Origin of the sequence: Ensifer sp. PDNC004, from assembly GCF_016919405.1 — a bacterium.
Lineage (GTDB): Bacteria > Pseudomonadota > Alphaproteobacteria > Rhizobiales > Rhizobiaceae > Ensifer.
Map to the genome: position 1 here is coordinate 1,737,843 of NZ_CP070352.1, position 54,147 is coordinate 1,791,989.

At 60.7% G+C, this 54,147-nt stretch carries 43 protein-coding genes (1 of these 43 cut by a window edge); 16 read left to right on the plus strand and 27 right to left on the minus strand.

Annotated elements, in window-relative coordinates; translation table 11 throughout:
• Window positions 1–716, minus strand: partial view of a hypothetical protein gene (locus JVX98_RS07690; RefSeq protein ID WP_205236384.1) — the 5' portion only. The gene continues 340 nt to the left of window position 1, outside the view; 716 of the gene's 1,056 nt are visible here — the first part of the coding sequence; the start codon lies at window positions 714–716; its stop codon lies beyond the left edge, outside the window.
• A 6-nt stretch (window positions 717–722) separates the two neighbouring features.
• On the minus strand, window positions 723–1,376 hold the full coding sequence (locus tag JVX98_RS07695; RefSeq protein WP_205237025.1) for an ABC transporter ATP-binding protein: 654 nt from the start codon (window positions 1,374–1,376) through the stop codon (window positions 723–725).
• A gap of 229 nt (window positions 1,377–1,605) precedes the next feature.
• Here JVX98_RS07695 and JVX98_RS07700 point away from each other — a divergent pair, with 229 nt between their 5' ends.
• Together JVX98_RS07700 and JVX98_RS07705 are read left to right on the plus strand one after the other, a co-directional pair.
• Entirely contained in the window at window positions 1,606–2,904 is a 1,299-nt protein-coding gene (locus JVX98_RS07700) for a hypothetical protein (protein ID WP_205236385.1), read from the plus strand.
• Between the two features lie 10 nt (window positions 2,905–2,914).
• Window positions 2,915–4,201, plus strand: a complete 1,287-nt coding sequence (locus tag JVX98_RS07705) for a hypothetical protein (RefSeq protein WP_205236386.1) — start codon at window positions 2,915–2,917, stop codon at window positions 4,199–4,201.
• Between the two features lie 47 nt (window positions 4,202–4,248).
• Here the strand turns inward: JVX98_RS07705 and rfbA are convergent, their stop codons facing one another.
• From rfbA to rfbC, 4 genes are read right to left on the minus strand one after another with little or no spacing between them, the layout of a single operon-like run.
• The gene (gene rfbA, locus JVX98_RS07710) at window positions 4,249–5,112 is read right to left on the minus strand and encodes a glucose-1-phosphate thymidylyltransferase RfbA (protein ID WP_205237026.1); all 864 of its coding nucleotides are present in this window, start codon (window positions 5,110–5,112) and stop codon (window positions 4,249–4,251) included.
• 21 nt (window positions 5,113–5,133) lie between these two features.
• Entirely contained in the window at window positions 5,134–6,039 is a 906-nt protein-coding gene (rfbD, locus tag JVX98_RS07715; protein WP_205236387.1) for a dTDP-4-dehydrorhamnose reductase, read from the minus strand.
• A 1-nt stretch (window position 6,040) separates the two neighbouring features.
• Window positions 6,041–7,096, minus strand: coding sequence for a dTDP-glucose 4,6-dehydratase (rfbB, locus tag JVX98_RS07720; protein ID WP_205236388.1), 1,056 nt, complete (start codon window positions 7,094–7,096; stop codon window positions 6,041–6,043).
• Between the two features lie 40 nt (window positions 7,097–7,136).
• Window positions 7,137–7,709: a dTDP-4-dehydrorhamnose 3,5-epimerase gene (gene rfbC, locus JVX98_RS07725; protein ID WP_205236389.1), complete on the minus strand. Its 573-nt coding sequence runs from the start codon at window positions 7,707–7,709 to the stop codon at window positions 7,137–7,139.
• A gap of 657 nt (window positions 7,710–8,366) precedes the next feature.
• Here rfbC and JVX98_RS07730 point away from each other — a divergent pair.
• The 3 genes from JVX98_RS07730 to JVX98_RS07740 all read left to right on the plus strand — a co-directional run bounded on the left by JVX98_RS07730 (window position 8,367) and on the right by JVX98_RS07740 (window position 11,158).
• Window positions 8,367–8,726 carry a hypothetical protein gene (locus JVX98_RS07730; protein WP_205236390.1) on the plus strand — a complete coding sequence of 120 codons (360 nt, stop codon included), beginning with the start codon at window positions 8,367–8,369 and terminating at the stop codon, window positions 8,724–8,726.
• Between the two features lie 646 nt (window positions 8,727–9,372).
• Window positions 9,373–10,353, plus strand: coding sequence for a hypothetical protein (locus JVX98_RS07735; protein ID WP_205236391.1), 981 nt, complete (start codon window positions 9,373–9,375; stop codon window positions 10,351–10,353).
• 157 nt (window positions 10,354–10,510) lie between these two features.
• Window positions 10,511–11,158, plus strand: coding sequence for a hypothetical protein (locus JVX98_RS07740; RefSeq protein ID WP_246764828.1), 648 nt, complete (start codon window positions 10,511–10,513; stop codon window positions 11,156–11,158).
• Window positions 11,159–11,544: 386 nt separating this feature from the next.
• Here the strand turns inward: JVX98_RS07740 and galU are convergent, their stop codons facing one another.
• Window positions 11,545–12,432: a UTP--glucose-1-phosphate uridylyltransferase GalU gene (galU, locus tag JVX98_RS07745; protein WP_205236392.1), complete on the minus strand. Its 888-nt coding sequence runs from the start codon at window positions 12,430–12,432 to the stop codon at window positions 11,545–11,547.
• A 972-nt stretch (window positions 12,433–13,404) separates the two neighbouring features.
• Here galU and thiD point away from each other — a divergent pair.
• Complete coding sequence (thiD, locus tag JVX98_RS07750) at window positions 13,405–14,214, plus strand: bifunctional hydroxymethylpyrimidine kinase/phosphomethylpyrimidine kinase (protein WP_205236393.1); 810 nt, start codon at window positions 13,405–13,407, stop codon at window positions 14,212–14,214.
• A 190-nt stretch (window positions 14,215–14,404) separates the two neighbouring features.
• Here thiD and JVX98_RS07755 read toward each other — a convergent pair whose 3' ends face one another.
• The 9 genes from JVX98_RS07755 to JVX98_RS07795 form a co-directional block, all read right to left on the minus strand.
• Complete coding sequence (locus tag JVX98_RS07755) at window positions 14,405–15,676, minus strand: glycosyltransferase family 4 protein (RefSeq protein ID WP_205236394.1); 1,272 nt, start codon at window positions 15,674–15,676, stop codon at window positions 14,405–14,407.
• Window positions 15,673–17,892: a hypothetical protein gene (locus JVX98_RS07760; protein WP_205236395.1), complete on the minus strand. Its 2,220-nt coding sequence runs from the start codon at window positions 17,890–17,892 to the stop codon at window positions 15,673–15,675. The genes JVX98_RS07755 and JVX98_RS07760 overlap by 4 nt, the downstream gene beginning before the upstream one ends.
• 10 nt (window positions 17,893–17,902) lie before the next feature.
• Window positions 17,903–18,634 (minus strand): hypothetical protein, encoded by a 732-nt coding sequence (locus tag JVX98_RS07765; protein WP_205236396.1) that lies wholly within the window; start codon window positions 18,632–18,634, stop codon window positions 17,903–17,905.
• A 10-nt stretch (window positions 18,635–18,644) separates the two neighbouring features.
• The gene (locus JVX98_RS07770) at window positions 18,645–19,907 is read right to left on the minus strand and encodes a glycosyltransferase family 4 protein (RefSeq protein ID WP_205236397.1); all 1,263 of its coding nucleotides are present in this window, start codon (window positions 19,905–19,907) and stop codon (window positions 18,645–18,647) included.
• Window positions 19,904–20,749, minus strand: a complete 846-nt coding sequence (locus JVX98_RS07775; protein ID WP_205236398.1) for a class I SAM-dependent methyltransferase — start codon at window positions 20,747–20,749, stop codon at window positions 19,904–19,906. Before JVX98_RS07775 ends, JVX98_RS07770 begins: the two co-directional genes overlap by 4 nt.
• The gene (locus JVX98_RS07780; RefSeq protein ID WP_205236399.1) at window positions 20,746–22,998 is read right to left on the minus strand and encodes a glycosyltransferase family 2 protein; all 2,253 of its coding nucleotides are present in this window, start codon (window positions 22,996–22,998) and stop codon (window positions 20,746–20,748) included. The genes JVX98_RS07775 and JVX98_RS07780 overlap by 4 nt, the downstream gene beginning before the upstream one ends.
• Before the next feature lie 68 nt (window positions 22,999–23,066).
• Window positions 23,067–23,726, minus strand: coding sequence for a calcium-binding protein (locus JVX98_RS07785; RefSeq protein ID WP_205236400.1), 660 nt, complete (start codon window positions 23,724–23,726; stop codon window positions 23,067–23,069).
• 312 nt (window positions 23,727–24,038) lie between these two features.
• A complete protein-coding gene (locus JVX98_RS07790) occupies window positions 24,039–25,457 on the minus strand; it encodes an HlyD family type I secretion periplasmic adaptor subunit (protein WP_205236401.1) in 1,419 nt (472 codons plus the stop codon).
• Window positions 25,454–27,199 carry a type I secretion system permease/ATPase gene (locus tag JVX98_RS07795; protein ID WP_205236402.1) on the minus strand — a complete coding sequence of 582 codons (1,746 nt, stop codon included), beginning with the start codon at window positions 27,197–27,199 and terminating at the stop codon, window positions 25,454–25,456. The genes JVX98_RS07790 and JVX98_RS07795 overlap by 4 nt, the downstream gene beginning before the upstream one ends.
• Before the next feature lie 232 nt (window positions 27,200–27,431).
• On the opposite strand from JVX98_RS07795, the gene JVX98_RS07800 reads away from it, so the two are divergent.
• The 7 genes from JVX98_RS07800 to JVX98_RS07830 all read left to right on the plus strand — a co-directional run bounded on the left by JVX98_RS07800 (window position 27,432) and on the right by JVX98_RS07830 (window position 37,271).
• Window positions 27,432–28,004 carry a MarR family transcriptional regulator gene (locus JVX98_RS07800; protein ID WP_205236403.1) on the plus strand — a complete coding sequence of 191 codons (573 nt, stop codon included), beginning with the start codon at window positions 27,432–27,434 and terminating at the stop codon, window positions 28,002–28,004.
• A gap of 46 nt (window positions 28,005–28,050) precedes the next feature.
• On the plus strand, window positions 28,051–29,304 hold the full coding sequence (locus JVX98_RS07805; RefSeq protein ID WP_205236404.1) for a glycosyltransferase family 4 protein: 1,254 nt from the start codon (window positions 28,051–28,053) through the stop codon (window positions 29,302–29,304).
• Window positions 29,305–29,466: 162 nt separating this feature from the next.
• Window positions 29,467–30,951, plus strand: coding sequence for a DUF6212 domain-containing protein (locus JVX98_RS07810; protein ID WP_205236405.1), 1,485 nt, complete (start codon window positions 29,467–29,469; stop codon window positions 30,949–30,951).
• Window positions 30,938–33,619, plus strand: coding sequence for a glycosyltransferase (locus JVX98_RS07815; protein WP_205236406.1), 2,682 nt, complete (start codon window positions 30,938–30,940; stop codon window positions 33,617–33,619). Before JVX98_RS07810 ends, JVX98_RS07815 begins: the two co-directional genes overlap by 14 nt.
• 38 nt (window positions 33,620–33,657) lie before the next feature.
• A complete protein-coding gene (locus tag JVX98_RS07820) occupies window positions 33,658–34,836 on the plus strand; it encodes a polysaccharide pyruvyl transferase family protein (RefSeq protein WP_205236407.1) in 1,179 nt (392 codons plus the stop codon).
• Window positions 34,837–34,978: 142 nt separating this feature from the next.
• Window positions 34,979–36,151 (plus strand): polysaccharide pyruvyl transferase family protein, encoded by a 1,173-nt coding sequence (locus JVX98_RS07825; protein ID WP_192449975.1) that lies wholly within the window; start codon window positions 34,979–34,981, stop codon window positions 36,149–36,151.
• A 46-nt stretch (window positions 36,152–36,197) separates the two neighbouring features.
• Window positions 36,198–37,271 carry a glycoside hydrolase gene (locus JVX98_RS07830; RefSeq protein WP_371826514.1) on the plus strand — a complete coding sequence of 358 codons (1,074 nt, stop codon included), beginning with the start codon at window positions 36,198–36,200 and terminating at the stop codon, window positions 37,269–37,271.
• Window positions 37,272–37,312: 41 nt separating this feature from the next.
• Here the strand turns inward: JVX98_RS07830 and JVX98_RS07835 are convergent, their stop codons facing one another.
• Window positions 37,313–37,555: a hypothetical protein gene (locus JVX98_RS07835; protein ID WP_205236409.1), complete on the minus strand. Its 243-nt coding sequence runs from the start codon at window positions 37,553–37,555 to the stop codon at window positions 37,313–37,315.
• Window positions 37,556–37,909: 354 nt separating this feature from the next.
• Here JVX98_RS07835 and JVX98_RS07840 point away from each other — a divergent pair, with 354 nt between their 5' ends.
• Window positions 37,910–39,364: a TrkH family potassium uptake protein gene (locus tag JVX98_RS07840; RefSeq protein ID WP_205236410.1), complete on the plus strand. Its 1,455-nt coding sequence runs from the start codon at window positions 37,910–37,912 to the stop codon at window positions 39,362–39,364.
• A gap of 27 nt (window positions 39,365–39,391) precedes the next feature.
• On the opposite strand, the gene JVX98_RS07845 is transcribed toward JVX98_RS07840, so the two are convergent.
• The 9 genes from JVX98_RS07845 to JVX98_RS07885 all read right to left on the minus strand — a co-directional run bounded on the left by JVX98_RS07845 (window position 39,392) and on the right by JVX98_RS07885 (window position 50,766).
• Window positions 39,392–41,752 carry a polysaccharide biosynthesis tyrosine autokinase gene (locus tag JVX98_RS07845; RefSeq protein ID WP_192449972.1) on the minus strand — a complete coding sequence of 787 codons (2,361 nt, stop codon included), beginning with the start codon at window positions 41,750–41,752 and terminating at the stop codon, window positions 39,392–39,394.
• 72 nt (window positions 41,753–41,824) lie between these two features.
• Entirely contained in the window at window positions 41,825–42,730 is a 906-nt protein-coding gene (locus JVX98_RS07850) for a UTP--glucose-1-phosphate uridylyltransferase (RefSeq protein ID WP_205236411.1), read from the minus strand.
• 4 nt (window positions 42,731–42,734) lie between these two features.
• Entirely contained in the window at window positions 42,735–43,751 is a 1,017-nt protein-coding gene (locus JVX98_RS07855) for a glycosyltransferase family 2 protein (RefSeq protein WP_205236412.1), read from the minus strand.
• Complete coding sequence (locus tag JVX98_RS07860; RefSeq protein ID WP_205236413.1) at window positions 43,751–44,677, minus strand: glycosyltransferase family 2 protein; 927 nt, start codon at window positions 44,675–44,677, stop codon at window positions 43,751–43,753. The genes JVX98_RS07855 and JVX98_RS07860 overlap by 1 nt, the downstream gene beginning before the upstream one ends.
• Window positions 44,674–45,648, minus strand: a complete 975-nt coding sequence (locus JVX98_RS07865) for a glycosyltransferase family 2 protein (RefSeq protein ID WP_205237027.1) — start codon at window positions 45,646–45,648, stop codon at window positions 44,674–44,676. Before JVX98_RS07865 ends, JVX98_RS07860 begins: the two co-directional genes overlap by 4 nt.
• Window positions 45,649–45,650: 2 nt before the next feature.
• Entirely contained in the window at window positions 45,651–46,874 is a 1,224-nt protein-coding gene (locus JVX98_RS07870) for a glycosyl transferase family 1 (protein WP_205236414.1), read from the minus strand.
• A gap of 98 nt (window positions 46,875–46,972) precedes the next feature.
• Window positions 46,973–47,755 (minus strand): glycoside hydrolase family 16 protein, encoded by a 783-nt coding sequence (locus JVX98_RS07875; RefSeq protein ID WP_371826501.1) that lies wholly within the window; start codon window positions 47,753–47,755, stop codon window positions 46,973–46,975.
• Window positions 47,756–47,757: 2 nt separating this feature from the next.
• Entirely contained in the window at window positions 47,758–48,873 is a 1,116-nt protein-coding gene (locus tag JVX98_RS07880; RefSeq protein WP_205236415.1) for an acyltransferase, read from the minus strand.
• Between the two features lie 408 nt (window positions 48,874–49,281).
• Window positions 49,282–50,766, minus strand: coding sequence for a lipopolysaccharide biosynthesis protein (locus JVX98_RS07885; protein WP_205236416.1), 1,485 nt, complete (start codon window positions 50,764–50,766; stop codon window positions 49,282–49,284).
• Between the two features lie 121 nt (window positions 50,767–50,887).
• Between JVX98_RS07885 and JVX98_RS07890 the strand changes: the two genes are divergently transcribed.
• Window positions 50,888–51,853: a glycosyltransferase family 2 protein gene (locus JVX98_RS07890; RefSeq protein ID WP_205236417.1), complete on the plus strand. Its 966-nt coding sequence runs from the start codon at window positions 50,888–50,890 to the stop codon at window positions 51,851–51,853.
• 86 nt (window positions 51,854–51,939) lie between these two features.
• Window positions 51,940–52,887 carry a polysaccharide pyruvyl transferase family protein gene (locus JVX98_RS07895; RefSeq protein WP_192449964.1) on the plus strand — a complete coding sequence of 316 codons (948 nt, stop codon included), beginning with the start codon at window positions 51,940–51,942 and terminating at the stop codon, window positions 52,885–52,887.
• An 82-nt stretch (window positions 52,888–52,969) separates the two neighbouring features.
• Here JVX98_RS07895 and JVX98_RS07900 read toward each other — a convergent pair whose 3' ends face one another.
• Entirely contained in the window at window positions 52,970–53,983 is a 1,014-nt protein-coding gene (locus JVX98_RS07900; protein ID WP_205236418.1) for a glycosyltransferase family 2 protein, read from the minus strand.
• Window positions 53,984–54,147 lie beyond the last annotated feature (164 nt).

The following is a 54,147-nucleotide window of genomic DNA, read 5'->3' on the forward strand; positions in this document are numbered from 1 at the left end:
GCCTGGCTGAGGTCTGCAAATACGGTACTTATATCGTTCGTGGAGAATTCTCTCAGGTTCTCTACGCACTCAAGCAACGACGAGTAATGCGGTGGCAGGGCTTTGACACCGTTGGCGCCGTGCTTTGAATCCAATATTGTTTTGACGACCAACAATCTGTTTGCGAGTTCTGTGAATGGTTCGACGATGAGAGCTGCGACGCAGTAGTCAAGCGCTATAAGCTTGCGGTAGTGTGTCGCAAGAGCTAGCCTTCCTTCGGAAAAAATTGACCCAATTGCGTCATTTCCGAGCAGCGCAAGCGCAGAGTCTATACCAAGCTCGTCTATTGATAGATAGCTGACTAAGAATTGATCGCCTAGCTTGCGCTTGAAAAGACGCGAAGGCACAGGCAGGTTGTTGTAAATCAGAAGTTTTCCAGTTTTGTATTCCGTGCTTTCTGATCGCCGGTAAATAATCCTCTGATTTGCTAGCTCTGTAATCTTGAGATCATAACTGGACGAAAAGCCTGGGACGTTTCGGTCATCGAAGCGAAAGCCCACCAGTCCCGTTTCGTGGAGTCTAGCGTCTACGAGATCCGGCCTATATACGTTGGCTTCGAGTACAACGGCGTTTATGCCATTAGTTTCGATACGAAACTTTGGGACAACTGTAGGATTGTCAGGCGTCAGCCATCCGTCCACGAAATCCGGTGTCGCGTAATCAATGTGAAAATACATATTCGGCTACCTGTTGAGAATGCGGTAAAACTCAATCGCTTCACCCACATCATCGTACAGGCTCAGCCTCCCGTTCTCTAAGACAAGACAACGATCGCAGTAGTCGCGGATCGTTGCCATGTCATGTGAGATCATTATGAGATCTGAAGTTTTCCTCCGCTTATCAAACTCGTTCCTGCAACGCTTTTGAAATCGAGCGTCGCCGACCGCGAGGACCTCATCAATAAGATAGCACTCAAAATCGATAGACATTGATAAACCAAACGCGATCCGCTGCATCATGCCGGAGGAGTACGTCCGGACTGGTGCATCCATATAGGCTCCTATCTCGGAAAAGTCTTGGACAAAGTCGATTACTTCACGCGGTGAGTGATTGTAGATGCGTGAAACAAAGGCGACGTTTTCTCGACCGGTCATCTCGGGGTGCAGGCTGCCGGCAAACCCGAGGGGCCAGGAAACGTTGCAGTGCCGGCGAACGCGTCCGGCGTTTGGAAGCTCGGTGCCTGATATCAGCCGCATAAGCGTCGATTTACCGGCGCCGTTGATGCCAAGGATGCCGTAACTGTAGCCGCGCTCGAATGACAGGTTGACGTGATCGAGGATGATCTTGGTCGTTGCCGGCGTCTTGTAAAACTTGAAGACGTTATGAAATGTTACCATCAAGGTCGCGGTACCTCGTTAACGTCACGCAGCTTGCAAAAGAGATGCATACGTGGCGTTATTCGGCAAATTTGTCAATTTTGGTTCGGCGTTGACGTGGCTGTGGCGTCGTGAGAAAAGCGCAGGGTCACCTGGCGCGGTTAGTTCGCATTTTGAACAAACTGTGTGCTATAGGGGCGAAGCAGTGACATGCTGACTTGGCCGCGAGGAAGTTCGTACGCTTGGGACTATGACGACAGAGGTTGAAGAGCAGAGTATCGCTGCGCCAAGAATGGCGTCGGACCGGCATGGCGACGTGGTGGCGGTCGACGAAAGCGGAGCCGTGCTTGCGCAACGCATCTCGCACGCGCTCCTTCAGGCCGCTACGGCAGCTCGTCAAGAGCGCACGATTACCGGCGGCCGCGGCGGCTTTGGCGCGCGCGAAGGCAATCGCCAGTTCAGGCGTCTGCTGACCGGGATATGGATCACGGTCTTCGCAATCCCGTCGTTCTTGTCAATCCTTTACTTCGCCTTTGTGGCTGCTGATCAGTACCAGGTTGAAAGCCGGTTTGCGGTCCGGGCGACAAAATCGCAGGTCGGCGACCTGATCACGTCAGTCACCGGGGCCTCGGCTGGCGCTTCAAAAGCGGAAACCGCTATCGTCTCGAAATATATCACCAGTGAAGCGATGACGCGCGACCTCGATCAACGCGTTAACCTTCGAAATTTGTATGCCGCACCCCAGGCCGATTATCTCTCCCGTTTCGACCCAAGCGAGCCGATCGAGGATCTGCTTTCCTATTGGAAGTGGAAAGTCGACGTGGCGGAGGAGTCGAGCACTGGCATCATAACGATGAAGGTGCGCGCCTTCACACCGGCTGACGCGATGGCGATTTCGAACGCGGTGCTTGAGAGAACTGTGTCATTGGTCAACGGTCTGTCCGAGCAGAACCGGCGCAGCCTTCTTGAGGTATCCGAACAGCGGTTGGATCGGGCGCGTCAGAAGCTTCTTGGCATCGTTCAGAGGATGGCAGGTCTGCGCGACGCAAGCGGGGTTCTTGATGGAGATCAGCAAGGCCAAGCTCAGCTGAAACTCGTCACGCAGCTGGAGCTGAACCTTTCGAAGTTGGTCGCCACGCGGGAATCATTCAGCAACCTTGCGTCCAACTCGGTCAAAATGCGTACGCTGATTCGCCAGATAGAGAGTTTGGAAAAGGAGATCGAGCGCCAGCGTGCCAAGCTCACGGATGTTGGACGTTCTGGCTCTGGGGGCGCTCTCTCTGGTGTGCTTGGCGATTTTGAAGCGCTCCAGGTCGAGCAGCAGATAGCCCGCAACGAATACATCACTGCAGCCGCGTCCTATGAGGATGCTCGAATTTCCGCCATGCGAGAAGAAATGTATTTGAGCGTATTCATGCGACCAACCGAGCCGGAAAGCGCAACCTATCCTAAGCGTTTCCTCTATGCGTTGATCGCGGTTGCCCTGGCCGCATTGGCCAGCTTCGCGCTCGTGACGACTGCCAAGGCCGTCCGGGACAACCGGGCGTAAGGCGAGGGATTTGGCTGTGTTGAAGCGACTGATGAACAGTGGTGGGCCTCGGAAGCCCGCGCCCTCCAGCGGCGATCTGATAACACAGCAGCAGCTCCAGCAGGAAATGACTGAGCTGATGAAGGACAAGCCTTCGTTGTTTGCACCAACGAGCGCGCCGGCAGTGATGTTGGAAAACCTGCAGGGTCTCTACCAGCACTCGACTCGACTGATGGTTACTTTCGCAGCCTGTGTGCTCGTGCCAACGCTGCTGACCGTCGGATACCTGGCATTTTACGCATCCGACCAATATGAAACGGAGATGAGCTTCACCGTTCAGCAGGGGACGAAGTCGCAGCGTTCAGTAACGGGGGTGATGGCGCTGGCGGCGCAGATCAGCGGCTTTTCAAGCACAAGCCAGGAAACCTTCATGGTGCTTGAGTATCTGCGCAGCGCCGCGGTGGTTCACGATATCGGTGGCGCGGCATTTCTTGAGCCGATCTTCGCAAGAAACGATATCGATTACCTTGCACGAATGGACCAGAAGCTGCCGATCGAAGACATCGTCGAGTTCTGGCGCGACAAAGTCATCCCTGAACTCGATGCGCGATCGGGCATCATCAACCTCAAGATCCGGGCGTTCTCCGCGGAGGACTCCGAGCTTGTGGCCAAGAAGCTGCTGACCTTGACCGAAAAGCTGGTGAACGGCATCAGTCTGCGCAGCCGCAACGACACCTTGCAGCGGGTCGAGCAGGACGTAAAACGCAGCGCGAACATCCTCGCCGAGACGAGACTCAAGCTATTGAGCTTCCGAAATACGGAGCAATCGATCGACCCGGTGCAGGATGCGGAACAGATCAGCATCATGATTACCGATCTGACACTCAAGCGGATCGAAATCGAGACTGAACTCGAGACGATGACCAAGCAGTCATCTGGGAATTCGCCCGCAATTCGGGTAAAGAAAGACCAGCTCGATGCGTTCAACCAGCAGATCACGAAGCTGGAAGCACGCCTCACTGGTTCGGTGGGCGCTAAGGACACCGTTTCAAGCAAACTGATAGAATACGAAACGCTGCAAACCGAACTCGCTTATCGCGAGAAGCTGTACAGCATTACACTGTCCGGCTATGAGCAGGCGCGGGAAGAGGTAGAGAAACAGCAGATATTCGTAATTCCGATCGTATCGCCGTCTGTCGCCGAAAGCTCGACCTACCCGAATTTCACCGAGACCACGGTATCCATTTTCATGCTTTGCGCCGCGTTGTGGTCGGTTCTTGCGCTGACGATCGCCGCCGTCCGGGATCATTCGCTCTAGGGAACTCTAGCCGCCATTGTGGGCGATAGCGGCGTTGTCTTGCGGGCTTAAGACCTCAGTCGGTCGAGCAGGTACTTGCCGTAGCTTGTATTCTTGAAGCTGGCGGCCCTGCGCTCCATCTGTTCGGCAGAAATGTACCCAAGCGAATAGGCGATCTCTTCGAGGCAGGCGATCTTGAAGCCTTGCCGGCGCTCCAGCGTCGCGACGAATTCCGCGGCGTCGAGCAGGCTGTCGGGCGTGCCAGTGTCCAGCCATGCGAATCCCCGGCCGAGCAACTGGACGTTCAACGCCCCACGCTCGAGATATCTGCTGTTCACATCGGAGATTTCGATCTCCCCGCGCGCGGACGGCTTGAGTTCGCGCACGATATCCAGGACGTCGTTGTCGTAAAAGTAGAGCCCGGTCACCGCCCAGTTGGACTTCGGCTGCGCTGGCTTTTCCTCGATGGAGAGTGCCCGCATGGCCCCGTCAAACTCGACTACGCCATAACGCTGCGGATCCGTCACATGGTAGGCAAAGATCGTGGCGCCGGCGCATTCGCCCGCATTCGCAAAGATCTCGCCGATGGAGTGCCCATAGAAGATGTTGTCGCCGAGGATCAACCAGGACTGGTCTTTTCCGACAAACTTGGCACCTATGAGATAGGCCTGCGCGATTCCGCCCGGTTGAGGTTGCTCGGCGTAGGATAGATTCAGGCCCCATTCTGAGCCGTCGCCCAGGAGCCGCTGGAACAGGGGAAGATCGCTTGGGGTCGAGATGATGAGAATATCTCGCACTCCGATCAGCATGAGCGTCGACAACGGATAATAGATCATCGGCTTGTCGTAGATTGGCAGCAGCTGCTTCGAAACAGCCTGTGTCATCGGATGCAACCGCGTTCCGTTACCTCCGGCAAGTATAATGCCCTTCATCGTCACGCCTCGGAATGTCAACTAGGTGTTGGAAAGGATGCGGTCGACAACGCCGCAGACAGAGGCTTGCCAAGGCGGCAAGCGAACACCATGTGCTTGGAAAAGCTTGGAGCAGTCAAGCATCGATTTTGAAGGGCGGATGGCCGGCGTCGGAAACAGCTCGGTCGGGATCGGTTCCACGCGCGCGTTGGGGCCGCCGCTTGCAGCGGAACATTCGAAGATGCGTCGGGCAAACCCGGCCCAGCTCGTGTACCCCGAAGCCGTTGCGTGGAATGTACCGCGATAGGCGAGGGAATCCGATTCGATAAGGTTCCGGGTCACGACGAGGATCGCGTCGGCCAGATCCAATGTCGACGTTGGTGTGCCGATCTGATCATCGACGACCGAAATCGCCGGCTTGTCACGGGCGATCGTCAGCATCGTTTTCACGAAGTTCCGGCCGTAAGGGCTGTAGAGCCAGGCTGTCCGCAAAATTGCGTGATTGCGGGTCGCGCCGCGAACGCCCATCTCACCTTCGCGTTTCGTCAGGCCGTAGACGTTGAGTGGCGCAGTTTCATCGGTTTCCACATAGCCGGTTGGTTTCGTCCCGTCGAAGACATAGTCGGTTGAAAGATGAACGATCGGGACTCCAATCCGATCTGTGATCTCCGCAAGAATGCCTGGCGCCCGACCGTTGACGAACCGAGCAAGCTCCACTTCATTTTCGGCCCGGTCAACCTGAGTGTAAGCTGCCGCGGCGAGCACGGCATCGGGGCTGGCGCTGCGAACCGCGTCTTCGATGCTGTCGGGATCCGACAGGTCGAGTTCCGGCCGTCCTATCGTAACGACCTCGAGATCGGCCCGTGGGTCGGCTCGCTCCACCAGGCTACGCGCCACTTGTCCGTTCCGCCCGATAACGACCAATCTCTTCTTTCGAGCGTTCTGCATGTCAAGGACCGGCGTGCTCGAGTTGCCCGAGCCGTCGGCCGTCGTAGGTCTGGCGTAATGGCCCCCACCACCATTCGCTTTCCAGATACCATCGGATTGTCCTGTCGATCCCGCTCTCGAACGACGTTGCAGCCCGCCAACCCAGTTCCTCCTCCAGTTTGGTTGAGTCCACGGAGTAGCGGAAGTCGTGGCCCGGGCGGTCGTTCACGAAGGTGATAAGTGTTTCGCGGGATTTCTCTTGGGGAAACAGGTGGTCGAGCCTCAAGCAAATCTCCTTCACGACATCGATATTGCGGCGCTCGTTCCTCCCTCCGACATTATAGGTCTCGCCAACGCGTCCTCGCGCGGCGATGATCGCCAAGGCACCGACGTGATCTTCGACGAAGAGCCAATCCCGGACATTTTCTCCTTTACCATAAACTGGCAGCGGCTTACCATCAATTGCGCTCAATATTGTAAGCGGGATCAGCTTCTCAGGGAATTGGAAGGGGCCGTAGTTGTTCGAGCAGTTCGAGACGATGACGGGCAATCCATAGGTTCTGTGCCAGGCCTTCGCTAGGTGATCCGAGGCGGCCTTTGTTGCGGAATACGGCGAACTTGGGTCATAGCTCGTCTGTTCAGTGAAGGCTCCTTCCGCTCCAAGAGACCCGTAAACCTCATCGGTCGAGACATGAAGGAAACGGAAGCGCGCGCCTGCAGGGGCGGAAAGGGATTCCCAATATCCGCGTGCGCACTCGAGCATGTTAAACGTTCCGAGCACGTTGGTATCGAGAAAGTCTCTCGCGCTGGTGATGGATCGATCCACGTGGCTTTCTGCCGCCAGATGCATCACAGTATCCGGGCGGAAGCTTTCGAATACGTGGGCGATCGCCGGGCGGTCGCAGATGTCCGCTTTCACGAACTGGTGGTTTCCACGATCCGAAATCGCGGCAAGCGAGGTCAACGTGCCGGCATATGTAAGTTTGTCGACAGTCATGACTTCGTTGCCCTGAAGAACGAGTTGGCGAACCAGCGCAGACCCAATGAAACCTGCACCACCGGTCACGAGTATCTTCATAGTATTCCCAATGTATCCTTGGCGACGGGCCCAGCGTCGGCTAGCCGCTTGCTTCATCTTCCATGAGGTCGCCGACTAGATCGTCAAAAAGTGGGCGTACTTTGTCCTTTGCGGATAGCACAGCCTCATCGGCGCTGACGGGCCAGGAGATTCGTAATTTGGGGTCATTCCATCGAACACCGCCTTCGTGTGCGGCGCTATAATATTGAGTGACCTTGTAGACAACCCGCGTATCGGGGACCAGCGTGCAGAAACCGTGCGCAAAGCCGGGTGGCACCCAGAGCTGGTGGCCATTGGCTTCTGACAATTCGACCGCCACATGCTGGCCGAAGTTGCGAGAACTCGGCCGGATATCGACGGCTATGTCCAGAATCGCGCCGGCAACGCAGCGGACCAGCTTCCCCTGGCTCTGGGGGCCGCGCTGAAAATGAAGCCCACGTACCGTACCCCGTTCTTTCGACAGGGACTGGTTGTCCTGGATGAAGGACCACTTTCCGATTTCCTGCTCGAAAAGGTTCTGGCGAAACGTTTCGGCAAAATAACCGCGCTCATCTGCGAGGCGTTGAGGCAGAATTAGGACGACGTCCCCTATCGCAGTCGGTTCAAAGCGCATGCGGGTACTCCATACGAATCCATCCCCAGAACGATAGCCGAAGTCCGTCCGTTAGGGAATGCTATCGCCGGCCTGTGATCAGGAAAACAGTCACTTAGCGACAGCAGCTAGGCCTGCGCTGGTTCCATTTAATACTGCGCCGCGGCGAGCGCAGAAGGCCTCTTCAGAAATCGCCGAGTGCGTCGCGTGGCACTGCTGACCGGTCATTCGGGCGGGTGCCCGTGAAAGTTCTCGATCCATCGCAACGGGGCCGTGATGCTCCGTGATCTCGAGATCTTCAGTGCTGCCAGCTCGGCCATGGCACCTCAGCATAAAGACGTCCTACGCTCCCGAGTTGTCGACGCAGGTCTTCGCTGTATGCGGCATCGCTTGTTCGTCTCAGCATATCGCAAGCCAAGTTGGCACTGCACAGAGAATGAAGTGCCAAAGAGAACCCCGTCCTGCAGCAAGAATTTTCGCCGCGTATGCAGGTCGGTCCAAATGTCCGGAGGCGCAGGGCCCCACCCGGTCGGCAAGGAGCGATAGGCTGACAGCCGGTAGCCGGCGACAGACGGACAGAAGAAGTTCCAACGCTCCGAACACATCCGGCGGCAGGTGGCTTTCGTTGGCAAGATCGTCTGCCAGGACCTAAATCGACCCATCAGTCAGAAACTCCGCTTGAAGGAGGTTTCCGAAGTCGACTTTCTCGAGAAGACGGCCGAGGGTGGAGAGGTGGTCCGGAAATCAAAGGTCATCATCTCCAACCTGCGCCACGAACGGGCTTCGTTCCTCCCGCAAGGCGACGTCGAGATGGGCTTCTCCATGCCGCTCACCCTTTTCGAACGGAAAGATCGCAGGCAAAGCCGACAACAACTATCAAACCGCGTCGCCGATCACCAACTCAGCGGTCACCGGCTGACCGCCGTCCGACCGACAAAAATGGGTTTCGCCTGGAAACCAATTCTGCCACGACGGCCACACGCTTCACCATTTGGCGTGGCAACGACAAAGCCGTTCACTTCGGGCAGGCGCGAGTAGTTCTCACAAACCGAGGTGGCGCGTTTTTGCCAGGGCGTCGACCTAGTTTGCGGGAGAGGAAACTGCGACGTATACGTCAGCGCCCTATGCCTACAGATCGCAAAAGATATGCTTGCCCCAACGTGCGAAACCGACCAGACCGATAGAAGTCATCTTTCACTTCACCTTTTGAGAGTGCTGTCCGAGGAACAGATTACGCATTTCGCCATAGCTCGGCGCCAGTTGTCCCAACTTGACACCTTCGGCGGATAGCCAGAAATAGCTGGATACGTGCCCGGCCTAACTAGACCGATGCGCCGACCATAAGCTACATCTGTCGTCGGGGCAGGCACAGTTGCCTTGAGGACCCATGAAAGACCTCTCTGAAGGGATAGGATTTCAGAGTGAACGGTTTCGTTGAACGCTGGCGTCGAGAGCCGCATGTCGGTTTGAATCGTCGACTGTACGCACAAGATCAATTGCCATGACCCTTGGCCGTAGCCAGCTGGAACGCTGGATCGAAGGCCGACTGCCCCGGCCGGTCGTGACTGGAGTAACGGGTGCGCGGCGTTTCCCGCGACGACCGATAAAACGCATCGTACTGTTGGGTAGGTTACCGAATCCAACCTATGACTATTACTTCGCCGGACGGCTTGCGGCAGATGGGATGCCGCCCTACGACGTAGTGGATATTCGTGAAGGCGAGCCGACGTCGATCGATCCCGAGGGCGCATTCCTGATCGTCTGTCGATATGCCACGCGCCCCGTGCTGGCATGGATCGAGCGCAACGCCGGTCAACTGGCCGGCGTTGTCCTCTTCATCGATGATGATATCCCCGCGGTCGTCACTGGACGCGATGCAACGCTAGGCTATCGCCTGTTCCTCTCGTTCCGAGCATTATGGCCGCTGCGGCGGTTGAACCCTCAACTTGATGCTGTTTGGACATCGACCGCGCCGTTGGCGGGTACGTTGGCGACGAGGAATGTGTCGGTTCTGCCTCCGGCGCCTGCGAGGTATCTATGGCAGCGCAACCCAAACGTTTCTCCCGTTATGGCCGCCGACCGCTCTTCCGGCATACTAATCGCATTTCATGCGACTGCTGTTCATCGCGAAGAGCACCGCTTCCTTCGTCCCATCATCCGAGCCGTCTTGGACCAGAGGCCGCAAGTCCGCTTTGAAGTCTTTGCCGATGAAAAGGCTGCCGTTCTCTGGAAAGGGATCGACCGCGTGTCCATTCGCAAGCCGTTGCCGTGGGCGGCCTATCTAGCGGATGGACAAGCTCGTACGATCGATATCATGCTGGTTCCACTATCGCCTTCAAGGGAAAATGATAGTCGCGCGCCAACGAAGCGGATCGATGTGGCGCGATATGGGGCGGCAGGCATATTCTCTGCCAGCTTTGCCTATGGCGAACCAGATGATAGCAATGAGCTGCGTCTCCCCTACGACCCGGAGGCATGGAGGAATTCAATTCTAGTTTTGATTGACGACGAGGCTATGAGGCAGAGGGCAGCGGCCATCACTAGCGCTCTAGCAGCTGAAATGGGGGGGCGCGCGGAATCGGGTATTCCTGATCTGTTTCCGGATCTAAGTAGAGGGGGCAGATCTGCCCTGCATCCTGTAAATGGAGTTCGCGGCAGAGGATAGTCAGGGGCCCCGCGGAATACCGTCGGAACCTCGGAATTGCAGCATAAGCAGTCCAAGAATTCGTCCGCACCTCCCGCATTGCCTCAAGCAAAATGTTGCCGATAGTGTTGATACTCCCGATGGGACGGCCATGGTTCGCTGTACCGGCTTGGGGGGGATGGATAACACGGAACTGGTTGAGGCGATCATCGAACGATATCGATCGAGCTGTCGGGCGGACAAGCAAAGGATCCTAGATGAGTTCGTCGCAGTTACCGGAGATCACCGCAAATATGCTGGCCGATATGGTCCCGTGGTTCGGGATGCGCTGATTGCTCTGTGGGAAGCATCCGACCGCCTCTGCCCGAAACGTCTGAAGCCGCTGATCCCGATTTTGCTTCCAGCCTTTGAGCGTCACGGCCGGCTCGATCTGAGTAGCGAGCTTCGCGATAAGCTACTGACCGTCAGCGCGGCGACGATGGACCGGTTGCCGTCAGAGATACGTGTGGCGGCCCGCGGTGGCCAGCGTCAGCGCACTGGAATGAGTTCTGCTGTTCGCCGGTCGGCCCCGGTGCGCACCTTCGGGGACTGGAACGATCCGCTGCCCGGTTATGTCGAGGTCGACTTCGTGGCGTATTCGGGAACCTTTTCGTCCGATAGTTTCGTGCAGACGATGGTGCGACCGATGACGCTATCGGCTGGACCGAGGGCGTGCCAGGCCGCACGCGCGAAAGCGGTCTCGTTATCGCTGTCCTCAATCAGGCCCGCTCGCTGTTTCCATTCCCGCTGCTGGGCGTGGAGTTCGACAACGATAGCGCCTTCATGAACGAACGTGTGGTCTGTTGGTGCGGAGGTCAGGGGGTAGAGGTGACCCGTTCGCGAGCGAAGACGGCGCGATCGTGCGACGGCTAGTCGGTTGCGGAAGGCTCGTCGGCGCGGAGGCGAGGGTTGTCCTTGGGCGTCTCTACGACATCGCGTGCCAGTGCCTGCTGGCAGCCGCAGCGCAGAACATCAAAAAGATCGCCATGGCGATGAGCAAAGCGCCAAAGGGCAGCATCGCGTAAGCCAACGCACCCTTCGTTCTCTCCGACAAATCAAACCACAACAAAAATGCCTGACCAAAAACAAAACCCGCCGAAAATATCGACGGATTTGTCAGTGGTCTGGCAGCGACTATTGGGCGCGCGCTTTGCAAATTGGAAGTGAATCCGATTACTTCACACGACTGAGCAGCGACTTCAGCGGACCTTCGACGGTCGGGCGGATGTCGCCGCGTTCCAGCGCAAAGGCAACGTTTGCCAAGATGAAGCCATCCTTGGCGCCACAGTCATAAGTATCGCCACGGAAGTGATAGGCGGCGAACTGCTGGTTGTCGGAAAGCTTGAGCATGCCGTCGGTCAGCTGGATCTCGTTGCCGGCGCCGCGCTCCTGCTTTTCGAGGATAGGGAAGATCTCCGGTTGCAGGATGTAGCGGCCGTTGATGAAGAAGTTTGACGGGGCCGTGCCCGGTGCCGGCTTCTCGACCATCTTGGTGATCTTGAAACCGTCGCCTACCTTGTCGCCGACGCCGACGATGCCGTATTTGTGGGCCTGGTCCGGTGCGCATTCCTCGACGGCGATGACATTGCCGCCGCTCTGCTCATAGAGCTCCACCATGCCCTTGAGGCAGCCCTTTTCGCCCTTCATGATCATGTCCGGCAAAAGCAGCGCAAAGGGCTCGTTGCCGACGAGATCGCGGGCGCACCAGACCGCGTGGCCGAGGCCGAGTGGCGCCTGCTGGCGGGTGAAGCTGGTCGTGCCGGCCTTCGGCAGGATACCGTCGAGCAGCGCGATTTCGGCCTTCTTGTTGCGCTCGCGCAGGGTCTGGTCGAGTTCGACCTGGATGTCGAAATAATCCTCGATGACCGCCTTGCTGCGGCCGGTGACGAAGATCAGGTGCTCGATACCGGCTTCCAGCGCTTCGTCGACCACATATTGAATGACCGGCTTGTCCACCACCGTCAGCATTTCCTTCGGCACGGCCTTGGTTGCCGGCAGGAAACGGGTTCCCAGTCCTGCGACCGGGAACACGGCTTTGCGGACTTTACGCTTGTCGGTCATCGATACCTCCTTGATAGGTCTAATCAAATGTGTTTCATGAATGCGCATACCACTCGAATGTCCGGGTGTCTCTACAAACCAGAAAGAACTGGACTGTCGCGGGAAGCGTGACAGAAAAAAGATCTAGGGTTGATCCCGTGGTCGATCTTATTGCTGTTGCTGAGCGAAATAGTGCAACGCCTGGGAGGCGCTCAACGTAGATTTCGCCCTCGTGCTCTCTGGCAGAGGCTCACCCAATGCCAAGTCTGGAGCAAGGCGTAACAAAAGCTGATGAAGGGCCCGCCATATAACCAGATGGCTTGTAGGCGAGGATCGCTAGGGGCCATAAGCCCAAATAAGGCTATAATTGCATGTAGTGGAATGCAAACGACTAAAGAGAGAACGAAGCCGAATACGATTCCGACAAGGAAAACGAAAGTGGCTGATACAATCATGGCGGAAGCATCGTCGCAGTTTTTTTCATTCCCTCGCAGACGTAAGTGATTGTTCGCTGGGCAGACGCCTGTCGACAACGTGCTCTCGTATGCAAGAATGCTTCGATAGCTATTATAAACATTTCGATCGAAAATTCCGTCAATTACCGTTCCCTGTGGCGGGCGATTTGCTGTGTATTTTGTTTTAGTAAGTGAATTTAGCATCCCTAGCAGCAATAGAAAAGAACACGGATGTTTTCGAAATCGCCGCCGTCCATTGCCTGAAAGGGGTCTTGATGCCACTCTATAACCTAATCTGAGTCGGGTTGTGCAGGAATAGCACTGATTTTTCGGGCCCTGCACTTCATCCGGATCTGTCTAGTATTCTGATTGGAAATGTACCGCCGGTACGTTCTTTCGAAGTGGCCATTTTTTTGATTTGTCGATTTCTTCGGGCTCATTCCAAACTTCCTCATCAAGGTCTGCGCTCGCAATCTGTTGGCGGACCGAGTACTGGGGTGCTTGTCAAACGCCTCTTACTCACTAGGCGGAGGGATGCATGACCGCCATCGCTGTTACCATCGCAGGCTCGGATTCCGGCGGCGGGGCCGGCATCCAGGCAGATCTGAAGTCGTTTTCGGCGCTTGGGGTCTATGGCGCCAGCGTGATCACGGCCATCACTGCGCAAAACACGAGAGGTGTTATGGCGGTTGAGGATATCTCTCCAGCCGTCGTCACCGCTCAGATCGATGCCGTGTTTTCGGATCTCGCAGTTGGTGCGGTTAAGATTGGCATGGTGTCTCGCCAGGAGACCATTGCGGCGATCGCGTCCGGTCTGAAGCGATACGGGCATTTGGCTGTCATCGATCCAGTGATGGTTGCTACCTCCGGTGACGTGCTGTTGCGCCCGGATGCGATCGCGACGCTCAAGGAGGAATTGCTGCCGCTTGGGCACATCGTGACACCGAACCTGCCCGAAGCGGCACTGATGACAGGCCGCGGCATAGCCGAGAGCGAGACGGAGGCGTCACGCCAGGCGGAGGCGCTCCTGAAGCTTGGTGCACGCGCCGTGTTGATGAAAGGAGGGCATTCCAGAGGCGACGAAGCAGTTGATATCCTCTTCAACGGGGACACCCCCTTGCGCTTGTCGCGCCCGCGGGTGGAAACTAGAAACGATCATGGCACAGGCTGTACGCTGTCTGCGGCAATCGCTGCCGGCCTTGCCCGTCGACAGAGGCTTCAGGACGCGGTTATCGCCGCCAAGGCCTACCTGCATGAGGCGCTTGTTGCCGCAGCAGAGCTCAAAATCGGGCAAGGACGGGGACCGGTTCACCACTTCCATCAGTGGTGGAGCCCGAACGGCAACTAATCCGATACCCGCGCCCTGTACCAGTTCCACCGTTCAACTCGTCTTTTAAAAGATCAGGTCATTCCATTGTTTAATATAAGCAATGAACTGATCAATGAGGTTGGAAGTTCGACGCTTGAAGTTGCAGGATGAGTGATGGAGCCGTGCCTTGCGTTTCGGTTCAGGCCACAGCAGTGCTTGGGTGAACCGGCTACTCCTCTTTGAGCAGTTTCCGATAAAGCGCGACGTGTTCGCGACCGCAGTCGACATGGCTCATCGGCCGCCTGAGGGTTGCCCTAAGGTTGTCCCATGATAGCGGCGTGCTCAGCACGTCGATCAGCCGATCAGCAAGGTCTTGTGCGCTGCCGGCGCGGAAGTGATAGCCGTCCAGGCGGTCGCGGACCTTTTCTGCCATGCCGCCGATGTCGGAGCAGAGGATCGGCCGGTCGTGATGTAGTGCCTCCTGGATAACGACGGGCGAATTTTCCCACCAGACCGAGGGCATGACCACCCAGTCGACCGAGCGCATCAGCTGCGGCATGTCCTGGTTCTGATAGGCGCCGTAGAAGCGGACGCGGCGACCGGCGTCCTCGATCAGTTTGGCCACCTTCTCCTGATAGTCCTTCGGCTGACGCTCGAGGTTGCCGCCGAAGATCATCAGCGAGGAATCATCGCCCCAGATGTCGTCGGGCACGCGCGAGACCGCGTCGATCAGCACGTGGACGCCCTTGAACGGCGTCATCTGCCCGAAATAGGCAAAGCGGTTGCGCCGGGCCGTCGGTGACGGCAGCTCGCGGGCGGGCGCCTTGTCGCCCATGACGATGCCATTTTCTATGACGAAGATCTTTGCGGCTTCGAGCCCCCACTCGACATAGCGATTGGCGAGAAAGGCACTCGGCGCGATGAAAGCGTCGGCGAGATTGAGCATGCCGCGCACGAACTGTTCGCGGCGAACGAACCTCGATACCGGGATTTCGGGGAAACACGTGTGGCAGCTGATCGGCGAGGCGCCGTTGCAAAGCTGGCCCGAGGGGCGTTTCACCATTTGCCCGTGATTGTGGCAGATCGGCAGATACTCATGGAACGTAACGACGATGCGCGCCTTGGGCAGGGCATCACGCACTGCGTAGAGCGCTTCCATGCCGAAGCCGAGGATATGATGGAAGTGAACGACATCAGGCTTGATGTCGCCGACGAAGCGCAGGAGGTCGCGGCGGATCGCTTCCGTATCGCCATTGGAGAGGAAGAAATGGTCGAAGTCCTCGGCATGGTAGAGCACTTCGTCCATGGAGAGACGCAGGCTCATCAGCGCGGAGGCGCCATGGCGCGGAACCGGATTGCCGACGCGGGCGAGGTAGATCGATTCCACACCCGACAGGCCGTTCAGCGCCTTGTGAAGACCATGCGAAGCAATTTCCGCCCCCCCAAGCGAATGGGTCGGGTGGCCATGGGAGACCACGAGTACGCGGAGTTTTTCGCTCATGCGCCAGCCTCTTCGGAAAATGTTCTGGCAGTTTCGGAGGCGGGCATCCATCGGCCGCGGAACAGCGTCCGATCGACACGCTCTACGAACCGGGCTGTGGCGGCAGAGCCCGCTCCGGGCATGTCGTCCGATCCGACCATCTGCAGGGAAGGAAGCCAATAGGCCTCGTAGCCCTTTCCGCTCAGGCGAAGGGCAAGATCGAGCCCCTTCAGTGCTGCGCCGAGATAGGTCGGCGACAGGCCCGCGTCCTCCAACAGCGCTTCGCGCGGTAGGATGCAGCAATCGAGCGATGCGGCTGCAACCCTCGTCAGCTTCAGACGATTGACGGCGCCGACGGGATAGCCGGCGTAGCGGCTCGATTGCAGATGGTCGGGGCGATCGAGCGACGTGCTGCCGGCCCAGCGGATAGAGTGATCTTCATAGGCAAGGGTTGGCGAAATGATGCTTCCCGTCTTTGCCTCGTAAGCGCAAACGAGTGCCTGATACCACCCGGCATTGGCTGGCGTCAGCGACGCGGTAAGCAGGATGACTGCATCGCTGTTCGTGCTCCCAGCGGCCGCTTGCGCCAGGTCGCATGCATCACCGGCGCCTTCGACGGAGACGAGCCGCAGCGGCAAGCGATAGAATTCGGAGAGTTGACGGATGTGGACCGCGTGCCTTCGGAACCCCTCGGCCTGGAGCACGAGCGCGATCGGCGCACGACGGGTTTGGGGATCAAGCGCGAGCAGCCCCAAAAGCGGTGCGAAGTCCGTCTCGGCTTCTCCTGCGATAAGAAGGATGGCGGTACCCTCAGCCTGGTCGAAGGGGCCCATGTCGACAACGGTCTCGATGGTCGGTGCGGTGCTGCGCGCCGCCGTCAGGAAAGGGACGATCTGCCGGTCGATAATATCGGGCAGGGCCCAGCTTGTCGGATCGATCGAGCCAAGCAGCCGCAAGGCGGCGGCGCGGGCCGGCAGCCGCACCGGGAAAAGTGGCATATAGGCGCGGCGGGCATCGCGAAGGGTGAGCTCGAGGTGAACTGGTCCATCCGCCTCGCCGCCAAGCGCCTCGACCTGAGCGATAAAACCATGGGACCGGTGGTGACCGGAAATCGCGCTTCTGAACTCCGGGCGATCGACGAAGGCCTCTTCCACGTCGGACCGTTCGGTCCGGGTCCAGCCTGCATCCAGCCGCGCTCTGCCGCCCTGGCGGCAAAGCCGCACGCTTTCCACATGGCCTTCCGCGTCCAAAAGCCAGCCCGAAATCAGGAAGGCACCATCCTCACCCTGGTAGAGTGCATCCACGCCAAGGCGGACAGGAACCGGAAGGCTCGAGATCGTCTCGGTGCCATCGTATCCGCTCGCGGCATCGCGCAGGCGAAGCATGACCTGCGGCGAGCTCTGGCTCTGGAGCAGCATCGCGCGGATATGGCCGGGCGTATCGAGCGGACCGGTCACCACCCGGCGTTCGTGGAGCCCGGCATACCGCCAGGCGCCGCGGCCGCGATAAAATATGCCCTTGATGTCGCGTGCGCGGGGTAGGTCGTTTGCGGACAGCAGGCCGACAAAGCCGGCCGAGCCGTCAGGCGCGTCGTTGCGCTGGAAAATGGCGACGTTGCATTCGGCAAGGAAGGTATCGTCGCTCCTGACGATCGCCCGGCAGACGCCGGCAGGCAGGTCGTGCGCCCATCCTTTCAGGGCGATGGTGCCGTCATGGCCCTCGCCGAGGAGCTCGATGTACCCGTCGCTCGCAGCTCCCGTCTTGAGAAGGGTCGTGATGGCTGCGAGCCGTTGATCGGCATGCGGCGGCTTGATCAGCACGTCGACCAGGCGACCGAGCACGTGTAACAGTTGCGGACCGGCGATATCCTTCAGCATCGCCGTGACTTCACCAATCGAAGCGGCGCGTGGCGCGACCATGTAGCGCTTGCCGTTACCCGCCGTGCCGAAGCGCAGGGTCGTCGGCAGACGATCAGAGCCATCGAGCGGTAGAAGCGCGGCAAAGCCATGCGTGGTGGAAGCCTGAGGTGCCGCCAGCCGCCAACCGACGACCGACGCCATGACCTGGCTTGACGCATCTTCATTGATCTCGACCGGCAACTGATCGGCCATCGGGCCACCGGTACCGATAACGAGAAGCATTGTTTCGTCGATCGGGCAGGCGATAATGCGCCCACCGCGCGCAATACGGCCAAGCGGTGCAGGGCTTGCGGAAAGGCTGAGTTCCGTACTGGGCATGAGATGGGCCTCAGGTCCGAAGGAAGACGGAAAGGATCGCGCCTGCCGCAAAGCCTGCAAGGACAAAGAGAAGCAGAAACGCCGGCTTCAAATCGCCGTTCGAGCGCTGCTTCAGTGCGTTGAGGCTCTTTTCCATACTCGCGATTACACCGTCGAGCCGCATCAGATGAACGTCGAGATCGGTCAGTCGCTGGGTGATTTCTCCGCGGAGGTTCGCGACATCGTCGCTGATTGCTGCAAGTCCGGGGCTTTCGGCTTCATCGCCGTCGTCAACTTTCGACCGCAGGGCGGAACGCTGCGAGACCTGCAATTGCCTTTGCGCTGCCATCAGCACGTCGAGCTTGTCGAGCACTTTTGCAAGTGGCGCCGCAATCAGCGCCTCAGCGGCCTGTTCGTCGGGCTTGGGAACACGAAGCGGCAGTTCGCCGCCTTTGCCGGTCGCCGCAAGCACGACGAGTTCGCCGCTGCGCGCGCTCGCCATCTCAGGCAACGCGATTTCAAACGCGTGGTTGCCGTCGCCAATGCCGTTGCGCTTGAGATCGGGCCGGTTGCGGTCGGCGAGCGCCTCGGCGATCACCTTGCCGTCGAGAAGCACGCGAATGGCAAGCCGCTTTTCCGGGGTTTCAGGGTCGAATGCCCAGCCGAAGACGCGGCCCTGGTCGATCGCGTCCACGCGGCCCTTCAGCGGCTTTGCATTGTTCTGCTCCGGTGCGACGTCCGGTTTGTCGGCTGCTACAGACATGGTCTTCCCTCTAGGCGGCGGCGGTTTCTCGGGGCTCGATCGCGTCGATGAGCGTGAGATAGCGCCGGGCAGTGGTATCGATATCGTTGGGCTTGCGGGCATTGGCCGAAAGGCGGCGCCGAAGGTCAGGGCTTTCCGCCATGCGGCGCATGGCGGCAGCCAGCGCACGCGGATCGTTTGGCGAAACGGTGATGCCGTTGACGCCGTCCTGCACCATTTCGGCCATCCCGCCGATATTGCTGGCGATCACCGGTTTACGCTGGGACTGGGCCTCGCCGATGACCAGCGGTGCGTTCTCCCACCAGATCGAAGGCACAATGGTGCAGTCGACCGCAGCAATGAGGCCGCCGATGTCCTCGCGCCTGTAGGCGCCGCGCTGCTGGACGGAAGGCGCCGTCTTCTTGAAGAGCCGGGCGATCTCGTCCTTGAAGCTGTCGGCCTGGAAGGGCGCGCCCCCATGCACCCGCAGCTCAAAACGCAGGCCCTCGTCGATCAACTGCCGCGCAGCCTCGAGAAGCACGGACGTGCCTTTCCAGGGGTTGAGATTGCCGAAATAGCCGAAGACCGGCCGATCGTTCTCCGGCTGGCCCTTGCGCGGCGGCGCGTCCCGTGGCGGCAGGCCGTTGGCAATCACGTCGATTTGGTCGCCGTTAAGACCCCAGTCGATGAAACGTTGCCTCAGAAACTGGCTCGGCGAGATGAAGCGATCGACGGTTCTGAGCAACGCTTTCAGATGCTGCTCGCGCAACACGAAACGATCGAGCGGAATGTCCTTGAAACAGCTATGGCAACGGTCGGGGCTCGACTTGTGACAAAGCTCCTTGCCGCTTGTGCGCACCATCAGCCCTTCGTGATGGCAAAGCGGATAGTAGTCGTGCAGGGTCATCACGATCCGGCAGTCGGGCAGGGTGCGGCGGACGATGTGCGGAAACTCCGCTCCAAGCAGCAGGAGATGGTGGATGTGAACCACATCCGGCCGGAAATCGCGCAAAAGCTCGGTGAGGTCGGGCACGACGCCATAGAGGTCGATCTGGCTCATGAAGAAGCGATCGAAATGGCCGGACCACAACAGCACTTCGTCGCCTTCTGGGCCGATCGCCTGAAAGCTCGTGCCGGGCCGCACCTGGCGATGGGTCTGGTTGGTGGCGCCGAGGAAGAGCGCCTCGTGACCGGCCCGCTGATAGGCACGGAAGAGGTCGTGCGCGAAAATCTCCGTGCCGCCGGGGTGGAGCGCCGGATGATTGTGCGCGGCGACCAGAATGCGCTTCTTCATCCGCTCACACTCCTGCGTTCGGCGACGAAGACATCCTGGTAGTGACCGGCACTTTGACCTCGCCAGTGACCGAGCGATTTCAGGACCGTCGTGAAACCTGCTCGCTCCAGCGCCCGGTCGAGGAAGCCGTCGTCGAAACCGACGGCGGCAAGCGGCGGCAGACCGGGCACGAACCAGCAGGGGCCGTCGCCGCTGCGAACGAAGGCAAGGCGGGGATCTCGCCGGCCGTGTTCATCCTTCGCGGCGATGCCGTCGACCACGAAGGCCGTAACGAAAAGCCGCCCGCCGGGCTTCAGCATCCGGTTGATCTCGCTGAAATAGACGAGCACTTCGTCCGGCGGCAGATGGGTGACGATCGACGTCATGATGGCGAAGTCGAACTGGCGATCCGGGTAAGGCAGCTTCAGCGCCTTGCCGTTGATCCTGCCTGACGGGTTGTAGAGTTCGTGGGCGATGTCGACATGCTGGAAGGTGAAATTCGGATAGACCGGCGTGACGGATTGACGGCACCAGGTGACGCCGTCTTCCACCGGGTCGATACCGACATAGCGCCCGTGATCGCTATCGAGATACTGCGTCAGCGGAACGGCCATGCGACCGATGCCGCTGCCAATGTCGAGCACGCTGCTTTTCGGCTGTAATCCGCCCATGCGGATGAAGTGGCCGAGAAACTCCGCGCCGACAGCCCGGTAGTTGCCATCTCCGACGAAGACGCTGTTTTGGTCCGGCTGCGGCAGGAAACGATTGGTGAGAACCGCCTGAAGCATGCCTTCGATACGGTCTTCGTTCTGTTGCCAGGCCGGCTGCAGGTTGTCTACGTGGCGAAGTGCGGGCTGGTTCATGCGGCGCTCCTGGCGGCAGGCTTACGGGTGCTCGGCGCTGCCGCCTCTTCGGCGCCGAGGTAGGATGGCATCAGGGTGGTAATGTCTTGGTTCCAGCGCTCGGTATGCAGCCATGCATTGTACTGGCTGGCGACGCCGCGCGTGTAATCCTGGCTGCGGCTGATCGAGCGCCGCTCCAGATGGTAAAGACAGGCTGCCGGCTCATAAACGATATCGAAGCCGGCTTGCCGGATCTTGAGGCAGAGATCGCTGTCCTCGTAGTCGCCGATCACGAAGTCCTCGGCATAGCCGCCGACGAGGCCCCACACCTCCTTGCGCATCACCTGGCAGGCGCCGGTGACGCCGGGCACGCTGCGCATTTCCTGCGCCGGCGCATAGGCGCCCGGCATGCCCTTATAGAAATGGTGATTAAGCCAGATGTCCTGCTTGTTGCGGGCAAAATAGAGGCCCGCATGCTGCAGCGAGCCGTCCTCGAACAGCAGTTTCGGGCCGATGGCGCCGATCGACTTTTCCTTCAGCACCGGCAGCGCAAGCTTTTCCAGCCAGCCGGCCCCGCAGGGAACGACGTCCGAGTTGAGCATGACGATGACAGAACCGCGGGCAAAGCGTGCGCCGGCATTGCAGGCGCGGGCATAGCCGCCGTTGCGGTTCATCACCACGAGCTTCATCGAAAGCCCGTGAAGCAGATGGAAACCACCGAGCAGGTGTTCCGTCTCGTCGTGGATCTCCGGGGAATCGAGCACGTAGATGATCTCGGCGTTGGCCGCGACGAAAGGGTCGGTCGCAAGTCCCGACAGCTGGAAGCGCAGGAAGTCGAGCACCCGGTAGAGGGGAACGACGATCGAGATGAGAGGCGCGGCCATCATCGGGCCGAAGTCCTTGGTCTGGTCGACCCTGATCGTCTTGCCAAGCCGCTGCTCCACGTCTCTCAGCGCCGGCGCAAGGATCGTGCGGAATGCCTGATCGTTGGCGTGCTGGGGCGGAACGGCACGCAGGATGCGATTGCGTTGCGTTGCAGGATCGAAGGGTTGCGGTTTTGGCACCAGCGGCTTGACTGCGCCGGACGCCAGCCGCAACTGGAAGCGCGGCTGGAGAAGGGGGCCAAGCGGTTCGCCCATCGGCAGCCAACTGACAAAACCGGTCACGTCGGTCTTGGAGCCGTCCTCGGCGCCGCGGGCCCAGCCCGGAAATTCATACCAGTTGCCATCGAGCGGCAAGGCCGTGCCGTCTTCCTGGAGGTAGTCGATGCCGGCAAGGACGCCGTTTGCGTCGCGTGTCCAGCCGCCGACGAGCAGACCTTCCGACATGGCAAGGGCGAGGTCGATCTCGGCACCCGGATGGAGAGCGGACTTGCCCGCCTGTCTTGCCGGCAGCGCGGAGCGAAGCTGCAGGTCGATCGCAAGAGCCGTGCCGCTTTCCGGAACCTCGCTCAAGGACCGGACGACGAACTCGCGCAAGCCCGCCGCCGCGCCGTGCTCGGGCCACCATTGCTGGAGGTTGGGATAGCGGGAACCGCGCGGCGAAAGCTCGCGCACGGCGATACCGCGCTTTCCCATGATGATGAGCGAGAGCGCTTGGGGCGCGCGCGGCGATTCAAGAATGAAATGGCAGCGGCGCTGGCCGCGCTCGGTTCGGCCGGTTACGGCGAATGGCTGCGGCAGCGGCAAGATTGCTTCGGCGCCGAGCGCATAGATCGCGTTGATGTCGCCGAGTTCGGCGTTGACGGTCGTCTCTGCCAGATAGCGCCCATGCGCGAGACGACAGGCGATGGTTGCGGGGCGCTGCCCAAGGTTCAGGGCGTGGATCACGTCATCGACGAGCCCGATAAAAAACTCGTCGCGCGACAGACGAAACGCGCTTCGCCAGACCGTCAGCAGATTGTTGAGAAACTTGAGACGACCTTCGGGCTGGAGATCGGAAAGCTGGGCCGCCAGATCGAGGAAGGCGAGCTTGGCGGTCGGTTCCAGAACCACCGTCTGCAGAACCTCGCCGTCCGCCGCGATTTCGGCGAGCTCGCGCTCGTTTCCGGGGCGCATCGCCCAGAAGATCCGCTGGCCCCCTTGGGTGCGCGGAAGCGCCATGCTGACGAGAGGTACGAGGGAGCGCGACGCGGAAAGGGCGTATTTGGTCTTTGCCGAGAGTTCGGAAGGTGCGTCCCAGATCAGCACAGCAACGTCGAAGCCGAGCCTGAATGCTGCGGCGCTTGTGAAGTCGAGGCCGAAGCTTCTGATACGGTCGTCTGCCGTCACGCGCTACTCCTGAAGGACGAAAAGGGAAGGCGCGCCCCACGGGAGGAAGTGGGGCGCACCAGTCAATCTCAATGGATCGTGAAGTAGTGGTTCGGGTTCGCCTGGATATCGTCGGCATCCGCATTGACGAGCGTCAGCATATCGCCATGGCCGAAGTCGATGACCACGTTGCCACCAACCTGGGTGACGCGCGATGCCAGATCTTCCGGCGACGAAATGTCGAGGCCGTTGATGTCCTTAGAAATCTGCAGAAGGTCTTCGCCGGGCGTGAAGTCGAGGATGACGTCGTTGCCGCCGCCGCCGTCGAACACGAACACGTCGCTGCCTTCCCCGCCGGTCATGACGTCGTCGCCCTGGCCGCCGTTGATGATGTCGTTGTCGGCACCACCGAACAGGATGTCGCTGCCTCGGCCGCCCATCAGCAGGTCGCTGCCGCCGCCGCCAATGAGAATGTCGTTCCCGTTGTCGCCGTAAAGCAGGTCATCACCCTGGCCGCCGAACAGAACGTCGTTGCCGTTGTCGCCATGGAGAACATCGTCGCCCCAGCCGCCGAACAGGGTATCGCTGCCGTTACCGCCGAACAGCATGTCATCACCTTCGTCGCCGAAAATGGTGTCGTCGCCATTGCCTCCGTTCACGAAGTCATCACCAGCGCGAGCATGGATGAAGTCGTCGAAGCGTGAGCCAAAAAGGGCGTCATCATACGCGCCGCCTTCCAACGTGGCCATATGCTACTCCTCTTAGTTGTTGCTTACGTCATCTTGGTTGTTGCTTGCGCTCATCCCCGGTCTCAAACCGGTGGCGAGCGCGGCGACATTGCACTGCAAAAAAACATATGGCAACAGCAAAAAAGAAATAAAATCAGATGTACTGTATTATTGTCTGCTACCTACGATGTATATCGTGTATCAGTTTGATGATTATCCCTGAGATCTAAGGGGTGATAGATTTGTTATTACTTAGAAATAAATTCAAAATTAGAAACAAATTGCCGGCGAAATTGAATTTCGCCGGCGGAGACGGTGTTGGAACCCTCTGGATCAGTCTTCGCGGAAGGATCGATTGAGGCTCTCTGCAATCGGCGAGACCATGTAATCGATCGCCGAGCGCGGCTTGTGCACGATTAGCACTTCCGCCGGCATACCGGGATAGAGGCGGATGTCCGGGTTGGCGGTGAGCGACGCCGGCGCAATGCGGGCGCGCGCCACGTAGTAGGAGACGTTCGACTTGTCATCGACCGATTGATCGGCCGCGACGTAGCTGATTTCGCCGTCGAGCGGCAGGTGCGAGCGCTGGTTGTAGGCGGTCAGCCGGATCTGCGTCTTTGAGCCGATGCCGATGCTGTCGATGTCTCGCGTGCCGACATGCATTTCGACCAGAAGCGGTTCGTCCTCTGGAACGATGTCTAGCAACGGCTGGCCGGCCGAGACGGCGCTGCCCGGTGTGCGCAACTGAATGTTGGTGACAATGCCCGTCTGCGGCGAGCGGATTTCGAGGCGGCTCAAGACGTCCTTGGCCGAGACGAGCCGCTGTCCCACGTCTGCAAGTTCGAGGCGGGCCGTCGTGATTTCGCCGGCGATCTCCGACTGGAATTCGTTCTCGATACCGGTCAGCCCGAGTTCCGCGCCGGCTTCGGCCTTTTCGGCCTGGGCCTTGTTGCCGGCAAGCTCACCGCGCGAAGCGGCAAGTTCGCTGAGCTTGGCATCGATCTCGATCAGCTTGGAGCGCTGGGCAAACTCTTTTGCCACCAGTGTCGCGATTGCGGTACGCTGCTCGGTGATCAGTTCGATCTGGCGGTCGGTCGCTCTGATCTGCTCGGCAAGCGACTTGGCCCTTTCCGAGTACTCTTCGATGGTCTTGCCCTGAACCTCTAGCCGACCGGCCTTTGCTTCGCGCCGGCGGTCGAAGAAGTTTGTCTCCGCCTTCACCGCGTCGTCGGCAGCGGTTTCCGCGGTGCCCATCAGCTCGTCAGGGAAGTCTATCTGCGCGGCCTCCGTCTGCTCCGCCCTGAGGCGGGCAAGCTTTGCGATCAGACCAAGACGCCGGCTTTGCAGTGCCTCAAGGTCGGATCGGGCGCGGGTGTCGGCAAGCTTGACCAGCGGCTGGCCGAGCGTGACGCGATCGCCTTCCTGGACGAGGAGGCGGTCGAGGATGCCACCTTCGAAGTGGCTGACGGTCTTGCGCTTCGAATCGACCACGATCGTGCCGCTTGCGACCGACGCGCTGCTGAGTTCCGTTGAAAACGCCCAGCCGAAGAAGCCACCAAAGGCGACGAGGATCGTCGTCAAGCCCGCAAGGACCACGCCGCGCAGCGGCGCGGTGGCGCTTCCTTCGGCGTCCGCATCCAGCCCGTGCAGCGGGTGGGGCCGCTGGGGGATCGCGGGCAGGTTCGCGCGGTCGTCCTTGGTCACGAGTGTGCGTGCCTCGCGAGAGGTTGGCAGGTTCTGTTTGTTCGTCATGCGGATACGCCTTCCCGTCTCGGCTCGCCGGGTGTCATGGATGCGACCACGTCGGTGCGCGGGCCAAACTGGGTGATGCGCCCGTTTTCAAGAACGAGCAGCTTATCGGCGGCCTGCATGATCGTCGGCCGGTGGGCGATCATGATGACGATCGCACCGTCGTTGCGCGCCCGCTCGATGGCGCGGATCAATGCGCGCTCGCCGATGGCGTCAAGATTGGCGTTCGGCTCGTCGAGAACGATCAGGCGAGGATGGTCGTAAAGGCAGCGGGCAAGGGCGATGCGCTGGCGCTGGCCGCCCGAAAGCGTCAGATGCCCGTCGCCGACCGGGGTGTCGTAGCCGAGCGGCAGCCGTCCGATCATGTCGTGCACGTCGGCAAGCCGTGCGGCCTCGAGTACCTTTTGAGGTTCGCCTTCCTCCATGCGCGCGATGTTGTCGCGGATGGTTCCTTCGAGCAGCGAAACGGACTGCGGCAGGTAGCCGGTCATCTGGCCAAAGGAAGCGCGTTCCCACAGATAGACATTGTTGCCGTCGAGGAAGACGCCGCCGGTGGTCGGCTTCTGAATTCCGACGAGGAGCCGGGCCAGTGTCGATTTGCCCGCCGCCGAGGGGCCGACGATGCCGAGAACTTCGCCGGGCGAGAGCGAGAAGGAAACGCCCTTGATGATCGGCACATCGAGGCCGGGCGCCGCGTAAACGAGCTTATCCACAACAAGATCGCCCTGCGTGCGCGGCTGCGGCATGGTCTGGCGTACGGCCAGATCCTGGTTCAGCGCAGTCTCTATCCGGCGCCAGCTTGCGATGGCGAGCACCCACTGACGCCAGTTTTCGATCATCGAATCAAACGGGGCGAGCAGGCGTCCGACGAGGATGGTCGTCGCCATCATCGCACCGGGGGAAATCTCCTGTTTCATCACGAGGATAGAGCCTGTTGCAAGGGCTGCCGCCTGGATCATGAAACGCAGCGAACGGGTGATCGAAGCCATCGCCTTGCTGCGGCTGCCGCTGGTCTCCAAAGCGTCGAGCGCATGCAGCTGCGCGGTGCGCCAGCGGCGGGCGAGCGCTGGCAGCATGCCCATCGCTTCGATCGCCTCAGCATGGCGCAAGCTTGAACCAATTTTCGAGACGGCCTCGATATTGGCTTGATTGGCCTCTTTCATCAGCCGGCGGGTCAGCAAATCAGTCAGCAATCCACAGCATACGAGCAGGGCAATGGAAATGGCGCCAAGAAGGCCGAACATCGGGTGCAGCGCAAAGAGCACCCCGAGAAAGATCGGCGACCAGGCGGCATCGAGCGGAGCGCTGACGGCAGACGTCGTGAGGAAGCTTCGCAATTCGGCCAGGTCCCGCAGCGACTGGGTCGCCCGGGTCAGCCCTTGATCGGCGGCCGCCTGAACGGCGGCGGTCAGCACAGGCAGATTCAGCCAGCGCACGACTGCACTACCCATCGCCTGGAACGTCAAAGCCCTGATATATTCGAGCACGCCGTAGATCACGAGCGCGCCGATGACGAGAATCGTCAGCATGGTCAGCGTGTCCATGCTCTGACTGTTCAACACGCGGTCATGAACTTGCATCATGTAGAGTGGTGTCGAGAGCTGCAATATGCCGATGCAAGCACTCAGCAGGGCTGCATAAATAAGTGCCAAAACGAACACGCGGCGCGCCTTCAAAATAAGCAGCCGCGGATCGTTTGCTCCATTTTGCGCCTTCTTTGGCCCAATTTGGTTCTTGCTAATCATATTGCCTCGTTTGCTGTCACGCGTGGCGATTTTCTGGATAAGTTCGTTGGGGTCTTGAGGAAGCTATTTTGTTTGTTATCACTTAAATCACAGTGTTGCCGTGATAAGTGTGACACAATAATGGTGGAATGCTCAAGATAGTCGTATTCGGGGGGAGTAAAGGGGGCGAAAAATTGCTTCAAAATTTGAAGTAATTTTTGAATGTTGTAGTAATGCTCAGTTGGAGAGAGGGATGAATCAAAGGATTCTCTATCCGTTCGCAGATTTTGGCGGCGCTGTTGCCATCCGCCCCGGGGATGACGCAGTTGGAAGTGCCCCTGAACATGACAATATTGACCAGGAGAGCGAAGCGTCCGTGGTCACATACTTCGAACTGGCACGGATGATGGAACGGGCCAGCCGGCGCTTTACCGGCCTGTTGCGCGCCGAGCTGACGAAGCTTGGCGTCGACGATATCGGCCCGGCACAGGCGATGGTACTTCTGGCGATCGGCGATGCGGAAGTGTCGGTGGCGGAGCTTTTGGACCGTGGACACTATGTCGGCTCCAACGTTTCCTACTACCTGAAGCAGTTGGGCGACGGGGAGTATATCGACAGGGCCGCCTCCCAGCGCGACCGGCGCTCGGCCCGCATCAAGCTTTCGGACAAGGGCAAGCAACTTTGCGATTCCTTACGCAAGGCGGCTGGCGCCTACGAACGTGTCCTCAGCCACGGCGAGCAGGACCGGCGCAATCTCGAAACCGCATTTCAAACGCTGCACCGGCTCGAGCTGGTTTGGGGGAATGCAACGCGCTACGGCATCTAAGATGCCCGCGCACAGGCTGTCCTTTCAACGGCTATAGGCAGGGAATATGCACGTAGCATTTGTACACCGGCGCGGCTTCTGCCAGTTCGCCGCTCTGGCGTCTCATTTGGCGCAGACGGGAAATGAAGTGACACTCGTGACGGAAACCGTGGATCAGCGGATTCCGGCAACGCGCGTCATTCGCCACAGAGCAGAACCCGGCCCGCAGGCCAATTCGCAGATGGCAAGGCACCTCGGTGTGCCTGACCATCATGTCCGGATCGGTCACCGGGTCGCCGAAACCTTCGATGCCATGGCCCGTCAGGGGCAGGTGCCCGACGTTATCGTCGGGCACATCGGCTGGGGCGGCATGACCTTCGTCAAGGATGTGCTGCCGAATGTCCCGGCACTCGGCTATTGCGAGTTTTTCTACCGCGCCGAAGGGGCCGATATCGGCTTTGCCCCCGACGACGAGCCCGACCAGGATACGCGCAAGCGGCTGCGGCTGCGCAACATGGCGCAACTGCTGACGCTTGATGCGATCGATGGCGGCTTCAGCCCGACCCAATGGCAAAGGAGCCTTTATCCGGCAGAGCACCGCGCCCGCATCGGCGTCTGCCACGAGGGCGTCGACACCCGCGTCTTCCGTCCCGACCCGTCGGCATCGTTGAAGCTTCCGGACGGACGGGTGCTAAAGGCGGGTGATCCGCCGATCGTTACTTTCGTCGCCCGCGATCTCGAGCCCTATCGCGGCTTCCCGCAGGCGTTGGAGGCGGCCGCAAAGGTCGCGAAGCGCCATCCCGATGCGCTTTTCGTTTTCGTCGGCGGCGACGGCGTCAGTTACGGCGCCCCTCCGCCCGGTGGCGGCTCCTGGAAGGACTATCTGCTTCAGTCCCTGGATATCCCGGCCGACCGGTTCCTGTTTCCAGGCGTGGTGCCGCATGGCGTCCTGAAGCAGCTGTTTCAGATTTCGGCCGCCCATATCTATCTGACCTATCCTTTCGTGCTTTCCTGGTCGGTCCTGGAGGCCATGGCCTGCGGCGCGCTCGTCATCGGATCGGACACCGCGCCGATGCAGGAGGTGTTGAGCTCTGGCCGCAACGGCCTGCTCGTGCCCTTCTTCGATACAGATGCGCTCGCCGAGGCGATCTCGGGGGCCTTGCAGCAACCCGAGAAGTATTCCGAGTTGCGTGCAGCCGCCCGCCGAACCGTCGAGCAAAGGTTCCGCCTGGGTGATTGCATTGCACGACAGATGACATTGCTGGACAAGGCAATGGGGAATCCTGGATCCACTCAAATATTACGGGTCTCATCTGCATAATACTTCAAAACCTGAAGTATTATTTCACGAAAAACGCAAATATAACTTATTGTGCAGTGCAAATATCCTTGATATGCTTTCTCTAGGTCGTTGAATTCGCCGGTTTATTTCGAATCGGCGGATTCAACTACAGAGAGAATTCGGTTGTATTGAGGGTGGCGCGTGCAAGGGTTGGTTTCTTCTGGCGTGAGGTATTCGCAGGCGAAGAGAAAGCTGGTGTTGGCCTCGGATCACGATAGGGCGAGTGTCCAGGGCAGTGGTATCGAGCACCTGGTTCATTTTCTTCCGGCAGGCGACAGGCCTGATTCGACCCTCGAAAACGTATTTCCGTTGATCGGGGTTGCCTTTTCAAGGGAGGGCGAGGCGGATCTGGCCGACGGCATCGTCTCGTTGCGGGCGCTTGGCACCGTCCCGGAGATCCCGATCAAGCGCTTGAGCGCCGAGGCCGTCAGCGAAAGCGCCGGGCTCATTCAGGCATTGGTCGACGGCGGTGTCGGGCGGCTTGCCCGGTTTTCGTCGGCAATCACATCCGAGCTTGCGCTGCTTCGCCGCGAGCGTGAAACGCTGCTCGAAAACTACCGTGCGCTCGAAGATGCGTTCCAGGCCCGCAACTGGGAGCCGGTCGCAGAAGTCTTTGCGCACGACCCCTATGTCGATCCCAAGGATGAGGGCATCGGCCATCTGATTGCCAATGCCTTTGTCGAGCAGCTCCTGCCGGTCTCCAGTCATGGCGTTGCCGGCATCGCCCTACACTTCAACTCGGTCCCGCGGGATGGCGGCGAGCTGGTCGTTGTCTTGAGTTATGTCGAGAGCGGCGAGGGGGTTGCCGAGTGGGCCGTGCCATTCTCGCAGCTCGTTCCAGGCTGGAACTTCTTTGCCCTGCCACGCACCTGCGGGGGTGGTGCGAAGACCCTGCGGCTGCGCGTTTCGACGACCGGTAGTGAAACGATCGGGCTTTCGCTCGGCTATCCCATCGCCAGTGAACACTACACGGCTCGGTCCGAGACCCGCCACGCCGACCTTGATCTGCGCCCTCTAGCGTTCCGCGTCTATACTGGCCTGCCCGGCGTCAAGCCGACGCGTATGCCGAACATGATCGCGCCGACCGCGCTGCTCGACGGCCGCTTCATCGAGGACTATCGTCTGTCGGTCGATCTGCTCAGCCAGATCGTCGACGTATCGGTGACGCCGGTCGTCCCGGAATTCCAGACGGTACGCTTTCTCGAACACGAACACGCCGTCGTCTGCCATCCGCTTGCAAATGGCGTATCGGCCGGCGCCGTCGGTCGCGCTGTCGAGCCCGGCACCATATCCTTCTCCGCAAGCGCAGTGGTCGATCATCCCAAGGGCGCCCCGGCGGCCGTCAGCTTCCTGCTCGCTCCAGCGGGCTCGAACGCGCGCTCCGAAGTGGCGGAACTGGCTCGCAAGGGGGTGGTCAAGCCGTCCGCCTTCTTCAGCGGCTGGCGCGAGGTCACCAATGAGCAGCCGATCAACATCAACTTCCAGCTCGACGAGCCGGTGCGCCATCCCATGGATCTGATGATCCTCAGCCGCGCCGTAACCGACTCGGTCGATTTCTCCTGGCTCAAGGTGTCGGGTTTCCGGATGGTCAAGCAGTCGGGTGGTGCGTCTCATGCACAGCAATAGCGATCCAAGGGACCTCGTTGCGATCGCTATGCCGCTCTATGGCCACGCGGCGCTGGCGCTCGAAGCGCTCGAATCCGGGCTCGCCTCGGATCTTGAGGGCTGCCGTATTGCCATCGTCGTTTCGGTCGACGGCGACCCGCGGCAGGAGACCTTCGATCAGCTGTTGCTCTATACCGCGGCCCACCCTGATATCCATGTGGTCTTCGGGCGTAACGCCGGCCCCGGCGGCGCGCGCAACCGCGCCATCAACTACGTGCTCGAAAATCTGCCCGAGGCGAAGGCCGTTTATTTTCTCGATGCCGACAACCGCGTTCTACCGGGCACGATCGAGACACTTTATCAGGCGTTGCGCAAGAGCGGCGTCGGATGGGTCTATACGGACATAGACACCTTCTCGGTGAGTTGGCGGGCGCATTACGGCAATCACTATTCGCGGCTGGTCCACTGCATCACGGACAACATCTGCGACACCGGTTCGATGATCTCCATCGATGTTTTCCGAGAAGGCGTTCGCTTCAACGACGACCGGCAGAACGGTTTTGAGGATTGGGAATTCTGGCTTTCCTGCGTCGAGCATGGCTTTGTCGGAACGCCCTGCCATGACACGACCTTCGAATATCGCCTGCGCGCCGAAAGCCGCTTCAAGGAGGCGAACCGCGATCGGGCCACATCTGTCGGCTTCCTCAGAAAGCGGCACAGGGCGCTGTTCCAGCGGCCGATGCTCGTCGACTTCGAACATGAGGATTGCCCGCGCTATCTGTTCGCAAGGACCGAGGACGCAGCGATCTCCTTCTTCACCGATCCGACGAAGCAACCGAAGCGGCTGCGTCTCGACGACATCATCCCGGCCTTCTGGGCAAGTACCGGCGAGCCGGACAACGTGCACTTCCCGCCCTTCGTCATGGCCGGCAGCGGCGCGACCATCGATCTGCTTTTGCGATCGCGTATGCTGCCCAACGTGTTGGGCCATCTGGAGCGCCTCAGCGAGAAAGTAAATGTGGTTTTCGTGCACCTGGGCAACGACGCAGCGCAGCGCAAGATCGAACCGACCTTGCTCGATGCCGGATCGGAGCACATCGGCCAGCCGGATCTCATGTTTATTTCCACGACGCTCCTGCGGGACGTGATTGCAAACAACGCGCTCGACTGGTTTGCCTCGATCGGCAGCCAGCAGGTCTGGCCCACGTCAGCGGTTCTCAATGTGCGCTTCCCGTTCCCGCGCGCCCTGCCGCGCCGCACGCTGATCACGCCGCAACAGGTGATGATCAACTGCGTCAACGCGGTCGCCACCAGTCCGCTTCGCCGCACGGCCGGCCGGCGCTGGACCTGGCGCCCGCCGCGGCTCATGCCATATTCCGACCTGCACAAGGCGTTGCGCGCCGAAATCGGTGGCGGGCCGGTGCTTCCGCTCGGTCATAGCGATGCGGGCAAGAAGACCGCAGCGCTTCTGGTGCCGAATGCCTCCTTCGGTGGTGCCGAGAAGGTGATCTACGCCGCCTCGCGCGAACTCAAGGCCGCAGGCTACGAGACGCATCTGTTCGTGCTCGGCACCAGCCGCATGGACGTGATCGACGAGTTCGATTCGAGCTTCGACTATGTTCATTTCTGGGATCAGGGTATACCTACATGGGGCGGCTCCGGCTCGTTCCTCGGTCAGGATTTCATCGCTGAACATCATGAAGTCGATTGGGGTGCACTGAAGGGGCAGCTCTCGGGCTTCGATCTCGTCATCAACAACCACGTGATGGCAATGCATCCGCTGATCGCGCGGCTGCGCTCGGAAGGCACACGCACGGCCTGCTATCTGCACGTCGTCGACAACACGCCGTTCAAGCGCCCCGCCGGCCAGCCCTTTGCGGCCATCGCCCACGAGCATTGCTACGACGCCTTCCTCACCTGCTCGGAACAACTGAAGTTCTACCTGCACAGCTTCGGCGTGCCGCTCGAAAAGATCTTCGCCGTTCCGAACGGCGCAAGTTTCTCCGTGCCGCCCAAGGTGCTTGCAGATGTGCTGCAGGTGCGGCGGATCGAGCGCAAGGACGACCGGTTGCGCCTGCTCTACATGGGCCGTCTCGACCAGCAGAAAGGCATCGATCGGCTGGCTGCGACGATCTCCGAATTGCGCGCGGCACACGTGTCGTTCGACGCGCGCGCGATCGGTGGCGAGATCCTGGCGGATGCCTCTTTCTCCTGGACGGACCGGCTCAAGGAACTCGGCGTCGATGTGCGTCCACCGGTCTTTGCCAGCCGCGACTTGATCAAGGCGCTCGGATGGGCCGATGTTCTGATCATGCCTTCACGCTGGGAAGGTGCCCCGCTGATGATCGCCGAAGCCCAACAGCTCGGCTGCGTGCCGATCGCAACCGCGGTTGGCGCCGTCGACGAACTGATCGTCGATCGCGAGGACGGCATCCTGATCGATGCCTCCTCCGATCCCCAGGTGGTGCGCGACATGGTCAAGGCGATCGCCGAGGTTTCCCGCGATCGCAACCTGCTGGCTCCGATCATGGAAGGTTGCCTGAGAACAGCGGCGCGCCGCGGCTGGGCGAACTCCTTTTCGGAGTTCCTCGGCTGGTGCGACGGCGCCGTGAACAATTCCTCGCTTTCGCGCGCCAAGGTCATCCGGGCGCGTGAGACATCCAATACCGGCGTCGCAGCTGCAGGCTGATCGACCCGTACGACTTTTCAAAGAGAAGGGACTTACGCATGCGTCCAAGAATCCTCCTGACGGGTATTCCTGGTCATTACACGCGCCTCGCAAACGGCGCGAATGGCCTGTCGGTTTCCTATTCGGAACGGCAAAAACAGCCCGAATCCAAGGACGAGTTTCTTCAGGAGCTTCGCAACATCAGCAACACCGGCAACTACTTGATCGGTGAGGGGGCTCTGCGCGCCATCGCGCCGCACGCCAAGCAGATTCCGTTCTGGCATCTCTACAACGCCCACAAGAACGGCACCGGTTTCGATGAATTCAACAACAACTTCGACATCTGCGTGTTCACCTGCGCCAATCTGTTGCGCAAGGGGCTTTCTGCGGATGCCGAGGCTGATGTCTTGAGCAAGCTCAAGATGCCGATCGTCATGCTCGGTATCGGCCACCAGAACCGCAAGGACCTGGAAACAGGCCTGCCGGAGGGGACGAAGCGCCTGCTCAATGTTCTCAAGGACCGCGAGCACTATTTCCTCACCCGCGGCTACGAAACCGCCGGCTACCTGAAGGACCAGGGATTCAAATACGTCCGGCCAACCGGCTGCCCCTCGGTCTATTTCGCGCCGAGCAACATGCGTGCCTCGATGAAGAAGCTGCCCGACGTCAAGATCGGTCAGGCAAAGACCATCTTCTCGGGCTATCTCGGCGCCAATCACGATTGCATCGTCGATGCGATCGCGCTCAACCCGGAAGGCGCCAAGCCCCAATACATCATCCAGGACGAATTCCTGCACTTCGACATGAAGGTCGAGCCGGATGCCGATGGCAGGGTCTTCGATTCCTGCTCGGGCAAGATGCTCGGCGAGCTCGCTTTCCCGGGCGCTGAGCGCCAGAAGGTCCCCTTCGATGTGCGCACCTTCTTCGATACCAACATGTGGCGCGCCTGGGCCTCGCACATGGACTTCAATTTCGGCCGTCGCTTCCATGGCTCGATCATTGCCATGCAGGCAGGCGTGCCGAGCCTGATGGTGGCCGTCGACGATCGCATGCGCGAAATGCTGGGCTTTACCGGCCTGCCGTCGGTCGACGTCCAGGAGCTCGAAAAGGCGGAAGACCGGGCGGAGTTCGTTGCCAGCCATCTGGCCGGGCTGAACGCATCGGAACTCGTCGATCGCTACTCCGATCGCGAACGCAATTTCCGTACGGTGCTGCGCGAGATCGGCATCGGCCTCTAAACCGTGATGCCTCGGACGCGTTCGATCCGAGGCGCTCAATTCATGATGTTCGGGCGGCACGGTGAGGTTTGCAGATCCGCTTCTTCATGTCGCCCTCCCTCTTCCTCAACTCTGTGGGCCAGTCCACAAACCAGGTGTATCGATGCGTATCCTGCTCACCGGAATCCCTTCCTACCTCCAGCGTACCGTGGCGCGCGTTTCCGGTGCGACGGTGCATCACAAACCCTACTTCGACGATATCCGAAGCAAGAAGGATCTGGTCGACCAGGTCAAGAAGATCGCCAACACGGGCAACTACCTGATCGGTGAGGGCGCAGCTTACGCCTTGCGCGGTCATGACGTGACCTATGTGCCGTTCTGGCATCTGGTCAACAGCCGCGGCGCCAACGATGTCTACGATGCCCTGAACAAGGAATTCGATATGTGCGTGTTCGCTTCGGCGAACCTGCTGCGTCCGGGATACTCGGCCGATCTTGAAGCGGATGTGTTCGAGAAGCTGAAGATGCCGGTGCTGGTGATGGGTATTGGTATCCAGAAGCGCGAAGGTCTGAAAGAAAATCTGCCGGCCGGCACGTTGCGGTTCCTCGAGGTGTTGAAGCAGAAGGAAAGCTTCTTCCTGACCCGCGGCTATTTCACCGCCGAGTTCCTGAGGGCGGAGGGCATGAAGTTCGTCAAGCCGACCGGCTGCCCGTCGCTCTTCTTCGCTCCCAACGAGATGCGCCACTCCTTGACGTCGCTTGCGAACGCCGACCTTGCCTCGGCACAGAAGCTCGCGCTCGGCGGCTATCTCGGCAGCGTTGCCGACACCATCGTCGATGCCCACGCGCTCCTGAAGCCCGAGAGCGTGGCAAGCTACGTCATCCAGGACGAGATCGTTGCCTATAACCTGACGCTTCCAGTCGATGACAACGCGCCGGTTTATGACCGCTCCAGCGGCCGCATCACCGGCAAGACCGAATACAAGCATCAGGAGAAGTGGCAGCGGCAGAACGAACTGATGGTGTTCTTCGACACCAACCAGTGGCGCGCCTGGTCTTCCACCCGGGATCTCTGCATAGGCCGGCGTTTTCATGGCTGCGTCATCGGCATGCAGGCGGGCACGCCCTCGCTGATGATCGCCGTCGACGACCGCATGCGCGAGATGCTCGAATTCATCGGCTTTCCCTATATCGAGGCGGGCGTCTGGAATCGTGAGGTGGACAAGAAGGCGCATCTCGCCAGCTTCCTGTCGAAGATCGACGCGCAGGCGGTTACCGAGCGCTATTCGGCATGCGAGGCGAACTTCCAAAGTGCGCTTAAACAGGTTGGCATTTAATCTGCCCCTGACACGGGCGGCGCCCTTGGCGCTGCTCCTTGCCGCCCTGGTCTCCTGGGCGGCGCTTTCGCATGGAGCTCCGACGTGGGCGGGCGAGGCTGCAGCTGCACGCTACGGCGTCAACCGACTCAATCTCGCCTGGCTGGAGCGCGCGGATCAGGAACGCATCCTTCGCGAAATTGCCGACAGCGGCGCGACGCATGTGCGGCTATCGTTGTCGCGCCCCGTCGACAAAAGCATCGACGCGCTGGAGATTGCCAACCGGCTGGGTCTGCGGATCCTGCTCGAAATCCAGCTGTCGAACAAAAGCTATTATCCGGACAGCGTTCGCCCGCGCACCGGCTTCGGGCGCATCTGGGATATCAACCGGTTGTCCGATTTGGACCTTGATGGTTACCGCGCCGGCCTGGCGTCAGCACTTAAACGCATCGATGCCCTTGGCATCCGTCTGGAAGCGGTAGAACCCGGAAACGAGATCAACCTCGCCGGCTATAACGGCGACCTCGCCGTCTACGAGAAGCCGGGCCAAGCGACGCCGCGACATCTCGGCGAACTCAAGGATCCCCAGGCGTTCGAGAAGGGTCTCGACAACTACGTCGCGGCGCTGAAGGTCACCCGCGACGCCGTTCAGGCGAGCGCCAACAGCAAGGCGATCATCGTCTCCGCCGGGCTTTCCGACATGGGGGCCAAGGAAGCGGACCGGCAAGGAATGGAGCGGCTGGACCCGGGCGAGGTGATTGCCCTTTTGAAGGCTCGGGGCATGGATAAACTCGTCGATGCATATGGCATTCACATCTATCCGGCGCGCAAGGATAAGGCGGCGATCACGTCGATCGTCACCAGACTCCTCGATTTCTGCGCGCCCGCCGACCGGGGACGGCCGTGCTGGGTGACGGAATGGGGGATTGCAAACACGGCGCGCAGTTGCCCCCTCGACGATCGTGAACGCGAAGGGGCGATGTCGGCCATGCGGACGGTCTTCGAGCGGTTTGCCGCGGAAAAACGCCTGGATGCCGCCTACTACTATGATTGGGACACCCAGCAGAATTACCGGTTATGGCGCTGCGGTGCGCTAAGCCCGGCCGGCGTACTCGCGATCGAACCGGCCAAGGACGATTGACAACCGCATAGGTCGCGCGGGCCGAAGCGTTCCTTCTCGGATCAGCGCCGCGTTGCGCGGCTCGTCGCCGGCTCAAGCCCCTTGCCGCGGTAGGTGACGGGAATGCCGAGTTCCTCGTGGGTCTTAGCCAGCGTTTCCAGCCACGTCGCCAGTTCCTCCGGCACCTTTTCGTCTCCGGTCTCCATCGCCTCGATCCATGCCAGGTTGCAGTGGAGGGCGCTTGCCAGATTGATCGGCGTCCAACGAAGAACGAGAAGGCATTGGGTGAAACGGGCGGGTGTCATCGGTCGTGCTCAAGGTTGCATGTGGAATGGATGAAGCAGGCTTTACACGTCGAAATAAGTCAAGGTGATGACTTGCCGCGGCCAAAAGCCGTGATCTTTTCGTGAGTTAGAATTGATTGGGCAAAATGCCGCAGCGCAGCATGCGTTTGGCGCCTTTCACACGGCATTTGCCGGGAACGCCTGGAACCGATTGCCGCGCCCAAGGAGCCGAATCGGCGAAAATACGGCACTGACTGTCGCTCAGCAGGGGGTTCTCTGCCCCGAACCGGTGCGAATCGCGCGCCTTTGAGGTTGAATGGCCGCAAGCTCCGAGGACCGATTCGGTCCTGGACAAAGCGCTGAGGCGATCAACCGTTGCATGCACCCCTCTACCAGACCGCGATCAACATCGCCGCGAAGGCCGCGTTCTATCTGTCGCTCGCGATGTTGCTGCCGGCCGCCGTCGATCTGTTCTATGGCCATCCCAACTGGAGGGTCTTTGCCGGTTCGGCCTTTGCGACCGGCGCTCTGTCGCTTCTAGCGATCACCGCCACCCAGGGCGGCTCGCCGCTGTTCAGCCGCAAGATGGGCTTTCTCGTCGTCAATCTTCTCTGGATCGTCGTGTCTCTCGTCGGCGCGGTGCCTTTTTGGCTATCGTCGCTGAAGCTCGATTTCGCAAAGGCCTTCTTCGAAGCGGTTTCCGGCATCACGACGACGGGTTCGACCGTCATCAGCGGTCTCGACCATGCGCCTCCGGGCATTCTTCTCTGGCGCTCTATCCTGCACTGGCTCGGCGGTATCGGGATCGTGGCGCTCGGGCTCTTCGTCATGCCCTATCTCAGGGTCGGCGGCATGTCCTTCTTCAAGATGGAGTCCTCAGACACCACCGAAAAGCCATTCGCCCGTATCTCCACCTTCACGCGCGCCTTTATCCTGATCTATGTCGTGATGACGGTGACGTGCACGATCATCTTTTCCTATCTGGGCATGAGCCGCTTCGACGCGATCAACCACGCGATGTCGACGGTCGCGACCGGTGGCTTCTCCACCCACGATGCCTCGCTCGGCTATTTCAAAAGCCTGCCGATCCTCTGGGTCGCAACCTTCTTCATGGCGCTGAGCAGCCTGCCGTTTTCCGTGCTCATCCTCTTCATCGTTCGCGGCCGGCTCGACACGCTGAAGGATCCGCAGATCATCGTCTTTCTGTCCTATCTGACGGCCCTCGCGCTCGCCGCAAGCCTTTACCAGCGGATCGTCAACGGGGTGTCGGCGCACGAGGCGTTGGCGCACGGCTTCTTCACCGTCTCCTCCATCCTGTCGACCACCGGTTTTGCCAGCGACGATTACATGCTCTGGGGTGAGTTCATTGTCGCGCTTGCCTTTGCCGCCACCTTCATGGGCGGCTGCTCCGGCTCGACGGCCGGCGGCATGAAGGCCTACCGCTTCATCATCATCTTCAATTCGATCCGCGCCGGCCTTTTCAAGCTGATCTACCCGAACGCGATCCACACCGTGCGCTACGGAAAAACCTTGGTCGATATCGACGTGCAGCGCACTGTGTTCATGTTTTTCACGGCCTACATGTTCATCTGGGCCTTCGGCAGCCTGGCGATGGGCGCAATGGGTTACGATCTTGTTACGGCGGTGTCGGCGGTCGCAACGGCGCTTTCCAACGTTGGCGCCGGGCTCGGCCCGATCATCGGGCCGGCCGGCAACTTCTCGACGCTGACCGACCCGGCGCTCTATCTCCTGTCGCTCATGATGCTGCTTGGCCGTCTGGAAATCCTGACGGTCTTGGTCATCCTGACGCCGCTCTTCTGGAAGGACTGAGCGACAGGTCGAACGAAGCGCGCCCTGTCAGGCGGCCTCGGTCTTGCGGCGCGTGCCTGCGCTTTCGATGTAGTACTTCTCATAGCGGTGGCGATAATGCTCGGCACCGCCAAAGTCGCTGTACTTGGCCAGTTCCTGCATGTCGGTCTTGTTGAGGATCACGCCGAGGATCTTGGCATTGATCTGCGGCTCCGAATGCAAGAGGTCGCGCACCAGGCGCGACGGCGTGCGTCCCCATTCGGCGACGAAGAGGAAACCGTCCGCAAGCGGCGAGAAGGCCTTGGCATCGACGACCGGGGCGAGGGCCGCAAGATCGACGACGACATAGTCGAAGGACTTGCGTGCATTGTCGATGAGCTCGGCCATGGCCGGCGAGGCGAGCAGCTCATGGCTGTCATACGGGCCGTTGCCGTCCACTGCTTCACCGCCGACCGGCAGGATCGCAAGCTTCGTCTGCTGGTCGATCTTGATGCCCGCCGGCCAGGATGCCTGCCCGGTCAACGCTTCCACCAGACCCGCCTTCGGCGGCGGATTGATCATCTTGCTCAAACCCGGCTTGCGGATGTCGGCATCGATCAGAAGGGTCTTCTTGCCGCTTGCAGCGAGAAGCGCCGCAAAATTCGCGGCGATGATCGACTTGCCTTCATCAGGCACCGCCGAGGCGATGCCGATGACGCGCGAGCCGTTGCCAGTCAGCATCCGGTCGCAGGCGAGCTTGGCATTGCGGAAGGTCTCGGTGAAGGACGACCGGGGGGCGTCGAGCACGATGCGGCTGAGCCGTTCGAAAGACGGAGCCCCTTGCGTGACCGGTGGCGGCATCTTGTTCTTCATCAGCTTGGCGCGAACGAGATCCGTCGTTCCAGGGTGACGCGGGCCGACCAACGGAATGTAGCCGAACGACCGATGACCGAGGATCGCGCGCACGTCGCCTTCGAGCCGGAATGTCCGCTCGCGAAACTCCTGGAAGGCCGCAAACGCGCCGCCCGCCATCAGGCCGAGCACCGCCGAAAGCGCCAGCACCATCGTCTTCTTCGGGCTCGACGGCGATGTCGGGACGCCGGCGCTCGAAATCACCCGCGCCTTGGCGATCGGGAAGGAGCGCTGCTGCGAGGCCTGCTCGTAGCGGTTCAGATAGGTCTCATAGAGCGTCTTTAGCGCGGCTGCCCGCTGCTCCAGTTCGCGCAGGTGCACGAGCGAGACATTTGCATTTGCGTTGCGGCCGGTGGTGCCTTCTATGTTTTCTCGCAGCGACGCTTCGCGTGAGCGCGCCACCTCGTATTCGTTGCGGTAGCTTGCCGTCAGCTGCTGCAGTTCCTGGAAGATCTGGCGGCCGACATCGGTTTTCTCCTTGCGCAGCGACACAGCCTGCGGATGGTCGGCGCCGAAGCTCTGGCTCACGTCCTGTTCGCGCTTGCTGACCGCAAGGTAGCGCGTGCGTAGATCGCGGATGACCGAGTTGTCGCCTTCCTTGGCGGAAATCGTGGCGTTCTTGACGGCCGTCTCCGGTCCTTGGTCGACGATCGCCTGGAATTGCTTGTAGCGCGCCGAAGCGCTTGCGCTATCGGCCTGGGCAATGATGAGCTGGCTGTTGAGATCGGCCAGCTGCTGTTCCGACATGAGTTCGCCGCGCGCAAGCGTCAGGCCGTTTTCGCTGCGGTATTTTTCGACCTCGAGCGATGCGGTCTGCGTGCGCTGTCGAAGGTCTGCAAGACGTTCCTGCAGCCAAACCGAGGCCCGTTCGGTCGCCTCGAAATTGGCGTTGAGCTGGTCGTTGAGATAGGCGTCGGCATAGGTGCGAACGATGCCGGCGGCAAGCTGCGGATCGCTGGAACGATAGGCAAGCGAGACGACGGAGCTTCGCGTCACGCGTTCGACGGCCAGTCCCTGCTGGAGCAGTGCCGCCGCCTTTTGCCTCCGGCCGTTGCGGGCCATATCCTCGGAAATTTCCGGTCCGCTCGAGAAGATGCCCGTAACGGACTTCAACCCGTCCTTGACGACGTCGAACGGCGAGCGCGGCGGATTGAGGACGGTGTCGTTGTCGGCAAGGTTCATCTTGTCGACGACACGCAGGGCGAGTTCGCCGGATTTCAGGATTTCCACGGCGCTCGCAATCTGGGTGTCGAGCAGGGCGCTGTTTTGCGGCGGCGCCTGTTCTTCGGCAAATTTCGACAGGTTCTCGTCGAGAAGGACCTGCGTTGCCGATGTGTAGAGCGGTGTTGCGAAGACCAGGTAGGCGACACCGAGCGCGATGAAGAGCGCCACGAACAGGCCGACCATTCTGGCGCGACGCAAGACGACCGAGAACAGACGATCGAGGTCGATGAAGCCGTCGGGCTCCTCCACGTTGCGCGGTACGACACTGTTGAAGGGGAGACTTCTTTGGTTCATTGGGTCGCTCTGTCCGTTTCCCTTTGGTCCGAAGGCTGGCACCTCTTCTTTCAAAAGAGGCGCCGAAGCCAGTTATGCGGCGCGGATGCGGCCTTCGTGAGACAGGACCATGTCCTTGACCGAGGCATAGACCGCGTCGCCGAGATCGGAACGCGCCAGCGCGAAGGCGACATTGGCGGCGATGAAGCCTTCCTTGGAGCCGCAGTCGAACGTGCGCCCATCATAGGGATGGGCGTGAAACGCTTGATTTTGCGACAGTTTCAGCATGCCGTCGGTCAACTGGATCTCGTTTCCGGCGCCGCGCGGCTGGTGGGCGAGGATGTCAAAGATCTGCGGCTGCAGGATGTAGCGACCATTCAGATAAAAATTGGACGGGGCCCCACCCATGCTCGGCTTTTCCACCATTTGGGTGACTTCGAAGCCGTAGGGGACGGCCGCGCCCTTGCCGACGATGCCATATTTCGAGGCGTCTTCCGGTGCGCACTGCTCGACGCCGAGAACGTTGCCGCCCGTCTGGCGATAAAGGTCGACAAGACCGGCCATGCAGCCGCGTCCGCCATGGCAGAGCATGTCCGGCAGGAGCAGCGCAAAGGGCTCGTCGCCGATGAGATCGCGGGCGCACCAGACGGCATGGCCGAGGCCGAGCGGCGCCTGCTGCCGGGTAAAGCTGACGGAACCGGCGCGCGGCAGCATCTCCTCCAGTTCAGAAATCTGGGCGTTCTTACCGGAGCGGGAAAGCGACGAGATGAGTTCAGGCGTGTCGTCGAAGTGGTCTTCGATCGCCTGCTTGTTGCGGCTGGTCACAAAGACGATGTGCTCGATGCCCGCTTCACGGGCTTCATCGACCGCATATTGCACGACCGGACGATCAACGATCGTCAACATCTCCTTCGGTATCGCCTTCGTCGCGGGAAGAAACCGCGTTCCATTGCCGGCGACCGGGATCACAGCTTTCCTGACGGTCCTGATACGGTCCATGGTCTTATCCTTTACTTACGTGTGGGCTTTCGCCCGAGGTGGGTCGTTCGGCCGCCACCGTCGAGGTGGCAGGCTTCATGCGTGCGATTGGCGCGAGCAGCCGGCGCAATCGCACGGCGATCGGCATTCTGAGGTGCCGAAGCGCTCTGGGGTTGGTCAAAGCCACTCGGATGGCTCCTGCCAACGATCTGGATTTCAGGTGTTCGACAAGGCGAAGGAAGGCGTGCGCCTCGACGAGGCTTTTCTCGCGCCGGCGCTGCATCGCCAGCGCGTCGGCATCGAGCGTGTGCCTGGCAAGGAATTCCTGGTCGGCCGTCATCATCGCGTCGATGTGGCGCAGTTCGAGCACGCGCGAAATCGAGCCTTCGCGGATGTGATAGCAATAGCCGGCGGAGGGATCGATGACGCATCGGCCGCCATGGGCAAGCGCCGAGGCGAGCAGGATGTAATCCTCGCCGATCCGGATCGTTTCCTCGAAGCGCAAGCGATGGTCGTTGAGGAACCGACGCTCGAAGATCGGCTTCATGTAGCCGAAATTGAAGGTCGAGCGGAAAAGCACGTTCGAACCGATGAAGGCCGCAAGCGTCAACGTCCGTCGGCGCTCAAGCTCAGCTTCGGGAAACATGCGCTCCAGCCGCCCATCGAGATTGAGGACGTCGATATTGTCCACCGCGATCGAGGCCTCGGTTGCGGAGGCGAGACCGATCATGCGCGACAGCCGCTCCGGGCTGACCGTATCGTCCGCGTCGAGAATGGCGAGCCAGTCGCCGCGTGCAGCTTCGAGGCCGGCATTGCGCGCGCCTCCGGGCCCGCGGTTTTCGGCAAGTTGCAGCAGCCGCACGCGCGGATCAGCAAGTTCTTCGACGACCGTACAGGTCTCGTCCTTCGAGCAATCGTCGACGACGATCACTTCGACATCGACGCCTTTCTGCGCAAGCGCACTGTCGATGGCGTGTCGGACCGTTTCGGCAGCGTTATAGGCCGCGATGACGAAGCTGACGTCGGGGGCGCGTTGCGTCATCAGGCGGTCGCCGCTCCGTATTGCTGCAGCTCGCGCACGCCGATGAGGCCGCTGACGACGCCCGCATGCATGATTGCGCGCAGCGCGTAGCGCGAGCGGGCGACCGGCGATCCGAGCAGCAGCAGACTGGCGACGGCGCAGTAGCCTGATTTCGCCGTTGCGCGGACGATTTCGGCAACTCGGCTGCCGGCTTGGCCCGGTTCGCTCAAGAGCCGGCCATGAGTCTGGCCGGAACGGAATCGGCGTTTCGCCAGCCAGGCTAGCCGCGCGCGTTTCTCCGGCACCGGTTCGAAGACCAGCGCATCGGGCGCATAGGCCAGACGCCCGCCATCCGCATGCATGTGGCGGAAGAACTCCGTATCCTCGCCGCCTGTCTGCCCGAGCGCCAAATTGAACCGCCTGTTGAGAACGACCGGACGGGTGAGATCGATGAGAACATTGCAGGTGTAGCCCGTGCGGATCTCGCCATCGACCCAGACAGGCCGGGTCGAATGAAAATCGCCGCGGCGCATCCAATTCGGGGCAGACAGCGTGTATTCGGCGCGAACCGGGCCGAGCACGACATCGGCGCCGGTCGTCTGCGCGGTATCAAGCAATTGCACGAGCCAGGTCCTCGACACCGTCTCGTCATCGTCGACGAAGGCGAGATAGTGCCCGGTGCTGTTGTCGAGACAGGCATTGCGAGCGATCGAAATGTTCGACGCCGGGCAATGCACGTAGAGGATCTCGCAGGGCATGGTCGGGCGCATCTGGTTGACGAGTGCCTCTGCACTCGGCGTCACGTCGTTGTCAGCGACGATAATGCGGATCGCCACATCGGCAGGCACGGTGATGAGCGCGAGGGAATGCAGCGTTTCTGCGAGCTCCGGCCGGCGAAACGTGCATACCGCTATGTCGATCTGCGTCTGCGCGACGGTGTTGGTCATGGCGCCACCCTCCGGTTACGCGTGGTGAGCAATTCCCGCCAGAAGCCGGCCGACCAGGCAAAATGCATGACCATTGCCGAAACGGTGGCGAGCGGGCCGTAAGGGTTCTTCTGGCCGAGCGCCATCCACATGCCGTAGCCGATGCAGGCCGCAGCCCAGAGCACGACCGGAACGACTGCAAGCCAGCTGACGACCGCGAGCAGCGCGCCGACGGCGACAGGGGCGACGGCCAGCGGCAGCAGCTGCCTGAGATTCGGCCAGGCGCGGTGCTTCAACACATTGCGCGCGCGTCCGCGGCCATAGGCGAAATACTGGCGGAAGAGGGGCCCGACCTTGGCGCGGGGGTAGTAGACCATGCTGGTCCGGTCGGTCATCCAGATGCGGTAGCCCGCTTGGCGGAAGCGATAGTCGAACTCCGCATCTTCGTTGTGGCTGAAGATCTCGTCATAGCCGCCGATCGCCTGGAAGGCGGAAATGCGCATCAGCGCATGGTGGCCGTGATCGGCCCAGTGGCTCGTCGCGCCCAACCGGTGCTTGGCTCCGCCATTGCCGAGCTTGGAATTCTGGGCGTAGGCCGTGGCCTTCTGGAAGGGCGTGAAGCCAACCGTCTGCATCGCGACGACGACCGAGTCCGCGCCTGTCTGAAGCGCCTCTTCGACGAGATGCTCGCAGTAATCGTCCGGATAGGTGCCGTGCGCATCGATGCGGATCATGTAGTCGAAGTCGGCGCCATGGCGTGCGACGGCGAGATTGATCGCCGCACTCTGGATGCGTTTCGGATTGTCGATCACCAGCACGGCCGGATCTTTCTCGGCGAGACGCGCGGCGATCTCGCGGGTGCCGTCGGTGCTGCCGCCGTCAGCGATCAGGATCGCGCCGTTGAGGCGCCTTGCCGCGGGCAGCAAGGCTTCGACGAGGCCTTGCAGATGTTCCGCCTCGTTGAGGCAGGGAATGACGATGAGGACACGCATGCTCATGACAATCCACCTTCGTTTTGGGGCGTTGGGGTATTTTGATGTGCTTGCGGGAAATCGAGCGCGACGCGCGGCGGGGCGGCGGACGTAACAGCCGACAGGCGGCGCACGAGGCCCTGGCAATCGCTGCGATTGAAGATCCAGGTTTCCGGCGCGCAGGCGGCGATCCGCCGGGAGGTGGCGTCGTAAATCTCTGAGGTCATCGATCCGATGAGCGCGGCAAGTGCGGCGGGATCAGCTTCGTCGAGCAGCACCCCAAGGCCGCGTATGGCCAGGAACCGCGCGGTCTCGGTGCCGCGTAGCGCGATAGGCACCCGACCAAAGCGGCAGCCTTCATAAAGCCGGTTCGGCAGCAGCCATTTGGAGTTCTGGCCTTCCTCGAAGAAGTCGATTGCCCAGGTGAAGTGCACGCCGGAATAGATCGCGCCAAGCTCTTCCGGGCTGCGATACGGACCGTGGAACGTCATAAAAGGCTCGTTGCGGATGAAGCCATCGAAGTCGTCGAACTCGCGATGGGCCGGCCGGCCGCGAAGCACGATTTCGACGCGGCCCTCCATGTGGCGCGAGAAGGACGCCAGCAGCGCCAGCGATTTGCGGCAGCGCAGAGCACCGAACCAGCCGATCCGCCACGGGCCACCGATCGGTGCGGCGGCAGCGGTCACCAATGGCCGCGCATTGGTTTCGTCGAGCTCGAGCACCTTGTTCTCAAGCATCATGGTCGGTGCCGAAATACCCGATAGCGGGCGGAAATAGTTCTCGACGAAAGCGGGAGAACTGGTGATCAACAGGCGCGCGTCGCGCCCAAGCAGGCGCTCGCTTGCCCGCAACGTCTTGCCAGCGATGCCGGGGGACAGGAGCAGGCGGTGAATGTCGAGGCATTCGTAGACGATCGGCACGTCACCGCCGAAGAGGCTGACGGCCTTTCTGGCGATCGCCAGCATGTCGAGGTTGCGGGCAATGATCAGGTCTGGACGTTCGACACCACGCAGCGCCGGCTTCAGCGAGAGACAGCTCTTCGCGATCGCACCGACACGCTGGACGAACCGGCCGTCGTGCGTGGTGCCGAGCTCGACCGGTACGATGCCCTCAATCGTCGCCAGCGGGTTTGCGTCGCGCCTGAAGCCTGCAAGCGTCACCTTTGCTCCGCCGGCAAGCAACATCAGCACCCGCCGGCGAACGGCGGGGTCGGCAAGATCCTGTGCGAAGTAGAGTATCTTCAGCATGAACATCCAGTTTTCTGTCCGGCCGCGCCGGGCATGGTTCAAATTTCGCGCCGTGCAGCGGCGGGAGCCAGGCTGCCGACCGTGCTCCCGCTCGTCGGCTAGTTCGTCTTGCAGGCAATCGACTCAGGGAACTGGCAGTCGTCCCCCGGTGCGGTGAAAGCCACCCGGTCGACCTGCATCATCGAGGGGCCTTTGTAGGCAAAGGCGCCCATCCAATCCGTCAGGGTGTCCGTTCCCCAAAGGCTGAAGAAAATCTTCTGCGGATTGGCCGGGATCTTCGCGGGATCGGTGACCTCGTGGACCAGTTCGCCATTCACGTAATAGCGAATGCGCTCCTTCTCCCAGACGAAAGCGTAGTCGTTGAAGCCCTGGTTGGCGCCTCCCGGCACATCGACCAGCTTCTCGTTGCCGCCCTTGGCCGAGACGTATTGATTGATCTGAACCTTTGCCGGGTTCTTGCCGAGCACTTCGAAATCGATCTCGTCATGCGGCTTCTTGTCGGCCGGCCCGATATAGGTGAAGAACGCGGAGTTGAGCCCCGAGCCGTCGGCCGTCTTGATCCGCGCCTCGTAAGTGCCGTAGCTGAAGCGCTTGCGGGTCTGGATTTCGCCGCAGGCGTAATTGCGCTCGCCGAGTTTTCCTTCGGTAAATGTCAGCTCGGCGATGCCGTTGACGACCTTCGCATGCTTCTTCGACCAGGTGCAGTTCTGATGCGCGCCATTGTTCCAGCCGTCCGAGACGTACCAGACGGCGGTGTCGAGCGTATCGAAATTGTCGATGAAAGAGGTACCCGTAGCGGTTCCTTCGGCCAGAGCCGGGCCGGCAAGGCCGGCGGCGAGGAGGGTGAGCAGGGCGAGGCGGTGAGGTCGTTTCGATCTCATGGTCAGGTCCTTTGCTGGGGGGAGGGACCGGCGCGAACAGCCCCTGTCCGCGCACGCATGTCGCGAGCGGGGCCGGTTCGGCTGCCGGTGAGAAGGGCGGTGAGGGCGGGCAGCCAGCGCTCGGAAAGGGCGTAGGCGCCGGCGAGGAGGGCGATCGTGATGAGCGGAACCGCGCAGTAGAACGCCGGATAGTAGCCGATGTCCGATCGGTTCCAGATCATCCAGAGAAGCACGAGCAGCGGAAAATGCGTGCAGAAGATCCAGAAGCTGAGGCCACTGCCGCGTGAGAGCGCCGCGCCGATGTTCGTGCGCACGAGCAGTGCGGAAACGGCCCAGGAACCGACGATGCCGGAAATCGCAATCAGGCTGCGCAGCATTTCGAGCCACACGGGAAAGTTCGGCCCAAACTGAAAGAGCAGGACGGACAAGAGCACAGCTGCGCTTAGGAACGCGATGGTAATCGGCCAGGAAAAGCGATCGAAGCTGCGGACGTCGATGCGATGCAGGCTCATGTAGATGCCGGCGCTAAACCCGAAGAGGATCGACTTCTTTAGGAAGATGCCGTTCGGAACGGGCAAAACCGCATAGGCGAAGAGGACGGCGAGCGTCTGTGCCGGATAGCGCTTGATCAGCCAGGCGAGCACCGGCGAAAGAACGATACAAAGCAGGAGGTCGCGCAGGAAATAGAGCGGCAGATTGATCGGCAGATCCTCAAGCGCGAAGGCCAGGCTCAGCCATTCCCTGGGGCTGGCTCCGACGACCTCGGGCAGGTAGCCCGAACTGATGTCCTTGGTCTGCGCAACGAAAACCAAAGCGAGAGATGCCAGGTTCCACAACAGAAATGGCAACAGAACGGTCCGTGCCTTGGCCTTCAGCGTCCGGCCATAGTCGAAATTGTCGAGGCCGCGGCGGAACAGGAGATAACCGGAAATCGCGCTGAGACACGGGACACCGACACGGAAGAGGCTGTCGCCCAGGAAAATGCGCAACCAGTCGATGCCGCCATAGGTGCCGATATACGGACTGGTCGCCGGATCATAGGGCACATGCACGAAGACAATGCCCGAGATCAGCACGATGCGCATCAGATTGATCCGCGAGGAGATATTCGCGTTCACATCAACGATGTCCGTCACCCCCATCTGGCAGCGCGTTTTGAAGCGGCCGTTTCAACAGAGCAGACCAGAGCCCGCACCCAGAAGATTAGGCTCGGGCGCGGATCAAAATATGGCGTCGCAACAAACGAATCGCCCTTGGCCTGCTGCGGCGCAACATTAGGAAATGCGATGATGGTAGGAAAATAGGCCTATAGACTCGCGCGGAGTTGGAAAAAACCACGACCTGGGCGTCAGTTGGGGAATATTACCAACGACTGATTTTCTGATGTTTATGCTTGTTGAAGTGCATGCGTAACGCTTAAAAGTTGTGCGTTTTTTCTTCAACTTTTCAGTAGAAACGATCACGCAAGCGTTATTTCTTGCCGAAATACGGCAAGGGTGGGGCAGGTTTTGGCACTCTTCCAGCCGCTACTCGGCAGCGGCCGGCACCGAGGTGGAAGCACCCCGGGAACGAACCATATCGTTGAGCTTCGCCAACAGCGGCCGTTCGGTGGCGAGCACCAACACCAGATAGATCAGGCCTCCGATCGCCGCGCCGGCGAGAACCTGGAGCACCGCGCTTGGAAGCAGCGCGCCGTAGTGGTCCAGCAGCAGCCGGACGATGACAGCCATAATGAAAGCCGAGACCAGCGGCCTTACCGAAATCAGGAAGCCGCGCAGGAAGGGCAGTTGGTCAGCGCGAAAGACCACCCAGGAATAGCCGACGAGCGTCGCGAGGTTCACGAGGCAGAGCGCGATCATCGCTTCGACCAGCGATCCCCCGATCGCGCCATAGGCGACGGCGGCAGTGGTGGCGATTGCCCGGACCACCGCCCACCAGAAGAGGGTCGTGCCCTGGCCGATACCCTTGAGATAGGGAATGTAGGTGCTGCAGGGTGTCAGCAGGCCCTTCGACAGGGCGAGCAGGCCGAGCACCGGCCAGGCTGAGGCCCATTGCTGGCCGAAGAGCACGAGCATCGCCGGCTCGGCAAGCGCCCAGAGGCCGAACATCATCGGCGCGAGCAGCACGGTGGTGACCTGCGTGCTGAGCATCAGCGCTTGCGAGCGCCGCTGGCGATCCTCGCCCATATGGCTGAAGGCGGGAAAGAGAACGCCCATGACTGCCGAAAGGACGATCTGGTTGGGAATGCTCGAAAAGCGGTTCGCCGCCGAGTAGGCGCCGGCATCCGATAGACCGAGATAACGGCTGATGACGACCATCGGCGATTGGAATGTGATGAAGTTGGCGATCTCGGAGCCCATCATGCCGAAGCTGAAGCGGCAGAGCGAAAGAACACGTCGCGCCGAAAACACGAAACGCGGGACGTAGCCGGAGACGGCATAGAGACCGGCAAGCCGGATGAACGCCGAAACGAAAAGCTGCGCAAGCAGCGACCACACCCCGAATCCGAGAAGTGCTGCCCCGACCGCGACGAGGGCGCCGAGGATTTCCGAGAGCATCGTCCAGACTGCGTCCTTGCTGAAATTCATCCGGCGGGCAAGCAGTGCATAGGCAACATCGCCCGCAAGCTGCAGCGGGATGAGCAGGCTCATGATCCGCAGCAGATGGCTTGCCTCCGGCGCGCCGAGCAGGCTCGCAAGCGGTCCGGCGAAGACGAAAAGTCCAAGCGCCATCAACAGCGAGACCGCCAGATTGGCCCAGAATGCGGAGTGGATGAGTTCCACGTCCTCGTCGCGCTGGATGACCAGAGCGGAGGCAAGACCGGCCCCGCCGATCATCGCCAGAAACTGCACGACAGTGAGCGCAACGGCGACCGTTCCGAACTCTTCCGGCGTCAGGATGCGTGCCAGAATCGGCACGGTGACAAATTTCAGCCCGAATGTGCCTGTCTTTGAAAGGACGCTCCAGCCGACGTTCCGAGTCACAGACTTGGCGTTTACGTTTGAAGGCATGTGAGCATCCCGTGATGCCTTTGAAGGATTTCCGACAAAGGGCAAGCGCTAGATTAGAGGTCGCGACCCGGTGGGAGGAGACCACGCACTACTCTTTTAGAGAAACCGCAGGGGCGAAAAGATGGCGAAGCTGACTGTTATTATTCCCTACTATCAGAAGGAGCCGGGTATTCTTCGGCGCGCGCTCGCGTCCGTCTTTGCCCAGAGCTATCAAGACTTCCATGTCCTGGTGATAGACGATCAATCTCCTTACCCGATCGATGAGGAGTTGAGCCCGCTTGCTGATAGCGAGCGGGCGCGTCTGACGGTCATCCGTCAGGAAAACAAGGGTCCCGGCGGTGCGCGCAACACCGGGCTCGACAACGTTCCGGCCGACTCGGCGTTCGCCGCGTTCCTCGATTCCGACGACATCTGGACCACCGATCATCTCCAGAATGCCGTCGACAGCATGAGCCGCTTTGGCGCTGACGGCTACTGGGCGTCAATAACAGGCGGCGAGGCATTCTACTACCATTTCGGCATCGCCGATCTCGAGGCAAGCGATACGGTCGTGCGCCTGCAGGAAAGCCCGCTTGTCGTGGAAATTCCCGATCTTTCCAATGTCATGCTGCGGAACTGGAGCTTCCTGCACCTCTCCTGCATGGTGATTGGCCGCAAGCTTTTCGAGACGGTGCGCTTTGACGCAGAGCTGCGTCTTGCGGCCGAGGACGTGCTGTTCTTCTGCGACTGCATTCTGGCGGCAAGCCGTGTCGTGCTTTGCGATGCGGCCGGCGCCGTGCGCGGGGAGGGCATCAACATCTTCCACTCGATCGACAACGATTCTCCACAGTTCCTGCAGCAGCAGTTCAACACCTTCGTTGCCCTCGAAACGCTGGAGCACCGGCTTTCGCGCAAGCCATCGGCCGTCGCGTCGATCCAGTCCTACCAGCATACGGCCCGGCGCCAGGCGCTCTGGAGCCAGGCGCGCCGTCTGAAGCGGCGCAAGTCGCCGCAGTTCCGGCTGCTGGCGCGTTGGGTCTTGCGCGATCCCAAGCTGTTGCAGAGCGCATTCGAGCTTGCCGTCGGCAAGTTCTCCCGTTCACGCTGATCTGGACAGAAACTCCTTTGGAGGAAGAACAAGGCCGCCAGGCGCGGCATCGAACCTATCTCGCATTCTGAAAGAAGGGACCGCCCATGAAGCCCTATTATTGGGAATCTCAGCACGGCAATTTCGGCGACGACCTCAACCTCTGGCTTTGGGATTTCCTGCTGCCGGGTTTTCGCGATGTCCATGACGACATCCTCCTCGTCGGCGTTGGCACGGTGCTCAACCGTGCGCTTCTGCCCGACGGCGTCCGCAAACTCGTGATCGGCAGTGGTTTCGGCTACGGCACCTTGCCGGACATGCGCGATGCCGCCGAATGGGATCTTCGCTGCGTGCGCGGGCCGTTGACGGCCGAAAAGATCGGCCTTGCGCCGGAGCGCGGCATTGTCGATCCTGCGGTCATGGTCGCCGACATGCCGGAATTCCAGGGCCTGCCGAAACTGTACAAGCGCAGTTTCATTCCCCATTGGGAAAGTGCGATCGCCGGCATGTGGCCTGTCACCTGCGGCACCGTCGGCCTGCACTACATCGACCCGCGCGGAGAGGCCAAGAACGTGATCCGCGAGATCGCGCAATCGGAGTTCATCGTGGCCGAATCGATGCACGGGGCGATTCTCGCCGACGCATTCCGCGTTCCCTGGGTGGCGGTGACGACATCCGAAAGCATCAACAGCTTCAAGTGGAACGACTGGGCAAAAACCGTCGGTGTCGAATACCGTCCCCGCCATGTGCCGGTTTCCAGCCGTACCGAAGCGATGATCAAGGGCGCGCGTTTCTGGGGCATGGGCTTCGAGGCGCAGACCGTGCCGGAGGCTGCGAACCTGCGATCCGTTGACGACGAGGTAATGGTTGCGACCAGAGAACCGCGTCAGACGTTCTTGCGCAGCGCTGCCAAGCAGGTTCTCGCGGCGCCGTCGACGCTGGCACTGTGGCAGGCGACCCGGGTGGCGCCGCAATTGAGCAGCGACAGCCGGCTTGCGGAACGCAAGGAACGCTTCCAGGAGGCGTTGGCCGCGGTGCGGCGCGCCTACCTCTAGCACGTCGCAAACGACGCTCCGGATTGGATGCCGGAGCGTTTTCCACCCACGATGGTTCGGCGCGGCGGCGGAGAGCTTGCTGCTAGCCCGCGTGCTCGGCGCCGACGGGCAGAAGGTAACGCACGGACGCACCGCTGCTCGGCACCGCATCCTGGCGTGGCCTGAAACGTTCCGTCTTGTCTGCGAAGATGCCGGCGGTCACGGCAGGTGCGGCGCCTGGGCTGCGCATCAGGTAGCCGATTGCGGCCATTGCGCCGCGTTCGTTCTTCAGGTCGAGGAAGTGGCGGTGCTGGTAGCGGCCACGCACGTGACGCTCGTGCCGTCGCACGGCAGCCGCCGCTTCACCGTCAAGGTCGTTTGCGGCAAGGACGACGCGGTCGGCCTCGTAGAGGCGCTTGAGGTCCTCGGTCCGGTGGCTGCCGCTCAGCGAATTGCCGCGTACGATCGCCGCATAGCCGCAGCTTTGAATGACCTTGTAGCGCGCGCCCTTGGCCAGCGCGCGAAGATAGAGGTCGTAATCCTCCCCAAGCCGAAGCGCCTCCTGATAGCGGATGCCATGCTCGTCGAGGAAGCGGCGGCGCATCAGCGGCTTCAGGAAGCCGATCTCGCCGCGTTTCACGCCCGGCCGCGAGATATTGCCCTCGACGAAATCAATGAGGCTGAGAAGGCGCGGCCGTGGCGGGAAGTCATCGACCCTTGGAGCCACACCAGTCGCTGCGGCCTCGCCCATGAAGGCGATGTTGTCGGCGATGAAATCCCATTGGTCTTCTGTGAGCAGCCGGCCGAGCCTGCCCGGCAGAAAGAAATCGTCGGCGTCGAGGATCGCCAGAACCGGGGAGCGGCTGATGGCGATCGCATGGTTGCGGGCCGCTGAAGGGCCGCGATTGCTTTCGAAGCGTGCGATCGTCAGTCGACCGCGATGGTCGTCGGCAGACCGCGCTGCAGCGACGGTCCGATCGTTGGACCCGTCGTCGACCACGATCACTTCGGCGGTTTCCGGTTCGGCCAGCGCCGACGCGACAGCACGGGCGATGGTCGCCTCGGCATTCTTTGCAGCAATGATGACGCAGACATCTGTCCGGGCGACTGTGGTCATGGGGGCCTCCAGTATCCTGTCTCGCGGGCAGCGCGGCGCCTATCGGCCAAGTGGACTGCACCAGCTCTCGATCGCTGCATGACGCAGCCGGGTCATTGGCGACCCGCTAGATCATGCAGCCCGGCATGGAATCTTGCCGTAACGGGCCGCACCATGCAGGGCGA

Bases quoted from the DNA above. Each gene is read 5' to 3' on its own strand.
- JVX98_RS07835 (WP_205236409.1), bottom strand. From the start codon at position 37,555: ATGACACCCGCCCGTTTCACCCAATGCCTTCTCGTTCTTCGTTGGACG.
- JVX98_RS07860 (WP_205236413.1), bottom strand. From the start codon at position 44,677: ATGACCAACACCGTCGCGCAGACGCAGATCGACATAGCGGTATGCACG.
- JVX98_RS07890 (WP_205236417.1), top strand. From the start codon at position 50,888: ATGGCGAAGCTGACTGTTATTATTCCCTACTATCAGAAGGAGCCGGGT.
- JVX98_RS07825 (WP_192449975.1), top strand. From the start codon at position 34,979: ATGCGTATCCTGCTCACCGGAATCCCTTCCTACCTCCAGCGTACCGTG.
- JVX98_RS07760 (WP_205236395.1), bottom strand. From the start codon at position 17,892: ATGCCCAGTACGGAACTCAGCCTTTCCGCAAGCCCTGCACCGCTTGGC.
- JVX98_RS07740 (WP_246764828.1), top strand. From the start codon at position 10,511: ATGGATAACACGGAACTGGTTGAGGCGATCATCGAACGATATCGATCG.
- JVX98_RS07815 (WP_205236406.1), top strand. From the start codon at position 30,938: ATGCACAGCAATAGCGATCCAAGGGACCTCGTTGCGATCGCTATGCCG.
- galU (WP_205236392.1), bottom strand. From the start codon at position 12,432: ATGACCGACAAGCGTAAAGTCCGCAAAGCCGTGTTCCCGGTCGCAGGA.
- JVX98_RS07820 (WP_205236407.1), top strand. From the start codon at position 33,658: ATGCGTCCAAGAATCCTCCTGACGGGTATTCCTGGTCATTACACGCGC.
- JVX98_RS07845 (WP_192449972.1), bottom strand. From the start codon at position 41,752: ATGAACCAAAGAAGTCTCCCCTTCAACAGTGTCGTACCGCGCAACGTG.
- JVX98_RS07875 (WP_371826501.1), bottom strand. From the start codon at position 47,755: ATGAGATCGAAACGACCTCACCGCCTCGCCCTGCTCACCCTCCTCGCC.
- JVX98_RS07775 (WP_205236398.1), bottom strand. From the start codon at position 20,749: ATGAACCAGCCCGCACTTCGCCACGTAGACAACCTGCAGCCGGCCTGG.
- JVX98_RS07870 (WP_205236414.1), bottom strand. From the start codon at position 46,874: ATGCTGAAGATACTCTACTTCGCACAGGATCTTGCCGACCCCGCCGTT.
- rfbB (WP_205236388.1), bottom strand. From the start codon at position 7,096: ATGAAGATACTCGTGACCGGTGGTGCAGGTTTCATTGGGTCTGCGCTG.
- JVX98_RS07700 (WP_205236385.1), top strand. From the start codon at position 1,606: ATGACGACAGAGGTTGAAGAGCAGAGTATCGCTGCGCCAAGAATGGCG.
- rfbD (WP_205236387.1), bottom strand. From the start codon at position 6,039: ATGCAGAACGCTCGAAAGAAGAGATTGGTCGTTATCGGGCGGAACGGA.
- JVX98_RS07755 (WP_205236394.1), bottom strand. From the start codon at position 15,676: ATGAGCGAAAAACTCCGCGTACTCGTGGTCTCCCATGGCCACCCGACC.
- JVX98_RS07785 (WP_205236400.1), bottom strand. From the start codon at position 23,726: ATGGCCACGTTGGAAGGCGGCGCGTATGATGACGCCCTTTTTGGCTCA.
- JVX98_RS07800 (WP_205236403.1), top strand. From the start codon at position 27,432: ATGAATCAAAGGATTCTCTATCCGTTCGCAGATTTTGGCGGCGCTGTT.
- JVX98_RS07805 (WP_205236404.1), top strand. From the start codon at position 28,051: ATGCACGTAGCATTTGTACACCGGCGCGGCTTCTGCCAGTTCGCCGCT.
- JVX98_RS07795 (WP_205236402.1), bottom strand. From the start codon at position 27,199: ATGATTAGCAAGAACCAAATTGGGCCAAAGAAGGCGCAAAATGGAGCA.
- JVX98_RS07735 (WP_205236391.1), top strand. From the start codon at position 9,373: ATGCCGCCCTACGACGTAGTGGATATTCGTGAAGGCGAGCCGACGTCG.
- rfbA (WP_205237026.1), bottom strand. From the start codon at position 5,112: ATGAAGGGCATTATACTTGCCGGAGGTAACGGAACGCGGTTGCATCCG.
- JVX98_RS07790 (WP_205236401.1), bottom strand. From the start codon at position 25,457: ATGACGAACAAACAGAACCTGCCAACCTCTCGCGAGGCACGCACACTC.
- JVX98_RS07850 (WP_205236411.1), bottom strand. From the start codon at position 42,730: ATGGACCGTATCAGGACCGTCAGGAAAGCTGTGATCCCGGTCGCCGGC.
- rfbC (WP_205236389.1), bottom strand. From the start codon at position 7,709: ATGCGCTTTGAACCGACTGCGATAGGGGACGTCGTCCTAATTCTGCCT.
- JVX98_RS07855 (WP_205236412.1), bottom strand. From the start codon at position 43,751: ATGACGCAACGCGCCCCCGACGTCAGCTTCGTCATCGCGGCCTATAAC.
- JVX98_RS07695 (WP_205237025.1), bottom strand. From the start codon at position 1,376: ATGGTAACATTTCATAACGTCTTCAAGTTTTACAAGACGCCGGCAACG.
- JVX98_RS07865 (WP_205237027.1), bottom strand. From the start codon at position 45,648: ATGCGTGTCCTCATCGTCATTCCCTGCCTCAACGAGGCGGAACATCTG.
- JVX98_RS07765 (WP_205236396.1), bottom strand. From the start codon at position 18,634: ATGTCTGTAGCAGCCGACAAACCGGACGTCGCACCGGAGCAGAACAAT.
- JVX98_RS07895 (WP_192449964.1), top strand. From the start codon at position 51,940: ATGAAGCCCTATTATTGGGAATCTCAGCACGGCAATTTCGGCGACGAC.
- JVX98_RS07900 (WP_205236418.1), bottom strand. From the start codon at position 53,983: ATGACCACAGTCGCCCGGACAGATGTCTGCGTCATCATTGCTGCAAAG.
- thiD (WP_205236393.1), top strand. From the start codon at position 13,405: ATGACCGCCATCGCTGTTACCATCGCAGGCTCGGATTCCGGCGGCGGG.
- JVX98_RS07885 (WP_205236416.1), bottom strand. From the start codon at position 50,766: ATGCCTTCAAACGTAAACGCCAAGTCTGTGACTCGGAACGTCGGCTGG.
- JVX98_RS07770 (WP_205236397.1), bottom strand. From the start codon at position 19,907: ATGAAGAAGCGCATTCTGGTCGCCGCGCACAATCATCCGGCGCTCCAC.